The following is a 55,922-nucleotide window of genomic DNA, read 5'->3' as shown; positions in this document are numbered from 1 at the left end:
ATGTGGTTTGGTCCCAACCGCAGCGGCAAAGGCCTGAGCATCACCTCCAACCTGCTGCAATGGCGGGGCAGCGCCCTCGTCGTGGACATCAAGGGCGAGATCAGCGAGGCAACGGCGGGCTACCGGCAGGACGTGCTGGGGCAAAAAGTCATCATCCTCAATCCCAGCAGCTTCGAGCGCAGCCACCGCTTTGACCCCTTCGCGGAAATGGAAACCGACGAGCAGATTTTCAGCGCGGCCACCGCCTTCATGTCGCCGGATCAGGATGGCGAGAACGCCGTGTTCGCGCAGCGGGCCGCTGCCGCGCTGGCCGCCATCATCAAGGCCGCCAAGGTGAATGGCTGGCCGGTGATTCCCACCCTGGACGAACTGCTGTACGACGCCGAGGGCCTGAAAGGCGCGGCCCTGAAGCTGCACAAGCTGGGCGATCGGATGGTCAGCAAGTGGCTGACCGCCTTCCTGTCCAAAGCGCCCGACAAGATGGACTGGGCGGCAGCGGAAAATGACCGCTTTCTCAAAAACAGCTGGCAGCGCCTCGTCACGGCGGCCCAGTACCTCACCACCGACGGTGTGATCCATATGACCAGTGCCAGCGATTTCCGCGCCAGGGAGTTGATGGACCGCCCGGTGACGGTGTACCTGGTCTTCCGGGAGTCGGAGCTCGATCTGACCCTTCCGCTGTTCAATCTTGTGGTGGATTCGGTGATTCGGACCATGCTCCGCACCTACGACCTGAATGTGCCGCACTATTCGCAGCACGGCGTCAAAACCCTGGGCATCTTCGACGAGGCCTACCGGGCGACGCCCCACAACATGCCCGACTACAGCGCCACCGTGTCAGGCCGTGGTATTTACCTGTGCATGTACGTGCAGAGCCTCGCACAGCTCGGCGAGCGCTGGGGCAGGGGAGGGAAAACCACTCTGCTGGACAACATCCACACCAAGATCTTCCTGCCATCCGTGGACCGCAACGAGGCGGACAAGGAAAGCACCGCCGCCTTCGTGTCCAACAGTTGTGGGCAGTACATGGTGGAAGACCGCAGCCTGAACAAGCAGGAACACGCGCATGAACTGTCGAGCGGCGTCCGGTTGACGACACGGGAGCTAATCACCGCCGCCGAGTTCGGCCAGCTCAAGCCTACCCACAGCGTCATCCTGACCAACGAGCTGCCGCCGATCTTCGCGCACCGCCTGGAGCCGTGGCGGTTCAAGAGCTTTGTGGTGGCCCAGGCCTTTCCCCTGCCAGAGATCGACGTTCTGGGTGACCTGGAAACGCCGGAAAGGGCTGAGGTGGCGGCCGAGGCTCCGCCAGTTACGCGGGTCAGCCGCGCCGCGCTGGAGCCGCAAGCAGCTCAGGTGACACCCTCTGTTGCGGCGGATCAGGCGGCCACCACCCCCCAGACGGCTGATCTTGATGGAGCCGCCGCCTCCGGAAAGTCGTCCGCAGGCGTGGGGGAGCGACACGAAGAAGAGCCGCTGATCGGCTTCTAGGGTCTGGTGGCTGGATTGGATCTCTGAGGAGCGGGGTGGTTCTGCTCTTATAGGTATTTATGTTAATATCGATATATGCGGCGAACACAGGTCTGGGGAATCTCGGCAGGTTTATTGCTGTTCGGAACCGTCTTCGCACAGCAGCAGGGAACAGTGAATTCCGGCGTGGGCCGTACCTTCAGGGTTGCCGACCTAACCGGCGACAAGTTGGGGAGGATGGTTGCCAGCACCGAGTTCCAGGTGAGCTTGACGTTGCCCGCCGAGGTGCAGAATGTGGGGGTCAATGCCGCCAAGCAAAGCGTCCTGATCCCCACGGTGGACGAGTCAGACGGACGGGTCATCTACCTCGACGTTCTTAAAGCCGGTGGCTTTGCCACGCTGAATATTCGTCTGGTGAACCGGGGCCAACCCACCATCCTCAAGCTCACGGTGGAACTGAGCAATAAAACGGGTGGGGTGCTGTCATACACCGTTCGGGACGATCAAACTGCTGCTGCCCCCAGCAAACCGGCCCCCGCTCCTCTGCCCAGGCCCCCAACCGCTCCAGTCAAGACGTCCACGCCTCCAGGCGTCAGCAAGGCCCAGGCCGTCCCCAACGTGCTGCCCGTGCCTGCTCCGGCCAGCCGCCCAACCGCTCGCCCACCTGTGCCTGCGCCTCTGGCCGCCCCTGTGTTGAGTTCAGCCACGGGGAGTCCCCTGCGGATCGACCTGATCAAGGACCAGGCCGCCAGCACCCCCACCACCGACTTCTACACCTACACCGTGCGGTTGGTGGGGCAAGTGGAAAACCTCAAATTCATTCTGTTGCCCAAGACCTTGATCCGTGCGGGGGGAGGATTCGATTCGGGGGCGGTCCAAGTTGAGCCGAATCGGCCCGCTCTCGTAACGGCCACTGGTCTTCGTGGCCGGATCTCGATTGATCGCCGGACGATGAACGCCAAAACTAGCATCCTGCTCTTTACCTTCTCACCGGTAGAGCCACGAACCCAGAAGGTGCTGGCGAACCGCTATGTCGGCGTCATGGTCAAGCGATGAGGATCTGGCTGCTCCTTTTCGCTGCGCTCTGCACCTCAGCCCCCGCAGGTGCCAGCGATGCTCCGGTGTACCGCCACCGCAACAACATTTACAGTCAGACGTCGCTCACGCCGGTGCCGCACGCCCGCTTTCTCAACGTGGACGCCTTTCAGAAGTTCAAGCAGTGTCAGGCCAAGGGCAAGGGCAAGGAGAGCAGCGGGTGCGGAACATATGAGTTCACCGCACCTTACAGCCTGGACAGCGAAACCGTACGGGTGGGTCAGGCGTTGAGAACGGCGTGGCAACGGCTGGAGGACCGCTACTACTGGCGGGCGCTGGTCCGGCTGAACAATCCCCTGATGAACCTGACCCACTGCGCCCTGGACTGGTCCGGCGGGGACCACCAGGCGCAGGCCCCCGCCGTCGTGTTGAACACGGACAACGGCATGTTCCCCGCCCGGCTCGTCGGGAAAATCCCGTCGCAGCCACCGGATGACCGCCTGAAGATGGACCGTTACAGCCTGCTGCCCACCGTTGCCAACGGCGATTATTGCGGGAAGCTGGCCCCGGACCCGTCCCTGATATATCTCCCCGGCACCTGCATCTGGATCGGTAGCAGCAAGCTCTTTTGCATCGAGGGGGACAAACCGAGCCTGAACCCGCTGGCCCCGGCCCCCCTGGGCTTCCGCTTTGACCTCGCGGACGCACGAATCCAAAAGGCCACCGGGGAAGCTCAGACGGAGTACGCGGCAGATTACCTGCGGGATGTGGTCCAGGCGCTGGCCCCCAACGGCAAGTTTTCGCCGCTGCCGTGGTCCGGTCTGAACGACGCCATCGTTGCGCCAGTCATGAAGCTGCAACCCGATCTGACCTTCCTCCAGAGCAAAGCCCAGGAGGCGGGCCAGGCGCTGGGCGGCGTGTTTAGGGCCACGGCCTACGCCTACTACTTGCAGGGGCTGAGCGGGCCGTCTGCGGCGTTGCGGGTCCATACGCTGCCCATCAACAAGGACGTGCTGGGGACACCAAATCCCCCCGGCGTCTGGAAACTGGAGGAGTTCAAGCGGCGCTTTCCCCTCAACAATCCGGCCATGTACGAGCGCTTCGGGTACACCACCCTCTTCGAGGCATGGAATGAGGTCAGGCCGCGTCTGTTGCCCGAGGAGGCCAGCGCTAAACCGCTGCGGCAGATGATTTATCTGGCCGTGGGCAACAACGTCTTCCTCCCGTCCCCGTTCCCGGTCCCCACCCCTGCTCCCATGCTGATCCCGAAGTACAGCCCCGGTTTGCCCTATGCAGGTCCACAGACCCGGTTCGCGTGGGTGAGCGTGGCCGAGGGCTACGAGGTGCCGCGCGTGAAGGGCCAACCCACCGCCGATTATCGGGTGGTCACCCGATGAAGAGGAGGGGTGCAATTCTCCTTCTCGTTCTGGCGACCACCTCCGCCCAGCAGCCCAAATTTGAAACCACCACCGATCTGAACGCGGTGCTGGGCCTGATGAAGGGCCAGGTGGATTTATATGGGGACAGGTTTGGGACGGTGGCCTTTGAGCGCGGCATCCTGACCCTGGTCCAGTCCAAAGCCATCATCGTCCGGGTGCTGACGAACCCGGCCAGCGCCCCAAATATGCGCCCATTGAAGAACGTGGGGGCCAGGGTGTTCACCCTGCCCAGCCGGTTCACCGGGGGAATGGTGATCGTCCGGGGGAAGGCCGTGATCATTCCGACGGGAAATGGCTTCAATGTCCTCAAAACTGCTACTGAAGTGGGGCAGATTCAGGGCTTAATGGAGCAGTATTGGGCGGGTGCGAAGCCGTATTAGATAGGTTCCCAAGAGTGGGCCGGGCGGCCATGTCCCAGTACGCTGCCAACCATGCACCTCGGTGACCTCACCCCACGGAGCTGGCCGAGTCTCTGGCCTGGATGTATAAAGCGAACTGTAGCGACGCCGAGGACGCCCCCAGCCTAGCTGTACTTTGGGGATATTCAAGGACCGCTGAATAAAGCCGTGCAGGCGCGGCATTGTCGGCATTGGGGTGGCAGGGGCAAGTCCCCTGCCACCTCTGCGCGAATGGCGGGAACCGTATCGCCGCGAAGGTCGTCGGGCTGGGTCAGTCGGAGGCACTGAAGAAAGTTCAACGCGACCATACACAGCACGGCGTGATGGTGCAAACCTTGCCAAGACCGCCCCTCGAAGTGGTCCAGGCCGACTTCTTCCTTGAGTTCCCGGTGGGTGAGTTCACACGCCCAGCGTCGTTTGGTCACTTCAATCAGCCGGAAAAATGGTGTCTCTGGGGGGAGATTGCAGGTGTAATATTTGCGTTCCTCTCCTCGACGTTGTTCCCCGATCACCCAAGCACCTTGACCGGGGAGATGCTGACCCTGGGCGTTCTCATCCCCGTCCGCCAGCCGGACGTAGACGGCGGCAAAGCGGCCAGACAACGGACTTTTGGTGCCGTGTCGCCAGACGAGGTGCTGCCAAGCAGCACCACTGAGAACCTCCTCGACCGTCTGGCGGTCGTGTGACGTGGTGGGATATTTGGGCCGTCTTCCCCGGAAGTGCTTGGGAATAGGGATCAAGCGGACATCCTTGGGGTAGACCGTCTGGGTCCGGGTGATGCCGACAGACCACAGCAAGCCTCGTTGGGTCAGCGCATGACGGAATTGGGCGTTCACGCCGTATCCCGCGTCTGCCAACACCATACCGAAGGTGACGTGTTCGCTCACTCGGCCCAATTCCTTCAAGGCCAGTTCCCACTTGGTCTGGGGCAGTTGATGTTCCTCTGGAACACCAGCTGCCCTCAAGCGGGCCGGATCACGGGTCCATTCCTGTGGCAGGAAGAGCCGTAAAGCGACTGGCACGGGAATTTCATGTTGGGCCAGGGTGAGGGAAACGAGACATTGACAGGGAGTAATCTTGCCGACCTGTCCGGAATACTGACGAGCGACACCGACCGATTTAGTGCCAAACTTCGTCAAGCACGTGTCGTCAATGATTAACACAGCGTCCTTGCCCCCCAGCATCTCCTCAGCCCGCTGTGCCAGCAGGGTTTCTAAGGGACCGGCTGACCAGGGACTGTCGGTGATGAAGTGCTGGATGTGGTCTTCCTTTCCCGGTGCCACGACAGCCGCCAGGGGTTGCATGCTTTTTCGGTGAGCCGCACTACATAGTCCTCGCACATACAGCGGTGCCCAGGTGCGCTGGGCACGGTGACGAAAGTGCGTCAGGAAGGGCGCAAACCAGGTGGGAAAGTGGCGGGTCCAGGGGGGCAGAGAACGTGGCATAGCAAGGAGACCAGCATCCCTGATGTGGCCTCCACGTCTCCACCTCCCGCCCTGAATATCCCCAAAGTACAGCTAGGGCAGCGCACCGAGCTGGCGGACTATCTCGGCTGCCCCGAGGAGGCCACGGCCAGCGCGTGGGAGGCGTGCGCTGCGGAGCCCAACCCCGCCGACTGGGGCGCCGCGGAAGACTGGTTGGACGTGGAATTTATTGCACCCTGCCCCGATGGAAGAGCCGTCTGAATTTAACGTCCCGGCCCACCCCGGCGCTTATGCCGGTACATCGCACCATCCGCCCGCGACAGCCAGGTGCCTGCCGTTTCCCCGGCCCGCCAGCGGGTCGCCCCCACGCTGGCCGCCGCCCCCGGGTAGCGCGCCTGCACGTCCTGGGTCACCTGATCGACCATGGCCGCCCCTGCCGGACCGCCGTCCGGCAACAGCAGTGCGAACTCATCCCCACTGATGCGGTAGACCTGCCCCCCCAGCCCCGCCTCCCTGGCAAAGCCCTGAGCGAAGCGGCGCAGCAGGTCATCGCCCGCCGCGTGGCCCAGGCGGTCATTGACCGCCTTGAGACCGTCCACGTCCACCACCGCCAGGTGGCCCGCCCACGCCCCCATCACCGCCGCTTCCAGATCGCGCTCCAGCGCGCGGCGGTTGGGCAGCCCGGTCAACGCGTCGCGGTGGGCCAGTTCATGCAGGGCCTCCGCTCGTCCCTCGGCGTGGGCCGCCCGGTCCCGGAAGGTACTGAACAGATGCAGGACGGTGATCAGTGCCCCATGGGCCACCAGCAGGGTGACGGGGAGGGTCACGCCGTCGAAGACTTCGGTCTGGCCCAGCGTGCGCCAGGTGTGCGGCAGTGCGGTGAGGATCAGGAAGGTTAGAGTGCCCGCTGCCGTGCGCGCCGCGATCAGGGGGGGCAGCTGTATGAACAGCGAGACGTAGACGGTGGTGAGGTGCAGCAGCACGGCCAGGCGGACCATGGCGGTGGCCGGGTGGCCCGGCAGCAGGTACAGCGCCGTGACCCAGGCCAACAACAGTACTGCGGCATAGACTCGCGCGGCGTGCGCGAGCAGGGGCTCACGTATGGAACGCGGCCCGGCCAGGGCCAGGCTGCTGTAGGCCATGACGAAGGCCAGAATGCCCACGTAGGGCGGCGCCGCGAGGCGCAGGGCGAGTAGGATGACCAGCCCGGCGGACGCGGCGAACAGCGGGATCCAGCGCAGCAGGCGATCCGGCTCGAAGGCGAGCAGCTGGGCCCACGGGTGATGAGGGGGGGCGGGGGGCGGTGGACGGGGTGGAAGGGACATGGAGGAGGCACCTCGGCGGGAAAGGGGGGGAAGAGCCTCAACCGTGCGCGTTGCACCTGGACGAAGACTGCATCAGAGGGTAGATATTGTTGGCTTGGGGAAACCTTACACGTGGGTTCCTGACGCTGCCTTAGTCGCAGCTGAAGGTGGATTCAGCCGTGTGGACCAGGGACCGACAACATGGGCAGAGAGGAACGTCCCCTGGTGGGGGTGTGCCGGGAGGACTCCCCCCAGCGGCAGCGCCGGACGTGGCCGAGCGGCCCGTGTGCAAGAGCTACGCCGAGCTAGCCACCGAGCGGGCCGAGCGCAAGGCTAAGAGCAAGGCGCACCATCGCCCCGCCAGAAAGGCCGCGCCGCCCACCGCAGAAGCCACGGAGGGTGAGGACTGCCCCACTGGTCCCGCTGTGTGGTTGCTGGACGCCTTGCGGGTCTACGAGGAGCAAGAGGCGCAGGCGAAGGCGGAGCGGGCCAAGGTCTTCGTGAAAGAGCGGGTGCAGCGTCAGCCGTTGCCACGCCTAGAGGAACTGCTGGACCTCGAACCCTTTCGCCCCAAACGGGGCCGGGGAGCCGGGACGGCGGGAGCCAGGGCGCTGGCCGTGCGGCTGTACGAGCTGAGCCGCATCTTCCTGGCCGCCCGCCTGTACCTGTACGGCAAGGACGGTCAGCCCCCAAAGCAGGTGGTGATGCACCTATGCGCCGAGCTGCTGGCCCGGTCCCTGGGCATCTGTGACAACACCCTGCGTGAATGGACTGCCCAGCTCCAGGCCGCCGGCTATCTGTACGCCCGTGCGCACTTCACCACCGCCACTCTGGACGGCCAGCAGGTCACGGCCATCGATGGGATGCTGTACGCCGTGCGCTTGGCCCCTGGCCACACCGCCCGTCTGAAATACCGCGACTACAAACGCCAGTACCGGAATCTGGATATGGATCGGGCCGCAGGCCGCACCGCCCATAACGCGATCCAGAACGCCGCAAAGCGATTTGAGGAAGCCCAGATTGCAGCGTGCGTCGTGGACGACGAAAATTTTATTGAGGGGTCACCAGATCCCATAGGGCAGATGCAGGCGGAACTACTCGAACAGCTCCGCCGCTGGGCCGTTATTCCCGGCAACATCACGACCCAAAACCCGTTAAAACCTGACCCCGCACTAATCGACGCGGACGAGGCCGAACGACTCCTGAACGGCGTACAGGACGTGGTTTTCTTACTGCTCACCCTGCTTGAAGCGCACAAGTCAAAGCGGGCGGCGCTGGTGGGCATCATGGGCGCGGCCCTGGCACGGGATTTGAAGGACACCCACAGCCGGTTGTACTACTGCAAAGTGATCTGGCAGGCCTGGCAAGCGGAGATTGAGGGGCGCGATGGATTGCAGACCCTGGCCGCAGAATTGCAGCGCCTGGAGGTGGACCGACGAGAGTGGAAGGGCCTCAGACGCCCAGCGGCGTTGCTGGCTGCCCGACTTCGCGCGGCGTGACCTTCGGCACAGATAACGCTACGAGAGTCACGTAGTGCGCAATTTCATGATTTAAGCAGGGATTCTTCCTACCCCGTTTACAGCTTAAGCCAGGGTAGTTGTAACCGCTCCCTGCCGATAAAAAGATAGATGATGTGGCTAGATATCGTCTCGCCCACAGTTTAGGCCGTCGTTGCAGTGGCCGGTCGACGGCCCCGCAAATAATTACGCCATTTGGCGTAAGTCTCAAGTTTTGCCCTTCTGAAAAATAGCTTATCGTAAGGTCATCAACTTCGGAACGGCAGGAGCGGCGCACATACTCCTGGGGAGGGTTAGCATGGGGATGACTCGACGGCAAGCCGTAAAGCAGATCATCAGTGGCGGTGTAGCTACCGCAGGCGTAGCGCTCCTGCCCGCTGCGAGAGCGCAACAGGCCATCCCGCCCACCCTCACCGTGATTGAAGCACCCGACCTCTCGCCCTACGACCCGAATCTTATAAAACTCATCTGGTCAAAGGATCCAGAACCACGATACATTTCGCCCAGTGGGCACATGCCCCTTGGTTTCGTTGAAGGTTCCCGACGCGTGCTAGAAGATCACTCCGAAGGCACGTTCAGCAAAGACCCACCGGCTAAGATGAGGGCTATCGAGCTGGTCGGTCAGGAGCAGCGCGAATACGTGGCACTGGAAAACGGTCAGGTTGTAAACGCATTCAGCGTACCCGTGATCGTGACGCGCCTAGCCCACTTCCAGTTGGTAATTGCTTTGGGCTTCCCCCAGGATGCTAGCGATCAGGAAAAGCAAGGGTGGGATGCGCTGATTCAGGAATACCAAACAATCGCCTCCGTCGCTCCCGATAACAAGATGCCGACGCTGGCGGAAATCGTGCTACCTGGGGCTCAACGGGCGGGCCTGGACCCTGCGCGGGTTGTGGTGGTCATACGCTTGGATGTGGTTGCTTTCGGTACTCCCAAAGTCCGCAACGACCCATATGAGCAGACCGAATCCATCTTCTCTGGGAAAACTAAACCTAACGACAAGATTGCCCGCATCAAAGCCAACGGAACCACCGAGATGGTCCCTCTCGGAAATGAACTTGTCCGTCGCCATCTGAGCTATCGGCTGATCTCCCACACACCACTGGACCAACCCCCATCCCCCACTCCGGCGAGTTCGCCGATGGTGCAGAGCACCGAGAATAAAATCCCCATTGATCAAGTTGCGGATAAGGTGGCCCGAGAGTATGCCAAAGGCGTCAGCTGCGAGATCGACTTCTCTCAAGGGGCTACCAGAGAAGTGATGACGCTGCTACGCTACCCGGAATTTAAGGTGGAGTGGGAGCGCGTCACCATTACCATTCGGGTTCGCTGGCGATTTATCCGCTTCAGTGTCTCCATCACGGTGCTCTGGCCCCGCGTGTATACGCGTCTCAGTGACCTAATCCTAATCGCTTGGACACGCTGGCCACGCGGTGTAGTGACTGCTGCGGCCCAACGGGTTGTCGAGGGTTGCATCATCAAGGCCGCATTAATCGGCGGTGTGGTGGGTGTGGTGATGAGTAATCCCGCTGCCGCGTGGACTGCATTCAGTGGGGCATTCGAGAACTGCCTGAAGGAAAAGGCGTTCGAGTACGTTAAATGTCTTATTCCCGGCATCGCTGTAGAACGCGTGGGCGGCAAATGGACATGAACCGATGTCTCTTCTTGCGCGAGGTTCGTCATATAGCGTGCGTAATGAAAGAGCGAACTGGCTGCTCTGATATGTTTTGGCGAATGCTCAGTATGTGATTGCTCTTTTGTGTTTTCAACAGTTGATTTGGGTCTTTCCTGAATGATATAGGAAATTCTGATCTTATTATTTATCCGTTTAGAGGTGCAATTATCTTTAGGTGCCATCTGAATTAATTGACTTGCCGTACCATGCCAGGATGCTCTTTCGCTATACTTCTTACTGTCAGACCGAATCATGGAGACTAGAGATGACTGGATATGAATACGATGCAAGGAACCCAGAGTGGGATGCCGAAGTTAAACGCAATTGTCACTGGGAACTTGATGATTCGATTCTTCGACTGGTGGGACTATGTCCGCGATGCCATAACGAAATGAATTACACAGTAGAAGCATTATATGCAGTCGGATATGATAAACCAGTACTCATTCCCAAGACTATCGCGATATGTCGAACTAATAAGCCGATCACTGATCGTGGACAAGGCATAATTGGTTGTGGCGCAGTATTCGACATCACCGGTCTAGCAATGCCTAAAGACACAGAAGGCGAAATAAAGACCGAGTCGGAACATGGCTAACTCTTTTAAACGGCTTTGGGGTTTGAATATGCCGAGAAGCCAGGCAGTTAGTGACCCTATTGCTTGGCGTGCTTTGGCTGTAAAAGCTAAAGAAAGTCAATTAACGGAAATGCGCGATCTGGCAACGAAATGGGCTAGTAGCCTCACACTATTAACTACTGTGCTAGCTATAGGCGGACTCACAATTAGCCCAGAAGCGTTAAGTATGACCTTGCCGGTCTGGCATAACCTGGGCATATGGATACTTGCGTTGATCATAGTATTTTTTGCAGCCGCCTCCTTTTTCGCCATATGGGCATCCCAGGGACATCCTATACAGACTACTGATGATCCTAACGAATACGCTGCTTTTTATAACCGAGTAGTTAGTGCTACAGTAGCACGGCTAGCAGTTTCCAGATGGTTGAGTTTTATCTCTTTGTTGCTCATTCTGATATTTGGGTGGATCGTCCTATTTACTCCTATTGATATCTCATTTAATAAATGGAATGCTAAACCTCTAACAGAGGAAGAGGCGGAGACCCCTCGTTTCTCAGTTGTACGTACTGCGGATGGTCCAGTGTATTGTGGTGTTCTGAGTTATCAAAAAGATGGGCAGGCGGTTTTAACCCCCATTTCGGAGACGGCTGAACCTATTGTGCTAACGAAAGTGACTGATATTCAAGAGACTTCAAAATGCGAATAAGATCGATATCGGTCATTTGTTGGCTACAGACTCAGCAAAATATTGAAACACTTCTGCGCGCTATGCATCGGCGGCAGTCCTCAAATACTGGTAGACCGTTTCCCGGCTGATGCCAAAGGCCTTGGCTAGGCTGGCCTTCGATTCGCCCCCTTCGGCGCGCTGCCGCAGATCGCTCGCCTGGGCGGCGCTCAGGGCCTTCTTGCGTCCCTGGTACACCCCGGCTTTCTTCGCTGCCGTGATGCCTTCACGCTGCCGCTCACGGATCAGGGCGCGCTCGAACTCGGCAAAGGCCCCCATCACACTTAGGAGCAGCTTGGACATCGCCGAATCTTCCCCAGTGAAGGTCAGCCCCTCCTTGACGAACTCGACATGCACACCTTTCTCCGTCAAGTCGTTGACCAGCGCCCGGAGATCGTCAAGGTTGCGGGCTAGGCGGTCCATGCTGTGAACCACCAAGGTGTCTCCGTCGCGGGCATGGCTCAGTAGGGCCGTCAACTGGGGACGGTGGGCAGTCCCACCGCTGACCTTGTCGGTGAAAACCTTGTCGAAGTTCAGGCCATCCAGTTGGCGGACTGTGTTCTGGTCCTCAGCCGAGACGCGGGTGTAGCCAAGGCGGTGCCCTCTGTTGGGGTTTTTTATGGAGGCTCCTGTCAGGTTAGGGTCTAGACCCCGGCAGACTACTGTCAGACAATATCTAAGACAACCCTATTCTGACGCTTTTTGACCCTCAACCTGACGTCAGGGTGGGGTATACCCTAAGTTGACAAGATTTCGCTTATTGGTGCTTAGGAAGAGAATCGGTTAGTTCGGACCGCAAGGTTACCAGCTGTAGCACACTGCTAGGCTCAACCATGCTCTATGTCATCAGGCGATCTTCGCCTTACATTTCGAGGAAATTGCGCCTGAAATCCTAAGGCACAGAGGTACCCGCATGACCCTACCTTCACTACACTGAAGATTCAACGCCATCTGGTTTTCCGCACAACCTTATATAATGTATCAAGCCGATAGAGTGTAGGGTTAATAGTATTACCCGATCACTTCATCAGACAGTTAAATACCGAGAACATAGATTCATCTACTTGGTTCAGTGCAAGTAGATATTTATTCCCCTTATAATCCACTCTATAAACAGACATCGGTGGTATATCACCAAGTAATTTTACTTTTGCAATACCGGAAACTTGTTTAACGACTTCGTTCTTCTTTTTGATTTGTTCCCTACCGTAAAGTTGATATAAGACTAGCTCGGCCTTACCACGTGAGCATGAACCACTTTGATGCAGAGCATCCCAAGATGCATCCATGCCAGGAGCTACCATGTCAATTGCCTGCGGTAGATTTTTATAGGTAGAAAGACTTCCACTGCCCTTCCATTCCACCGGGTAGATGGTTGATTTCGCTGCGATAGAGGTAGAGGCCAAAGAAAACAGAAGAATTATTCTCAAATATTTCATAGTCTATCCTCACAGTAGGAACATTCATCAAGTTATCGAAAGATCTTGGGCTAACGGAGGGCGATGACGTAACTCACCGTTTAGAGCACGAAAAGATATGCAAATTTTAGATACATGTGACTGAGATGTGAAATATAGCTCATAGTCTCACTAGAGTCAAATATTCATGTGTCAATTTCCGCCAGCACTTCCGCCCGGAACTCCGCATTCCCCACATATCGTAGGATCAACGCCTCTAGCACGTCCTCCATGCGGACCTTGTGGCCCTGCTCCTGCAGCTCTAGGAGCTGTCGTTTAAGGGCGTAGCGCACACTGGGGCGGATACGCGTGCTGAAAGTCTCGCGCTTTTCGGATGTGGGCTTTTCTGGCTCAAGAGGGGCAGCGGTCTTCGGCTCGGTGGGAATCGTTTCCTTCTCCTCTTCCCGCGAGGCGCGCAGGTTCTTGAGGCCGTCGCGCAAACTCACAGCTTCCCCCCCGTCATGGCCACGATCTCTCCAGTGACACGCCCATATTCAGCCCAAAGTCCTTTGGCGAGGGAATTGCCCCGTACATCACGTACCAGCACGCCGCCATTATTCGCATCCCGGAACGCCTCGGACAACCGCACTGTCTGGGCCAGGGCAGGAATCCCAGCGTCTTCCAAAGCGGCCCGCGCTTCAGTCAATTTGCGTTCGCTGCCGGGACGCACCATCGTCAACAGCGCTGCGTAGCGGTCATTCGGGATTCCAGCGCTGCGCAGCACCTCCACAGTCTGGGCCATGCCGTCCATGCCGCCGAGGTCCGGCGTGCTGGGCAAGATCAGCGCCGCGCAGGACTCGGCCAGATCGATCAGATCCACATCTTCCAGGCCGCCGCGCGAGTCGATCACTACGGCGTCGTACTTGCCCGCCTGACTGAGAGAGGCCATGCCGCCCACGGTAAAGGGCAGCGCGCCGCCTCGGCCCCAGGCGGTAGCGGTGCGAATGCGGTCACCGTCGGCCAGCAGAACGGTGCACCCAGCCTGGGTCAGATGCGCGGCGATGTGGACGGCCGACGTGGTCTTGCCCACGCCGCCCTTAAGACTGGCCAGGGCTAGGACGAGCGGCCTGTTCTGGGATCGAGTCATGCCGTCAGCGTACCTGCCATAAAGCTTTCTGACAAGAAAGTCAGACTGACAGAAAGTCAGATTGTCAGAAAGTTTCTTATCTTGCTGAGCGTCAACCAGAGGAATCTTCCTCGAGCTGTGCTCACGCAACAAACTGCCTCGCATGGTTCCCCCTGTGTCAGAAAGAGGAGGTGTCGCCATTTTCTGGCAAGATGACAAGAAAGATAGTCAGTTTGTCAGAAAATGAAATGGCCAAGAGCGGGCATGCCGACCACCTTAAGGCCAGAAAGCTCCACACATTTGCAGGGAATGATGTTCAGTACAGGCTAAACTTGGGCTGGACCCATGGACAAAAAGAAACTCTCCGAGCGCGACATCTGCACCAAGTTCATCACGCCCGCCGTCGAGCGCGCCGGGTGGGACATTCTGACGCAGGTGCGCGAGGAGTTGTACCTGACCAAGGGACGTATTCAGGTCAGTGGGCAGCTGCACACCAGGGGAACGCCCAAGCGGGCCGACTACGTGCTGTTCTACAAACCGAACATTCCCATTGCCGTGATCGAGGCCAAGGACAACAAACACTCTGTCGGCGCAGGGCTGCCGCAGGGGCTGGGGTACGGCGAGATCCTGGAAGTGCCGTTTGTGTTCAGCTCCAACGGCGACGCCTTCCTGTTCCGCAACAACCTGAAGTCCGAGGGCGTGCTGGAAAAAGAGATCGCCCTGGACGAGTTCCCCAGCCCGGAGCAGCTGTGGCAATGGTGGGAAGAAGCAAAGGGCCTCACGCCGGAACAGGCCCGGCTGGTCACGCAGGACTACTTCAACGACGGCACGGACAAGACCCCGCGCTACTACCAGCTGCTGGCCATCAACAAGACCGTCGAGGCCATCGCCCAGGGTCAGCAGCGCCTCCTGCTCGTGATGGCGACGGGCACAGGCAAGACCCTGACGGCTTTCCAGATCATCTGGCGGCTGTGGCGCGCCGGGGCGAAAAAGCGGATCCTGTTTCTGGCGGACCGCAACATCCTGGTGGACCAGACCATGACGAACGACTTCAAGCCGTTCGGCGGGGCCATGACCAAAATCCGCAATCGCCGGATTGACAAGGCCTTCGAGATCTACCTGTCGCTGTACCAGGCGGTCAGTGGCAACGAGGAGGAGCGCAACGCCTACAAGCAGTTCTCCCCGGATTTCTTCGACCTGATTGTGGTGGACGAGTGTCACCGGGGCAGCGCCGCCGAGGACTCGAACTGGCGGGAGATTCTGGAGTATTTCTCGGAGGCGACCCAGATCGGCCTGACGGCCACCCCCAAAGAAACCGAGACCGTCTCGAACACCGACTACTTCGGGCCGCCCATCTACACCTACTCCCTCAAACAGGGCATTGACGACGGCTTCCTCGCCCCCTACAAGGTGGTGCGCTTCGACTTCGACAGGGACCTGAGCGGCTGGACCCCGCAGGCGGGCCAGCGCGACCGCTACGGCCACGAGATCGATCAGCGCGAGTACAACGCGCGCGATTTCGACCGTTCCCTGGTGCTGTCCAGACGCACCGAACTGGTGGCCGCCAAGGTATCCGAGTTCCTGCGAGAGACGGACCCTATGGGCAAGACCATCGTGTTCTGCGAGAACCAAGAACACGCCGAGCGGATGCGTTCGGCCCTGGTCAACCTGAACCCGGAACAGGTGGACAAAAACCAACGGTACGTGGTGAGAATCACGAGTGACGTGCCCGACGCTCAGGACAATCTGGACGACTTCATCTCGCCGCGCCTTCCTTACCCGGTGATCGCCACGACCTCTAAGCTGATGAGCACGGGCGTCGACGCCCAGACCTGCAAGGTGATCGTGCTCGACCAGCGTATTCAATCCATGACCGAGTTTAAGCAGATCATCGGGCGCGGCACACGCGTCAACGAGGACCACGACAAGTTCTACTTCACCATCCTGGATTTCAAGGGAGCCACCGAGCTGTTCCGCGACCCCGATTTCGACGGCGACCCGGTGCAGGTGTACCAGCCGGGACCGGGGGAATCGCCCGTGCCCCCGGCCGACACAGACGGCGCAGCCTCCAGGGAAGACGGGTGGGACGCTGGAACGGGAGACGACGTGACCACCGCCACCAGGAAGTTCTACGTCGACGGGGTGGAGGTCAGCGTGGCCGCGCGGAGGGAGATCTACTTCGACGCCCAGGGGAGGCCCATCACCGAGTCGCTGAAGGACTACAGCCGCCGCACCCTGACCCGCGAGTTTGCCTCGCTGGAAGACTTTCTCCGCCGCTGGGACGACGCTGAGCGCAAGCAGACCATCATCGAGGAGCTGAGGCGCGAGGGCGTCCACTTCGAGGCGCTGGCGCACGAGCTGGGCCTGGGAGCCCATCACGACCCCTTCGACGTGATCGCGCACCTGGTGTGGGGCCGCCCGCCGCTGACCCGTCGGGAACGGGCCGCCCGGGTCAAGAAGCGGGACGCCTTCACCCGCTACGGCGAGACGGCGCGGGCCGTTCTGGACCAGCTGCTCGACAAGTACGCCGATCAGGGCGTGGGGCAGCTCGAAGACCGCGAGGTGCTGAAGCTGCCGGATTTCCGGCCCTTCGGCACACCGCTGGAAATCGCCCGCGCCTTCGGCGGCAAGACCGAGTACGAGCAGGCCATCCGGGCGCTGGAGGATGAGCTGTACAGCGCTTCCTAACCCTGGGTTTCCCCCAGCGGAGCCACAATCGCCTGCCCGCCTTCCAGCGGCTCCAGCACGAGCTTGGCGCGGTAACCCATACGGAGGGCCGCGCTCCCGACCGTGCTCATATACAGGTTGGCGTCCTGGGCTTCCATCTGCGACACGCGCCCCGGCGAGACGCCCCATGCCTGGGCCGCCTGCCTGACCGTCAGATGCTGTTCCTGACGGACTTTCTTGAATGCGGCCCCGGCACTCCCGACCACCAGCGCGGCGACCAGTTCGTCGGGCGTCATGGACGGCGCGGTCAGCCCCCGCGCTTCCAGCCCGCCTCCGTCGATGACCTCCTGGCCCTCCAGGGCATTGAAGGCCTGCAGAAGCTCCTCGTCCGGCAGGGTGTCCAGGCCGAGTTGTTGCTGCCATTCCTGGGCGGTCTTGCTCATGCTCAGCTCCTTTGCCCGTCTTGCAGGGCCGTTAGGGCCGCTTCCCGGAGAAGGGGGGCACTGGGGGCATTTCCAGCCTTGATCTCGGCGTTCACGATCACGACGTCCCCGTTCCGGCGGAAGTAAAAGTAGATACGGGTACTCCCTTTCGCGCCTCCCCTGGCGTGCGACTTCAGTTCCCAGATGGGCAGCCCCTGCAGCTTCTGGGCGTAGCTGCTGCGGTGGCCGTGCTCGAACAGGTCACTCAGCATCGTGATGGCGGTGTTCACGGCGTCTTGCTGCCCCGTGTCCGCCATCGCCAGCAGGTCGTCCAGGATGGCCGCTCGCCGGGCATTGGGACGGCGGTACAGGACGAACGGCACCCGTTTAGCATACGCTAAACGCTAGACTCTGTTAGTATGTCCATCACGACCCTAGTCAAGTCCATCCAAGACATCATGCGCAAAGATGTCGGCGTAGACGGCGATGCCCAGCGCATCAGCCAGCTCGCCTGGTTGCTATTTTTAAAGATTCTCGACGACAAAGAGCAGGAGTGGGAGTTCGAGGGCGATTACAAATCCCCCATTCCTGACAGGTTCCGCTGGTCGAACTGGGCCAAGGATTCCGAGGGCATCACCGGGGACACCCTGATGAACTTCGTGAACACTGAGCTGTTCCCGGCCCTCAAGGCGCTGCAGCAGGTGCCAACGCCGCAGGCCCAGGTGATCGCGGGCGTCTTCGGTGACGCCTACAACTACATGAAGTCCGGCCATCTGCTGCGCCAGGTCATCAATGTCATTGAGGCGGACCTGGACCTCAACCGCTCCAGCGACCGCCACCTGTTCAACGACATCTACGAGAAGATCCTCTCGGATCTGCAATCGGCAGGCAACGCGGGTGAATACTACACGCCCCGCGCCCTGACGCAGTTCGTGGTGGACATGCTTGATCCCCGGTTGGGCGAGAGCGTGCTGGACCCGGCGTGCGGCACTGGCGGCTTCCTGATCTGCACGGTGGAACGCCTCAAGCCGCAGGCCCAGACGACGGACGACCTCAGACTGATCGAGGGCAACCTGCACGGCGTCGAGAAAAAGCCGTTGCCGCACATGCTGGCCGTGACCAACATGATGCTGCACGGCATTGAGACGCCCAGCGAGATCCGGCGCGACAACACCCTGACCCGCCCCCTGCGCGACTACGGGCAGGCCGAGGAACTCGACATCATCGTCGCCAACCCGCCCTTCGGCGGCATGGAAGAGAACGGCATCGAGCAGAACTTCCCCGCCAAGTACCGCACCCGCGAGACCGCCGACTTGTTCATGGCGCTGATCATGACCCGCCTGAAGCCGGGAGGCCGCGCCGGGGTGGTGCTGCCCGACGGCTTCCTGTTCGGCGAGGGCGTCAAGACCACCATCAAGGAAGAGTTGCTCCAGGACTTCAACCTGCACACCGTGGTCCGCTTGCCTAAAGGCGTGTTCGCGCCGTACACCAGCATCAACACCAACGTGCTGTTCTTCGAGAGGGGCAGCCCGACAGAAGACATCTGGTTCTTCGAGCATCCCTATCCGGAGGGCTACAAGTCCTACAGCAAGTCCAGGCCGCTGACCATCGGCGAGTTCGATCTGGAGAAGGACTGGTGGGGCAGCCTGCGGGGACGCGAGGGACGCGAGGAGACCCGCCACGCCTGGAAGGTGGCCGCCGACGAAGTGCGCGCCCGGAACTACAACCTGGACGTCAAGAACCCGCATCAGGACGAGGTGATCCACGCCGATCCCGCCGAGCTGCTGGCGGAGTACCGCGAGCTGAACGCCCAGGTGCGGGCCGCGCAGGACACTCTGAAGGATGAGCTGCTGGCCGCGCTGGAGCGCACCGCATGAGCCAGCCCACAGCGCTGGCCGCTCACTTCGACGAAGCCTTCAGCGCCCCGGACGGCCTGAAACGCCTGCGCGAGCTGATCCTGACCCTCGCCATGCAGGGCAAGCTGGTGGAACAGGACCCCGCCGAGGGCACCGCCGACGACCTGCTGAAAGAGATTGAGGCTGAGAAAAAGCGCCTGGTGGCCGAGGGCAAGATCAAGCCGCCCAAGCCCCTGCCCGCGATTGAGCCGGAAGAAATGCCGTATGGGCTGCCGGAGGGGTGGCGGTGGGTGCGATTGGGAGATGTAGGCCTGATTGGTTCGAGCAGCCGCGTTCACCAGCGCGATTGGAAGTCTTCGGGAATTCCCTTTTATCGTGCGCGAGAAATAGTCAGTTTAAGTCAACGTGGTTATGTCAAAAACGAACTCTTTATTTCTGAAGAACTGTTCGCAGTGCTCTCTAAAGACGGTCTATCTCCAGAGCCTGGTGATCTAATGCTAACTGGCGTGGGAACCATAGGTGTTCCCTATATAGTACATCCTGAGGATAAATTCTATTTTAAAGATGCTAGCGTTTTAATATACAAGAATTTCTATAAATTATATCCTTCTTACCTTAAGTATTTCGCAAAATCGGCGTATTGGTTACAAACTATTCATGCTGAGAGTATGGGGACCACAGTGCACACACTGACTATTGGAAGAGCCAATGAAGTATGTGTTCCCCTCCCCCCTCTCCCCGAGCAGCGCCGCATCGTCGCCCGGATTGAGCAGCTCATGACCCGCTGCGACGAGCTGGAGGCTCTGCGCGCCCAGCGGGAGCAGAAGCGCGTGCAGGTGCAGAGCGCCATCCTGCGCGAGATCACGGCGGACACCGATCCTGCCACCTTTCAGCAGAACTGGCAGTTTCTGGCCCACCACTTTGGCGAACTGCATGCCACACCGCAGAACGTGGCCGAGTTGCGGAGCGCGGTATTGCAACTGGCTGTGATGGGCAAGCTGGTGCCGCAAGACCCGACAGAGGGAACAGCGCGGGAGCTGCTGGCCGAGATTGAGGGGGAGAAACGCCGTTTAGTGGCCGCTGGGGAAATCAAAGCGCCCAAGCCCCTGCCGCCAGTTAGCGAGGCCGAGCAGCCGTATCAGGTGCCGGAGGGGTGGGCATGGGTGCGTGCTGGACGAATTACGCAGTTGATTACTTCTGGGTCACGCGACTGGTCTCAATATCTTGCTGACTCTGGTGCAACCTTTGTGACTATGGGTAATCTTTCGCGCGGCAATTACAAATTACGCCTCGAAAAAATTAGATATGTTAATCCTCCCAAAAATGCTGAAGGGGCGCGGACTATTCTTAAGAAAGATGATTTAATTATATCAATCACGGGTGATGTTGGAAATCTTGGGCTGATACCGGATGAATTTGGAGAGGCCTATATAAATCAGCATTCTTGTATTTTTAGGGTTTTACCCTCTCTTAGAAATAGATATTATGCAGAGTACATGCGTTCTCCTGTGGCAAAAGAGCAATTTAATGCACCACAGCGAGGAATCAAGAACAGTTTCCGTTTGACGGATGTGGAAGAGATGTTGTTTCCCCTTCCCCCCCTCGCCGAGCAGCGCCGCGTCGTCGCCAAGATTGACCAGCTCATAGGCCTATGCGACGTGCTGGAAGCGCGGCTGACGGAGCGCACCGCCAAGCAGGGCGAGCTGCTGCGGGCGGTCATGGCCGAACTCGCGCCCACGCTGTCCGCCGGACGGCCCGCCACGACGTCAGGGGTACGGGTGCAGGCCCCGGCTGGCGCAGACGCCCCCAGGGGACGCGGACGGCCATGCAAGGCGGCACAGGAGGCCGCAGAGGCGACGGCGCAACCCGTGACCGAGCGCCGGGGCCGGGGCAGGCCGCGCAAGGACGGCAGCCGCCCGGCGCGCAGCATCCCCGAGGCGGCGAGCATGGAAGACGCGATTCGGCGGCTGGAAGCTATGAAGCGGAACAAAGACCGGGGTATGAACGGGCTGTTTGAGGAGTAGGAGGGGAACCACCCAGAGAAGGGGAGTAGGACTTGGCCAAGCCCTACTCCCCTCCCCCCTAGCAGCAACAGCGTTGATGCGGCCCGCCCGCCCGGGGACGCGGCATATGCGGCAACGGCGCGCTGGGCTGGCGCGTATCCTTTGCTATGTCCCTGGAGCTGACGATCTGGGTGGATGGCAAGGCCGTCCCTTGCAAACTTCTGAGGTGGGACCCTCTGCGGGACACGGCCCGGGTGCTGCTGGAGCAAGCCGAGATGAACGTGCCGCTCTCGGGGAGTCTGCCGTTTTCCACTTGGGCCTGCCAGGAAATTACCGCCAGGCCCCAGATGCTGAGCGTGCAGCAGGCCCGGACCCTGCTCAAGGCGTGCCAGGGCGTCACGTTGAGCCAGGAGGCCCAGGCCTGGGTCAGGACCGCCTATCCCAGGATGCTGGCCGTCCTGGAAACGTATGTGGGCACTCAGCCGCCCCCACTGGCAGCCGGCGCGCCTACGCCGCCCGTGGTCAAGACCCAGCAGCCAAAGAAGAAAAAGAAAAAAACACAGAAATCAGCTCGCCCTCACGTTGTTCCGGCGATCCCAGTGACCCCGGCGACTCCAGCCAAGACGCCCTACCAGATGAGGCAGCTCGCCGAACAGAAGAGGCGGGCGGATCGGCAGGCTGCTGACCGCCGGGTAGAGGAGCACATACGCCGGGTGGAACAGCGCGAATATGAGCGACAGGTGGCCGCCGCCAGACGTCGGCGCGAAGAGGTGAGACGTAGCGAACAGGAGCGCAGGCAGCGGCAAGGCCTGGCAGCCGCCCGGCACCAGGGGGAGCGCGCGGCAGCCCAGGCGCGGGAGGCCGCGCGCCTGGTGCAAGCCCGCCTCGACAGAGAGAATGACCCTCGCATCGGCGTCGGGGGAGTTGAGAACGCTTTGAAACTGCGGCTCCCCAGTCATCTGGGCGAGGGGCTGCTGCAATGCTGGCTGCCCCAGCGCAACGAGCTTCAGTTGCATTCAGCCAGCGGAACGGTCTTCGTCCCCATTCCCCAATTGCTGCGCGACAACCCACAGCTCTGCAAATTTTTGCTCAACCACCTGGGGAGCTTGGAGAACGGGCCTCTTTTGGGAATGCTTCTCGGCTGCCTTCGCAGTCAGCACCTGACCACCACCCCCGAAGTCTTGGATCTTCTGGAACAACTCAACGTGCACACCGCCGCACTTCATGCGACGTATAGTGCGGAAATCCAGCAACAGCTGATGTGGCGGCGGCAGCGGTGTGCCGCCAACTACGGCTATGGCCCAGCAGTAAACAAAGAGGGAACGGCAGAGGCCATCGAAGCGCTTCTCAAGAAGACGCCGAAGCAAGATGCGCCCCACGCGCAGATTGGTGTGGAAGTCTACCGGACACATGAGTGGAATAAGGACACGACCGTAGATGAGCAGGGCCGAGTCAGGGGAGTCATCAACTTCAACCCATTCGAGTACAAATAGGCGGCTTCCCCACCCGCGTCGGCGCGATCTGCTTTAAGGCGTCCAGCAGCCCACAATTCCGCAATCCATTACCACCAGGGCACGGGGCGTGCTGATCTTCGTGCCCATCCTGCGCTCGTGCTTGACGTCGTGCAGCACGCGGGCCATCAGATGCGCCACGTCCTTGATTCAGTCCTGACCCTGGTCATAGGCCCGCAGCGGTTGCCAGATCAGTCACGCCCAGAGGCGTCCTCGAAGCTGGCCGCCAGCCGCTAAGCCGTCGCCTCCACCACTTCACCCCGGTGGCTCCTCGACAGGCCCGCGAGGGTGGGCAGGGTAAGAATGGCGTCCATAACGCTCTTTGAGGCGAATGCAACAGTCAGTGTAACGTCTGAGTTGATGCCGAAAAAGCAGCTAACACCCAGGCTTCCAGCTCTTGGTGTTCTGCCGCTTCCAGTCCTTTAACTGACTGTTGCACTCACGTTTGAGAGCGTGATGGGCCAGATTTTTCAGCCCGTGCCTGGGCTGCGTCAGGCTTTAGGGATCACTTCAAGATCCGCACGCCCTCCGGGAACCTCCTCACGGCTGGCTTTGCCCTGTCCCCGCGCTGGGAGCCTCTCCCTGGCCCGTGTCAGGGCGGTGGCGGCTTCCGGGCCTTGTGAGCCCGCTGACGCTCCTCCGTGCGGGTTTCTGATGGCCACTCAGTGGAAACGCCGCTTCTGGTTTGGAGGCACTTATTAAAATGCTGATTCAGCCTTGAAATAGCTGTGTCAGACGTACGTAGGGGTAACGACAAGATCGATACTGGTGGCGAAGTCAGAATTATCCAACTAACGCGGCAAATCTAGAGATACGTGTCGTTTCTCTGGGTCTTCCGGTCAACCAAGCCACCAGGCGCTCCACATTGATCGCTGCTGCGAGACAGCCCGCTTGAAGTTGAGTCTTCCGTTCACCACGGTACCGAGCCTGACGGAGGCCATAGGCCCTGACTCCCTGTGAAATCGTCCCCTCAATTCCGGCGCGGCGGTGATAGCGGGTCAGCCACGGTTGACCGTGCTGGGCAGTGCGCTGTGCATGTCTGGCCTCAAATAATTCCTGAGGCATCAGGGTCAGTTCGCGAGCGTGGCCACTGACGTTGCGAGTGCAGCGCTGACGTACGGGGCAGTGCAGGCAGTCTCGGCGCGCGAAGCGCACCGAGATCACGGTTCGTTTCGGACGTTCCCTGACCAGCCATTTGCGTGAGACATGACCCTGTGGACAGGTCACTGCCCTGGCTTCCCAGTCGATCTGAAAAGCCTCCGTAGAGAACGCATCTGGTTCTCGGCTTTGCCAGTGTGGGTCAGCCCGGATCGGCCCAATCACTTCAGTCCCCTCAGGATTTGTGCTGGTGATCAGCGACGCCGTGCTGACATAGGCTGAATCGACGAAATGCTCGGCTGGCGTAACCTGTTTTTGACTCAACGCGGTGTGGACGGGTGTCATCGCGTCAATGTCTGCCTGGAATGCGGGGACGGTGTGGACGTGCGTGATCAGGTGCGGCAGTTCGTCGTCGCACGTCTCCGTGAGGTGCACCTTATAGCCGTGCCACCGTCGATTCTTTTTCTGCGCGAACCGCGCCCCTGGGTCATATGGGGAGTTGAAGCGCTCGTAGTGCGGTCCCAACTCTTCAGGATCTCGCAGCCGGACACCGTCCGGCTGGCGCTCAAAGTGATGGTGCCACGCCGCACGCAAAAGGTGAATGGCAGGGAGCGACCGAAGCTGAACGAGGTCCTCGTCCTGTTCCAGGGCGTCGAGGAGACGAAAGCCATCCTGACCCACTTGCTGAAGATAGACCATCCGGTTTGCCTTGCTTTTGGGCAGTCGGAACTCTTCCATGCGCCGCCCATACCGTTCAAACCACGCCTCGGGTACCCAGGGCTTCAGCCATAAGGGATCGACCGTTGCCAGCGCGTTGAGGGCCGCCCGGAGGGTCTCGGCAAGATGTTCGTGACGCGTCAGCACACGAACGCTGGTCAACACATGGGTGGAGTCCGTGCGTTGTTTTCCGCGTGACTTCAACAGGCCGCTCTCCCGGAACCGGGAGAGCATCTGATCCAGCAACAACAGTTCCACATTGCCATTCACCAGCCGGGTTCGGAACTCACTGAGCACCGTATGGTCAAAGCCAGAATCATCCAGGTCCAGACTCAGCGCGTATTTCCAGTCCAACCTGCCCCGAACGGCATCCGCAGCACCCCGGTCGCTGAGTTGTTCCAGGAATTGATAGACGGTGATCAGTGCCAATCGCCACGGAGACCAGGCGGGCTGGCCGTGGCGCGGAAACAGGGCCGCGAAGTCCTGATCCTGATACAGCGCGCCGAACTCGTCGTGCAGCCGCATGATCGTGTTGCCTTTTGGGAATGAGGCACGCGCGACCCGGGCAGTTTCTTCGGGGATGTCACCCCACGGTTGAGGATGCAGGCTCATGGCCTAGTGTGCGCTTCCCTTGCCGCATACAGCGATCACTCTAATTTTGCCGTGCCAGTTGAATAATTCTGACTTCGCCACCAGTATCGATCTTGTCGTTACCCCAGCTTGGCCTTGCAGGCCGCTCTGCACGTCCAGGCCCAGAACACAGGCATGCCGAGCCGCTCGAATGAACTCGAATGGAATAGAAATAAGCGCTGCCGTGATTCGGATCAGTCCACATTTGCAGTTCGCTTGAGCAGCAGGCGGCCCGCCAACGGCAGCACCAGGGCGGTGGCGGCCACCACCAGGGCCGGGTACAGCCCAAAAGCCGCGTAGAAATCCCAATGACCGAGTTTGGGCCAAAGAAAGGACAGAAACGATCCAGTCAGCGCTACTGAAGAAATGATGAGAGAACCCAGAGCGCGTCCGGTGCGGGCAAATCCCATGATGGCCACCACCCCGGTCACGATGGCGGCCAGCAGCCACAGGCTCACCAGACCAATCTGAACCAGGCTCAGCGTCACTGCCCACCGCCCAGACCGGCAATCACGATCATGGGGGCCGTTGATTTCACCGACGCCACCCGGAGGATGCTCTGGGTGTTCTCCGGCATCTTGAATGTCGCGCCGAGGCCGCCGAGTAGGGTCTGGGCCAGCGAGGCCGCCGAGGGGCCGCTCAGGGTGTGGCCGTCGCCAAGGTTGATGGTGGTGCCGCTTCCCCCCTTGAGCGCAGCGGCAGCAGCGTTCTGAACGTAGGTGTTGAGCGCGTTGGCGCTGTTCTGCGCTGCGTCCAGGGCCAGGGTGGGGGCGAAGACTTCGACGGCGGCGGGAATCCCCTGGGTCAACCCATTGCCGTCACGGGCGTAAGCCAGCGCGTCAACCTGATGGATGTTCCCGTCCGGCGCGATGTAGCGCCGAAACAGAATGTCCACCCGCGCAAGAGCGGCATTGACCGTCGCCACCCCCACGAAGGAGCCACCCTCAGCAGTCACGGCCACCACCGGCACGGAACCGCCATTGGGCGTGCGAATGCCAGTCAGCAGGGTGGCCGCAATCTGTTGCAACGGCGTGAACGGCCCGGTTGCCCCAATCTTCGAGGCTGGGTTGGCGGTGTCCGAACCGAAGGGGGTTTCCGTTCCCGTTGACGTGGAGGTAGGCGGTGGGGTTACGGCGGAGGTGGGCTGATCTGCCGGCCCCGCCTGGGGTTTGCGCTCATAGACCATGCCGCGAGCGAAGGCCGTGGGGCTGGAGGCGGCGGACCCAGTGACCGTGGTGCCTGGAGGGTCTTGAGGGGCAGCTTCCTCCGAAGCAGCGCTAGGCAGTGATCTGAAGTCGCCCCCGAAGGGCGTGGTCGCCTCGGCGCTGTCCGGTGGAGCCGGAGCGGGGGCTGCCGGGGTGTCACTGCCAGCAACGTTCAGCGGTGGGGGAAGGGCAGGCGCGGGCGCCTTGAGGACCACTGGAGAGGGTATCGGGGTGATCGGGACAGGTGCAGTCGTCCCGACCGGACTGGGAGATGCTGGAGGCTTCTGGGCTGTTGGAGCGCTCAGGCGGGGCGTGGTCACGGGAGGCGCTGGCCTGCTCGAGGGTGGAGTGGCGCTTGGCCCCGCTTCAGGGGGCCGCGCGGCAACCACCGAATCGCCCCCAAAAGGCAGCACCTCTGGCGGTTCAGAGGAGGGCGCATACAACAAGTTTTGGGGGGCCACAGTGCTGGGGGAAGTCGCCCCGCGTTGAGGCTGAAAACCAGAGGTCGTGCGGGCTGTATCGGCCACCGGTTGAAAGTCGGCGGACCTGACGGGAGCCACCGGCACGCTGGGCGGTGGAGGCGGATTCTGAGTGGTGGTCAGCGCCTTGGGCCTGGCCGGGGTGGTGGCCGAAGGGCTCTTTGCCGCTGGGGAGAGGGGAGCAGCCACAGTCTTGTTGGCACGGACCTGGCGGAGCTGCTCACGCGAACGCTCCAGCGCCTCTTTGCTGGCCGGGTCCGTGACGGGTGTGGGAGACGCGTCCGGCAAGGTGCTGGGAGCCGCTGTGGTGGCAACGAGGGCAGATTTCCCGTCGAGTTTCGGCAGCGCATAGATGGCGGTCAACAGGCCGCCCAGGGCCAGCAGGCCCAGCATGCCGTAGACCGGCGCTTTCTGTTTGTCCAGCACCCAGCGGCCGTCAGGGGTCTGACGCATCAACAGCACGCGCCGGGTGTCGCGGCTGCGTTCCCGGCGGCGGGCGGCGGCGGAGGACGGCAGGTCCAGGCCACGCCGCAGGCGCCGGGTTTCCTGAACTAGCTCACGGGCCAGCGCCGGATTCCTGGCATTGAGCTTGGCCAGAAACGGTGCAAACTCCTGGCTGTCCGGTTCCGGCACCCCGGCGAAACCTTCGGCCTGGACGCCCTCCAGAAAACGGTCTTTGAGGGCCTGCCAGGACACTCCCTGCGTCTCCCCGGTGGCTGTGGATTCAGGAGTTGGAGATGGGGTGGCCGCAGCAACGCCCTGGGGGTCCGCAGACGACTGTTTTTCCATACCCATACCCTAGCAAAGATTATAAATATTTATGTTAATATTCACAGGTCGAACGCCGCCAGGCGTGGACGGCCATCCGCAGGAGGAAACAGTATGGAGAAACGGAACATCCAGAAGGCCGCGTTCATGACGCTGGTGTTGATGGTGATGGGAAGCGCGTGGGCCGCCCCTGGAGCGGTCAACGTCGGCAGCGATCCCGTTGGCGTCTTCAGGAACATCGGCTGCTGGATCGTGGGCATTCTCTCCAGCCCCGCCCTGGTGGCGGTGGCCGGCGCCATTTTGCTGCTGACCTTCGGTTGGGGGAAGTTGGCCGGGGAGATGAATGCGTTCACCAATTTCAAGAACGGCGTGATCGGGGCCGTGATCGTGCTGTCGGCGGCGGCCATCAGCACCGCCCTGTTCGGCGCGGGCTGCGCAGCACCGACGGGAGGATAAGCCCATGACCTCGCATGGTTAAAGCGGCCACGGGCGAAGCCAACCCGCTGCGCCACCGGTGTTACATGACCAGGGGCCGCTTCGGGTTTATTTCGTACATCGACTTCTCGGACCTCATCGTGCTGGGCGCGGTGTTCTACTTCTCGACCATGCTCAGCGCCAAGCTGTTTGTCAGTCCAGCTCCCAAACTGCTGCTGTGCCTGGCACTGCTGCTGGCCGCCTGGTTCATCAATTTTGGCGTTAAGCGGCTGCTGCTGCCGTATCCGGGTGTGGTGGAACATTTTATCAACTGGTGGTTCAGCGGCGTGGACAGCCTGGAGCCCGATGTGGACGAGCGGCCCGTGCCGCTGCTGGTGACCCGTGAGATGCAGGTGGGCCACGCCATCGGCCGGGCTGCCGGTCTGGTCCGAACCCAGCGCCCAACACCCCGGTCAACAAGGAGGGAGCGCCGTGTTCGCAAAGAGGCGAAAAAAGTCCGCTAGCGGGCCATTGGGAAGCCTGCCCATTGCCAGAGCCTTTGGGTACTGGGACGTGCATGACCACATCATGTTCTTGCAAGACGGGCGGCAGCTGTACGGCGTCTACTTCGAGCCGCCCAGCCACCTCCACTACACGGCGGACGATCTGCTGCGGCGGCAAAGCACCCTGGCGACCGTGTTTGACCTGGTCGTGCCCGACGGTGAGACATTGACGACCTACACCAGCCTGCGGGGGGCGCTGGACGAGGATCTGGCCGATACCCGGCGCTATGCCCAGACCTGCACCGATCCGGCGCTGCGCGAGCTGACCGAGGCCCGCGCCGACCTGCTGGAACAAAAAATCCTGGCCGGTGAAGTCAGCCACTGGCGCTTCTTTCTGACGGTGACGGTGACGCCCCCCGCCGACGCGCGCTTCGAGGTGGGGTCCACCCCGGCCGTCCAGGAGGTGACGCGCGCCGCAGAGCAGGCCCAGGGCCTTCAAAGTGCGGCGGTGGCCCAGCTCAGTGCCGCCGGGTTCGCGGCCCGGCCCATGACCGGGCAGGACGTGTACGCGGAGTGCTTTTACTGGCTCAATCCCGGCTGGCCCCAGGCCCCGCAGTTCATCCCGCAGGGAGAACGTGAACTTCACAGCCTGCGCCGGGGCCGCCCGGACCACCTGACCTTTTTGCGCCAGGTGGGCGCCACCGTTATGGACAATACAGAGTCAGGCGGCCCCATCGTGGGCGACCGCTTCGTGGCCGTGATCTCGCTGGGCCGCCTGCCGGAATACACCGAGACGGGCTACCTCGCGGCGCTGACCGACACCCTCTCGGGCACGTATTACGTGGTGGTGCAGGCCACCCGCGAGAACGATTACGACGTGTCCAACGAGCTGGAAAAGAAGAAGGGGGACCTGTGGCTGCGCGTGAAAGCGCCCGGTGTCGTTCCCAACGGCAGGGCCACCAACCTGCTCGCCGAGGTGGAGGCCGCCCAGCAGCTCGACGGCTACGAGTCCCGCTTCGTGGCGGGCGTCTCGGTGGTGTTGATTGCGGGCAGCCCCCAGGAGTTGGAGCGCATGAAACGCCAGGCGCGCGGCAACATGGCGCGGTTGCGCGCCGGCGTCCCCATCGATTACGGCTACCAGTCCATCGCCCAGTACCGCGCCCTCGCGCCGTTTGCGGGCGGCCTGAGCAAGTTCCAGTTTCAGCCGTACACCAGTAGCGTCGTTGACCTGTTTCCCCCGGTGGCCCCGTGGAAGGGGTTTGACGAGGGGGCCATCACGTTTCAGGGCCGCGACAGGTCACTGATCAAATTTGATCTGTGGACACCCCGGACCAGGACGGCGCACTGGGCGGTCTTTGCGCCCACCGGGTCAGGCAAGACGGTGTTGGCGCTGAGCGTGCTGAGCGCCCACCTCACCAAGTATGACGACGCCATTCTGGTGGTCACCGATGCCAAGGAGGATTTCCGCTACTTCTTTAAAACCCTGCGTGACAGTCAGATCATTGATTTCGGCTATAAATCGGGCAACCAGCTCAACATTTTCGACTTGGCAGAGGGTGAAACCGAACCCGACGGCACGAAACTCTCGGCCATTCTCTCGTTTGTCCGGCTCTTTGTCAGCGAACCCGCCGATCCAAAGGAGGCCGATTACGAGGACGTGGCAATGACCGAGGCGACGATGGCGGTCTACCACAAGTTCAAGAACCGGGGCCGCTGGCCGCAGCTGAGCGATCTGGAGGCCATGTTGGGGACCATCGAAAATTACACCGACAGCGGGAAGAACATGCCCGCCGTTGTGATCGGGGCGGCGCGCAGCGTGGGCATCCGCCTGAGAAAGGCCCTGGGTGCAAGTCCGGTGGCGCCGTTTGTGGACTGTCAGTCCAACGTCAACCTCCATGCCCGGCGCATCTACCTCAACACCTCTGGGATCCCGGAGGGCGACACGCTGATGCGCCGCGTGGCCCACCACATCGTCAAGAGCGTGATGTGGAACCGGGCCAAGCACTCCGCGCGGGCCACGCCCAAATTCTTCTTTATCGACGAATTCGAGAACCAGATCCAGAGTCCGCGCGAGCTGGGCGATATCAAGGACATGCTGCGGGTGTTTCGGAGCTTCGGGGTCAGCCTGGGCATCGGCACGCAAGACGCGCAGGCCTCGCAGCATTTCGGCGGCCTGATGGACAGCTTCAACCACCTGTTCATCGGCGGCTATTCCAGGAAGGTGGTGGAGGGTGATGAGCGGACCCCCGGCGTGGTGGACGCCCTGAGCCTGCCGCCGGTCATGAAGGAGAAATTGCCTGAACTCCGGGCCGTGCCCGGCCAGTACGCCGAGTTTGCCCTGCTGGTCAACCTGGGCGGCGGCGAGGGGCGGGTGGGCGACATCGTGCAGGTGGAAGAGAGCAAGCTCGCGCTGTGGCTCTTCGCCAGCGGCAAGGATGAGGTGGCAAAAAAGGACGCTTACATCGCCGAGAACCACGGCAACGTCATGGACGGGGTGCGCCAGCTGGTCCATGACCTCTACGGAGCGGGCCGGTGAGGGCCAGGGCGTTGGGTCTGACCCTGCTGCTGACGGCGGCGGCCCCTGCCCAGGCGGCCGGGTGGGATGACCTGGGAGGGCTGCTCCAGCAGGCGTGTTCGGCGGGTGGCGTGGCCGGCGTCGCCGTCAACACCGGTGAAACCCTGAAATGGGTGTGTCAGCTCCGGTCCATGCACGCCTTTATCAGCAATAACATCATCAATGGTGACTGGCAGGGCTTTGCCAGGGACGTGGTGGGCCAGTACGCGGGCGAATTTCTCGGCCAGCTCGGCGAGTATCTGGGGGTGGGGCAACTCAACGCCTATACGGAGAAGCTGAACGAGGCCTTGCAGGGCAACTACACTGGGTTCCGCAGCGCTATGTACGGCGCGGTGAACGACATCATGAAGGCCCGGCAAGACGTCAACACGCCCTTTCCCAAGGACACGGCCGGCGGCATCGCGGCCACCGCGATCCACAGCAATCCCAATCTGGCGCTTAGCAACCGCCTGGCCCGGCTGCAAGACGCGATGGACGCGGCAGACGGCCTGGAGAAGGCCTTCAAGGCCAAGAAGACCCAGGACGAAGCCACCAGAGCGCTGGAAGCGAACACGGCGGGCGCGCTGTCCAATGCCACGGGTGTGATTGGGATTCCTGGGGTGGGGACGGGTGTGGCCGACCGCCTGGCGGGCGACGCCGCTACAGCCCTGAGCGCCCGTGAGGTGGCTGAAATTCAGGTGCGGCTGGGCGCGGAACAGCTCAAGCAGGACGCCACCATGAGCGTGGCGCTGCTCAACCAGCTCAGCGAGGTGGTGCAGCAACAGGTGATGACCAACACCCACCTCTTGATGGAGCGCAACCAGCGCGAGGAGGAGATGGTGTCCCAGGAAGAGCAGCTCAACCGCGAGGTGGAGGCGCTGGCGCAGGAAAACGTGGACGCCGCCGTCGAGAACGGCCAGAACATCACTGGCGCGTATGCCAATGCCGCGTCGGTGTTCAAGACGGGGGAGCCGCTCGATTTCGCAGGGGCCGCGCCGTGAAGACCCTGCTGGCTTTGATGGCGCTGTTCTGGGTCGGCTCGTTTGCCGGGGCGGCCACCGACGTGGAGGCCGAAATCACCCAGACCCACCAGCAGGTTCAGGCGTATGTGGACCGGACGGTGGGCACCTTCGAGTCCTACCAGCAGTACACCCTGGGCGATCCGGTCGCCAAACTGATGGAGGTGGCGGTGGCGGCCAAACGGGCCGGGCTGCCGGCCATGATGATGTCGCTGGCCACCATCATTGCGATGGTGGGCTTTTTCGTCCGGGGCTGGGCCATTTTGACCACGGGCGATGCGGTGGGCAAGCGGGGCGTCCTGGTGCAGGCGGTGGTGGTGGCCGTGCTGCTCAGCCTCTCGTTCAACAATCCCCTCAACAAGAGCGTCAGCTACGGCGCGCTTCAAAGCTGGAACAACGCCCTGCACTGGTCCAACGCCAAGTTCACCGGCGCGATGGACGCCAAACTCGCCGAATCGAGCAAGATTATGGTGGGCCTGCTGGGCAAGGTGGCCGTCACCGCCACCACCCTGGCCGCGCCGGAACTACGCGCGGTGGGGGCCGCGTCCGGCAAGGCGGCGGTGGGCAGCGCCGTCAAGGGCGTGGCGAAAAAAGCGGGCGGCTATATGTCCCGGATCGCCGCCAAGCTCAACTTCTCGTTGCTGTTCATGCAGGGCCTGGTGGTGGCCTACGCCCAGATCATCTACATTTCCGGCATCGCGGTGCTGGTGGGGGTCTACCTGTTCCCGGTGGCCGCCGCGCTGACGCTGTGGGGGCAGACCCGCCCCATCTGGATGATCGTCGGCAGCTTCCTGTCGGCCTGGGCCATCGCCATGATCCTGCCGCTGGTCACGTACCTGAGCATCGACAAGGTGTTCGTGGAGCCGGCGCGGATGGCCGCCGTGTACAGCGACAAGATCGACACGGCGGTCAGGACGGCGGGGCTGCAATCGTCCATCGTGGGCGAAACCTTTGACCGCGAACTGGACCGCAGCGTCTCGGAGTGCAAGGCCAGGCAGGAGGCCGATCCCAACGTGTCCTGCGTCAGCGATTCCAACCAGGGCATGCTCAAGTCGCTGTACGCGGCGGTGAAGGGGGCGGTGATGCCAGGGCTGGACATCCTGACCGGCGTGGTGAGCGACCTGCTCAAAACCATCGGCTCGGCGGTGATCCAGATTTTCTGGGGGGCGGTGTTCTACCTGTTCGCCATCCTGGCTATTTTTGCCACCGCCGCCTTGATCACCAATGTCCTGGGCGGTGCGGCCACCAACTTGGGGAACGCCATCAAGGGCCGGGTGACCCAGTGAAAGCGCTGCTGACCCTGAGCCTTGCCAGTGCCGGCCTGGCCGGGGCGTCGGGCTACGGCACCCTGATCGACGCCATTGAGAAGGCCCAGTTCCGGGTGATCGTGTATGCCCCCAGCATTTACGACCAGGAGCTGGCCGAGTCCCTGAGACGGGCGCGGCTCGATCCCATTCGCAAAGTGAGCGTGCGGATCTTGTCGGTGCCCTTTTACAACTTTCAGCCCAAGAGTTTCATGCTGTCCCTGGCGCTGGCCGGGGTTCCCGTCTACGAGGCGCAGATTCCCTCGCTCGGCGGCGTGGTGATCGTGGACAACGGGGGGTGGACCGGCCCCGCCCTGGGCAAAGACATGAATGCCAGCGTCGCGGCGATGTCGCTCCAGGAGATCAACACCTCCCTGAAATGGTTCGAGCGCACCATCCCATCCGCCCAGGTGCTGACTCAGGTTGAAGCCTATGAACGGCTCAAAAAGGTGACCCCATGACCCTCCTCCTGTTGAACGACGCTAAACGGACGCCTGAGCCTGTCGCCGCCGAGAGGGGCCGCTCTCGTTGGCCGAGCAGCGCCTATACTGTGGGCCTGCTGCTCCTCAACCTTGCCGCGCTGAGCCTGGCGTTCTTCGATGCCAAGGGAGTGGTGGTGCTGGTCCTGAGCTTGATGTACACCGCCCACCTGCGGCTGCTGCTGACCTCGCGCGCCGAGCAGCGCCGAACGAACGCGCTGCTCGAAGAGTGGTTGGACCCCGCGCCTGCTCTACCCCAGGAGGAGCGCCCATGCAAAACCTGAGCCTGGGCGAGTTGGCGCCGGAGCCTGGGCGAACCCTGGTGCGCCGGACGGTTACGCTGCGCCGCATCGAGGCGGGGGAGGTCACCCAGATCGAGTTGCTGGACGAGTATGGCGGTGGGGAACCGGCCCAGGATCAGGGCGCCGCTCCGCCGCCGATTGAGGAGCCGTGAGCGTGCCGGGCGATCAGGTGCTGGAGCGGGTTCAGGCCGACTATGACCGCCTGCTGAACATCCTGCCCACGGATATTGGGGCCAAATTGCGCCCGGTCATCCATGAGGCCGAGGAGGCGAAGCTGCGGTTTGGAAGACCTTTGAAGATCAAGCATCACGGTCAGTGGCAGCGCTACGACGATCTGGTGGTCACTCAGCTGCACCTGACCGAATTTCGCTCCAATTTCGACGGCATCCGGGACGACAACCGCGCCGGGATTGACGGAACCGGCCACCGGATCAGCCGTATTCCCAGCGCCGACGGTCAGGGAACCGACGGCTTCAACCTGCGAATTGCGCGGTTCTACGGGGGCGTGGCCGACGTGCTGCGGCCCTACCTGCACGCGAGTCCGTCCATGCTGATCTGCGGCCTGGCGGGCAAGGGCAAAAGCACGGTGCTGCGCGACGTGGCGCGCATCATTGCCGAGAAGTACGACGCCAACGTCACCATCGTGGACACCTCCAACGAGGTGGCCGGGGATGGGCGCGTGCCGCATCCCGGCATCGGGGAAGCCGACCGCTATTTCGTTCCGGTCAAAGCCCAGCAGCATGAGGTCATGCTGGAAGTGATTGCCAACAACAGCGCCCATATCGTGGTGATCGATGAGGTCCAGACCGAAGTTGAGGCCGAGGCGATCCGTTCACTCAGTGTCAAAGCGGTCTTCACGGCCACCACCCATGGCAGTGATCTGGTCAAGATTATTCAGAATGGCCCCCTCCAGGCGCTGTTTCATCCGGAACCGGTGTTCAGGTGGGCCTTGATGATTCCCGAACTGGGGCACTATCACCTCTACGATCTGGCACAGGCGGTCAGGGCCGTGAACGCGGGCTGTCCGCTGGAAGCCCTGGCACGGTTTTACGCCAAGGTGGAGGGCGGAGCCACGCCGTCGGGGGCGGCCCAGACCGTGAGCGAGGCCGTGTGACGATGTTCTCCAGGAAGAACCTTTTTATTCTCGCCGGCGCTCTCGCGCTCCTGGCGACCCTGACCGTGTTCTTCGTGGGCAGAAAGGAACGGCATGCGCTGAGTGACCGGAATGTCATGCGGGCCGTGCAGGAGCGCATGATCCGGCCAGGGAGACTCTGTCTGCCCACCTACGTCAAGTTTGGGAAGGCCGAATCCCTGCCGACGGATGAAAAGAGTGCGCGCGAGGTGGCCGATCTGTCCGCGCTGGGACTGGTGCAGGCGGACGCCGAGCAGACCACCAGTGAGCAACTTGTTCTGCGGGTGACGGCGAAAGGTCAGCCCTTCGTTGATGGCGGCAAGCTGTGCCTGGCCCAGTACCGGTACGGCCGTCTGAAAGGCACAGCGGATCAGCGCGTGAGCGAGGGCGGCAGGGGCATGATCAACGCAAAAATCGAGCCGATCATTGAACCCCTCCCAGGGGTGAATCCCGACTGGTTGAGCGGCATTCACAGTATCGTTTCGATACGCGGGATGGACGCTGAACTGGTGGACACCGCGCAGGGGTGGACAGCCAACAGCGTCAGTCTGTACTGATGGATCAACAGGGGAGGGGGCATGAAGATCGTCTGGTTCATGTTGGAAGCCGTTGCCGCCGTTGTCCGGGCGGTCTTCGCCGCGTTGGGTCTGGCCCTGAAGAACCAGGACGAATTGAACCGCTACCGTCAAGTGGACGACCGGAACGGGTACGACGATTAGGTGACGGCTGGAGCGTATCTCAGAGGATCTGCATTGACTTCATGGCTTGAAAACTATTTTATAAGTTTAATCGTTTACTATTCCGAAGAGGGATCAATCCTGACAGAAGCCTAAAAAGTGTGCTGGGGGCGGGGATGCGAGCTGTTGGTGCGCCGCCCGCTGCTCCTAAGGGTGTGGCAAGTTTGTGTGTTGAGCTGAGTCGTGGGAAGCTCAACACACAAACTTGCCACAAGCCGTTAGATCCCATATCACCAGGTGAACTCCGACTGCTAGCAAAATGCCGCCGGGCTTCACACGCCTGTGCGAGCGTGGCCCACACGTGTCAGGGTGAACCCCACCAGTGTCAGTACCGCCAGCCCCAGCAGTGCCCACGGCCCGGCGGCCCCGAGGCCATCAGCCAGCGCGCCCAGGGGGTTGCTCCAGCCCACGCGGTCTCCCAGCCACCCCAGTGAAGCGACGGCGGCCAGTGACGCTCCCGCCACCCGCACCGGGGGATACAGCCGGGTTTGCGCCAGCAGGATCAGCCACGGCATGGTCACGGCGATCACCACGAGCTGCATCGCCTCAATGCCCAGATTGAAGCCCAGCAGACTGAGGGCGGTTTGCCACGAACTGAGCTTCAACTCAGCCAGCGTGTACGAGAAGGCCAGGCCGTGAATCAGGCCGAATCCCCCCGCGATCACCAGTTCACGTCCGGGGAAGATGGGGCACAGGGCGTGGATGGCCGACACCAGGATGGACACGGCGATCAGCGCCTCGATGGGTTGGTCTGGCACGTTCACCAGGCGCAGGGTGCCCAGGATCAGGGTCAGCGAGTGGCCCACCGTGAAGGCGGTGGTGATCTTGAGGATGTTCAGCAGCGAGCGCCGCGTGCCGCCAAAGCCGCCCCAGCGCCGCGTGAGGGCGATCAGCGGGGCCGGCAGCAGCAACGTCAGCAGGAACAGCAGGTGATCGGTCCCCTCGGCAATGTGAGTCATGCCCAGCTTGAAGATGCCGATGAAGCCCTGCCACGCGCTGCCGCCCTCCACGTTGACCGGGAGTTGCAGCACCTGGCCGCTCTGGGGGTCTGCGCGGATGACGCCCACTTCCACGTCCTCGTCACCGCCCTCGTTGTTCAGACCGCGCTCCCAGTCGCGCCGCACCGACACCAGGACCGAGTGCGATTTCACCTCGCGCACGATGGCGTCGTACTGGAGGGTGAAATCGCGCACGCTCGCGCCTGCCGGGGGGGTCAGACGCGCGGACACCACGAATTCCTGATACGGGCCGGTGGCCGCCTGCTGCACGGACGACAGCTCAGGCTGGCCGATCTCCACTTTCCACGCCTGGCCATTCGTTCCAGTCAGCGCGAGGTGGTCCGCGAGGTAGGTCCGCAGGGGCTGACTGTACTGCGTCAATGCCTGTGCGTTGCTCACCAGCTTCCAGTTGGTGGCGAGTTGCAATTCATTCAGCGGCAGGGCAAGTTCCGCCGCGACGTAATCGCTGTGCAGGTCAAGTTGGACGGTGGTCGTCGGCATCGGGTGGGCGAGGCCGCGTCCGGTGAATAAAACGAGAACGAAGGCCAGCCACCAGGTCAGGGACGCAAGGGGGGTGCGGTGTAGACGGATCACAAGTTCACCTCTTTGCACGGAGAGACCGGGCTGCGCAACCAGCTCACGAGCGGTTCACCGTGTAGTTGACCGTCAATTGCTGGCCGTCGTTGCTGCGCTGCTGGCCGGTCACGCCGTACTGCCAGCCCGCGCCGGGCAGCAGGAAGATGTTGGCCGTCCACTGGCCCTTGGCAGGCTGATAGCGGTTCTGATAACTCAGGGTCTGAGCGCCCACCGTGTCCCTTCGTTTGGCCGTGGCGTAGATCTTGAGGACGGCATTGCCGGTTTTTAGGTCAGCGTAGGGCGGTACTTCAATCTTGCCCAGCGTCCAACCGGCGGCCACATCGCCGAGCTTGAGGGTGGACTGCTTCAGCACCCGTCCCGCGTAGGCCCTTGCCTCGGCGTCGGTGATCCTGCCATCAGTATTGGCGTCCAGCGAGGTCAGCACTGTACCGGCCACCTGACTGCCGGGGGTCACGTCCAGTTCCAGTTGCACCGCGCCCGGCGCGAGGGTCAGGTACGCGCCCTGCACCACCTCGTCCACCGGATGCGCCTGGGCAACGGGCAACAGCAGTGCGGCCAGCGTCAGGGCGAGCTTTCTCATCTCTGCACCGCCCTACTTGACCAGCGCCGAGCCGTAATCGTCCGTCGGATCGCGGTACATGCTGTGGATGTGGTTGGCCGAGTTGCCGCCCATGCTCTGCGGCGAGAACTCAATCAGGACGGTGGGGCCGGTCACGCGGTAGTAGGCGTCGCCCGCCGCCGAGGTGGGGCCGTACCACGCGAAAGACGTGCTGTCCAGGTTCTTCTCAATATCGGCCATCTTGGGGGCCAGATCATCATCATTCAGGGCATTGAGCCTTTCTTTGATCAGGGTCAGGAAGGCGGTTTTCTGCGCGGCGGTCATGGCGCTGCCGGGCAGGCCCTCAGCCTGGAGGGTCTTGCCGTCCTGGCCTGGCCCCAGCACCAGGTCAATGCTCTTGGTGCTGATCACTGCTTTGGCCTGCTGCGCCGCGTCCAGGCTGCTCAGCAGGGCGAAGGCGTCTTTGACCTCCTGCGGCACGTCTTCCACGACGGCCACCGTCTGTCCGTTGATGGTGGTGTAAATCGGCTGTCCGCCCGTCAAACTCGGAGCCAGAGTGATATTGCCGCCCGCCACGGTGGCGTTGATGGCCAGGTGATGCCCGCCGAACTGCAAGGTCCAGGCGGTGGTGGCCGATGGGGTGCCCAGGAACGACACGTAATACTCGTCACTGCCAAATTGCAGGTTGCCGCCACCCTGACTTTTAAGGATGTCGTCGGCGGCCATCTGCTGCTGCACCATCTTCACGCCGTCCGCGCTCAAGACGGTGCCGAGGAGGGTGGTCAGGGCCGTGCGCTGGGCAGCGCTCAGATCGCCCCATTTCACGCCGTCGCGCTGAAAGATGCCGGTGGGAAAGTTGGACCATTTGGCCCGCTGGGCGCTGTCGGTGTAGGCGAAGCTGACGGCGTTCTTCTGCGTGGCACTGAGGGTCGACAGGAAAGCGTTGGCGGCGGCCACGACTTTGGTGGTCTGCGCGTCGGCAGGCGTGGTGACGGCGGGACCAGGAGTCACCGTGGTGCCGGTGGTCCCCGTCTGGGCACTGGAGTTACACGCGCTCAGGGCGGCGGTCAGGAGCAGGGCAAAAATTGAATACTTGGGTTTCATAGCAAACCTCCAGGAACAGCAGGAAATCCTTGGTGCGCGGCGCGTTGAATGCGCACCCACGGGAGTCAGCATGCGGGCCGCCCGTTCAGGCTCGATGCGTAGATTGTGAAGATTGGACGCAGACGAGGTGGGCCGGGTCCAGCCCACGCCACCGGACACGGTCCAGTGGTGCGGGAGGCTGCGTTGTCCCGGCGGCCTATTTCAGCGAGGTCCAGGCCGCGCCGTACTCGTTGCCAGGATCCCGGTAGACCGTGTGAACATGATTGATCCCGTTCGCCTGAATGCCGCTTCCCGGGCGATCTACCATCTGGTGGGCAAACTCGATGTGCAGGGTTGGGCCCGTGACGCGGAAGTACACCGGGCTGGGATTGGTGATGTTCCCGTGCCAGGCAAAGTAGGTCTGATCCAGGTTCGCCCTGATCAGGGCCAGCTTGGGTGCCGCGTCAGCCGCGTTCAGCATGCCTACCCATTCCCCGATCAGATCGAGCAGGAGGGCCTGCTGATCCGCTGTCATCTCGGAGGCGGGCAGGCCCTCGGGTTGCAGGATCTTGCCGTCCTGACCTGGCCCCAGCACCAGGTCACTGATCTGGTAAGACAGGGTTGCTTTCTGCTGCTGTGCGGCGCTGAGCGCGTTCATCAGCTTGAAGGCCTTATCGTTTTCGTCCCCCAGTGGACGCACGGTCTGACCGTTGCGGGTGAACGTGGCGGGCTGATCCCCGGTCAGGGTCGGGGTGAGCGAGACGTTCGGCCCCACCACCACGGCGTTGAGGCCCAGGTGGTGACCGCCGAACTGCACCATCCAGGGCGCGCTAGCACTCGGCGTCCCAAAGATGCCGAGGGTGTAAAAGGCGGTGCCGTCGTCGTAAGGGGTGCCACTCTCGGAGAGCACCTGATCGGAATCTATGATGTCGATAACTTTCTGGTAGCCCTCGGGACTGAGCACAACCTTCAGGACGTTCATGGCGGCGGTGCGCTGCGGAGCGCTCAGGCTGCCGAGCGTCAGGCCGGGGCGCGGCACGTCGCTGACCGGATAATTTGACAAGACCGCCTTGCCATACTGCTCACCGACGAAGGTGGCCTGGCCATTCATGCCGCCTTTGAACTGGGCAGCGGTGGCGGTCTGCTGCGGGGTGAAGTCAAACTGCCCCTTTGTCCGCTGGTCGGCGTTCAGCATGTTCAGGAAGGTTTGGGTGGCCGCCACGATGGCCAACGTCTGGGCGTCCGTGGTCTGGGGCGCTGTGGAGGGGGTCGCCGCAGCAGACGGACTTCCGGCCCCACCGGCTGTGGCGGTCAGGGCAGCAGAGGTGAGCAACAGGGTGAGCAGCATGGCGTTCTTCATCATCAGGCTCCTTTTATGCGTCAGCGGCGGGCGACCTGATAGGTCACGGTCAGTCCTTGCCCGTCGCTGCTGTGCTGCTGCCTGGACACCTGGTACCACCAGTCCGCGCCGGGCAACAGGAAGATGTTGGCCATCCACCGGCTTTTCACCGGCTGATAGCGGTTTTGGTAGGCCACCGTGTCCGCTCCGGCCCGGTCCGGGCGCGTGGTCACGGCGTAAATCTTCACGACACCATTGCCACTGAGCAGGTGCTGATACGGCGGCATGATCACCTGATTCAGCGTCCACGGCATGGCCTTACCGCCCACCGTCACGCTGGACTGTGCCAGAACTCGTCCGGCGAAGGTTCGGGCTTCGGCGGCGCTGAGCTGCCCGTCGGCGTCCGCATCAATGGCCCTGACTACCGCGCCAGCCACCTGGCTGCCGGGTGCCAGATCCAGTTCGAGGCGGATTGCGCCCGGTGTCAGGGTGAGGTAAGCCTCCTGGAGCAGTTCGTCCACGGGATGGGCCTGGGCGACGCCACACAGCGCCGCCAGGAACGTCCATCCGCCTCGCTTCAGCACGCCGGTGTCACTTCGTCCAGGCCGCGCCGTACTCGTTGGTCGGATCGCGGTACATGTTGTGCAGGTGGTTGCTGGGATCACCGTCGTTGGCCTGCGGCGAGAACTCGATAATCGCCGTGGGGCCGGTGATTCGGAAATAGGCGGAGCTGCCCGCCGTCGTCGGTCCCCACCAGGCGAAAGAGGTCTGATCCAGATTTTTCTGGATGTCCGCCATCTTCACCGCGAGGTCGTCGGCATTCAGAATGCCCAGGCGATCCTGGATGAGGGCAAGGAACAGCGTTTTCTGCGCAGCGGTCATGGCACTACCGGGCAACCCTTCGGGCTGGAGGGTCTTGCCGTCCTGGCCCGGCCCCAGTACGAGGTCGATGCGGGTCGTGCTGATGACTGCTTTGGCTTTCTGCGCGGCGCTCAGGCTGCCCAGCATGGCCTCGGCGGCCTTCATCTCGATAGGCACCTGCGGGATAATGGTCACGACCTGGCCGTCACGGAGGATCTTCACGGGTTCACCGCCCGTCAGGCTGGGCGAGAGGGTGACGTTGTCGCCCACGACGGTGGCGTTGATCGCCAGGTGATGACCACCGAACTGCATCATCCACTGTGTGGTGGCCGACGGTGTCCCCAGGAACGACACGAAGTAATTATCGCTGCCGAAACTGACTGAGGGGAGGCTGCCGCTGGCCCCTCCGGCTGCGGGCGGCTGTCCGCCTGCGGGCGGGTTGGTAGGTCGATCCGAGCCAGCTCCAGCTGCCGGGGCTGCCGTAGCACCGGCTGGCTCGCTGCTGGCGATGCCGCTGCCGTCAGTGCGGTTCGGGGCCGTTTTGAGCACCTCGTCGGCGGCCATCTGACCTTTGACCATGTCCACACCTGCCGGGCTTAGCACCGCGCCCAGCAGGGTCATCAGCGCGGCGCGCTGTGCAGTGTTCAGGTCACCCCACCGCACGCCCACACGGTTGAAGGCCCCCTGAGGGAAGTTCGACCAGCGCACCCGTTGCGCCGAATCGGTGAAGGCGAACATCACGGCCTTTTTCTGCGCGTCGCTGAGGGTGACGAGAAAGGCATTGGCGGCAGCCACGATTTTGGTGGTCTGGGCGTCGGCGGCGGCATTGGCGGCGGCCACGGGCGCACCTGCCCCGCCTGCCGAGGCCAGCGACAACGTGAGCAGGGAAACGCTGCCGAGTGCAGCGGCTATTACGGCGGAAATCAACGGTCTATTCATGGCGAACCTGCCTTGAATGAGGACGAGGAGGGAAGAAAAGGGAAGGCCTGTCGGTGTGCCGCCTTCATACTGACCTGAGCTTGTAACGGTTCTGTAAATAAAGCCCGCATGAATTACACAAATTTCGTGAAGATGTGTGAAGTGGCGGCTGTTTCGCTCAAAATTGGGGCGGCGCAGCCCTTGCCAGCGCCGCAGCTGGGGAAGCTTCTCACCGTTACTCATTCCTTCGGACTTTGGCGCAGCTCAGGTGTTCCGGGACAGGATCAGTTCAGCGCGCAATCCGCCGCCCGGTGAGGTGAGCAGCATCAACTTCCCCCCATGCGCCTCCGCGATGGCCTCCACCAGCGCCAGCCCCAGACCCGCGCCGCCGCCGCTTCCCCCCTGCTGCGGCCCGCGCTGAAACGGCTGAAGCAGACGCGGCAGCTCGTCGGCTGGAATACCAGGACCAGCGTCCTGCACGCTCAGGCAGGCGTGGGTGGCGTCCACCCGGCAGGACACCAGGACACACGAACCCGGCGGACTGTACCGGACGGCGTTCTGGATCAGGTTGCCCGCCGCCAGCACCAGCGCGTCAAAGTCGCCGCAGGCGGCCGCGTCTTCCAACGTCACCTGAAGCCGCGTGCCGCGTTCCTGCACTTCCGGGGTGTGCAGCTCGGCAGCCATCAGCGCCACGTCGGCCAGGTTGACGGCGTGTTGCTCGGCGGGCCGGCCAGCGCGGGCCAGCGCGAGCAGTCGGTGGGTCAGGCCGCTCATATCCTCGCTGACCTCCCGCACCTGGGCCAGCACCTCGCGGTACTGCTCCGGCGTGCGCCCGTGTTCCAGGGCCAGGCTGGCCGCTGCCCGGATCACGCTGATGGGCGTGCGCAGCTCATGGGCGCTGGCGTGCGCGAACAGCCGCTCGCGGGCCATTTGGGCGTCCAGTTTGTCCAGCATGTCGTTGATGGTGCGGGTCAATCGGGCCAGTTCGTCCGCGCCGGGGGAGACAGGCACCCGCTCCCCCGGCTGCCCGCTGCGGGCGATGCGGGCGGCCAGATCGCTGACCTGATCCACGGGTCTGAGTGCCCGGTCTGCCAGCACGTAGCCGATGCCCAGCGTCAGCAGCAGCAGCAGGGGCAAGCCCAGCAGTTCCAGACGCAGAATCTGGCCCAGGGACGCCCGCAGCGCCGCATCCGACTGGCTGGCCTGAATCCAGCCCTCCGGGATCCTCACGGTAAACACCCGTTCTGACCCTACCTGAACGGCTCCGGCCTGCGGAAGAAAGCCCACGCGGGACGGTCCACAGTCCACCTCACGGCCCTGGAGATCGTAGACGGTCAGGCGGGTGGGCTGCTGACGGTTGAGCTGCCCCAGAGCGGCCTCCACGCCGGACGGCGGCTCGCCACCGCCGGTGGCCTCAATTTGGGCCTGCTTCTGGGCATATGTTCGCAGCGAGGCGTCCAGGCCGTCATACAGCGTGTGGCGCAGTGCGGCGAAACTGAACGCCCCAGCAATCAGCAGCGTCACGGCCAGCAGTGCGGCGTAGGTCAGGGTCAGCCGCCAGCGGAAGCTCAAGGCCCCAGCTCGCCTAGGCGGTAGCCGTGGCCGCGCACGGTGAGGATCACGCCGTCGCCCAGTTTGCGGCGCAGGTTGCCCACGTAGACGTCCACCACCCGGCTCTCCACCTCCGGCTGCCCGGCCCACACGCGGGCAATCAGCTCGTCGCGCGCGTAGGCCCGCTGGGGCTGAAGGGCAAAGCCTTCAAGCAGCTCAAATTCCCTAGGCGTCAGTGGCACGCCTGCCCCCGCCGGGCCGCTCACCTGCCGCCTCAGCAGGTGCAGGGTGAAACCGCCCGGCAGCGGCACCGCGTTGCTGCCCTGGCCTGCCGAGCGGCGCACCAGGGCCGACAGGCGGGCGCGGAGTTCGCGGAAATCGAAGGGTTTGCTCAGGTAATCGTCGCCGCCCACGTCCAGTCCGGTCAGGCGGGAGTCCACGTCCGCCCGCGCAGTCAGGAACAGGATCGGGGTGGCGTCGCCCCGTGCGCGCAGGCGCTGGGCCACCTGGAATCCGGCGTCCTCGCCCTCGGGCAGCATCACGTCCAGGATCAGGGCGTCAAATCCGCCGGAGGTCGCCACGTTGTAGCCCTCACGGGCGGACGTGACGGCCTCAACGCGGTGACCGGACTCCGCGAGGCCGGCCGCGATCAGCGCCCGCAGGCGAGGATCGTCTTCCAGCAACAGCAGGTGCATGGAGCCAGTGTAGGGCTGCCATGTAAGGGAACGGCAAAGCCAGGTAACAGGCTCTGAACGCGACCGTTCCTCAAGAGTGAGACGGCCATGCGCCTGTGGGATGCACACTGTGCAGATGGAGGCGAGGGATGCACAACCCACCTGACCCGCAAGACCGTTGGACCGCTGTGGACGCTTACCTGAGCGATTTATTGATCGTCCAGGACGCTGCGCTGGCGGCAGCCCTGATTGATCAGGCTGCCGCAGGCTTGCCCGCACAGAACGTCAGCGCCCTTCAGGGCCAACTCCTGACTCTCCTGGCGCAGATGCAGGGGGCACGGCGCATCCTGGAGATCGGGACTCTGGGTGGGTACAGCACCCTGTGGCTGGCCCGCGCCCTGCCGCCGGGTGGGCAACTCGTCACCCTGGAACTTCAGCCGCAGCGGGCGGCCCTGGCCCGCCGCAGCCTCGAACGGGCTGGTCTGAGCGGCAGGGTGGAAGTGCGCGTTGGGCAGGCCACAGACTCGCTCGCCCAACTCAGTGCGGACGGTGCGGCCCCGTTCGACTTCATTTTTATTGACGCCGACAAGCCGAGCTATACCGAATACCTGACGGGCGCGTTGCGGCTGGCCCGCCCTGGAACGGTGCTGATGGTCGACAACGTGGTGCGCGGCGGGTGCGTGATCTCACCCGAGAGCGACGATGCCAACGTTCAGGGCGTGCGCCGCTTTATGGCTGCGCTGGCCGCTGAACCCCGGCTCACCGCTACCGCTCTTCAGACTGTGGGCAGCAAAGGGTACGACGGTTTCGTGGTGGCGCGGGTCAACATGGCCGGGGACACAATCCTGGAATGACGGAAATTCCTACGGGTGGTGCGGCGCAGCCCATTATTTCCTGCCCACGGCCCGCGCAGACCGGCAAAGCCATGTAGGCAGCCACAAGATCAGGAAAGAGAGGCCCCCAGTGATCCGCCCGGAATGCTGCGGCCCACCCCCCCTTCATCCAGCGGCAGGCGTACCGTGAACCGCGCCCCGCCGAGTGGGCTCCGGCTCGCCTGCGCTGCGCCGCCGTGGGCCTGGGCCAGTTCCTGAACAATCGCCAGTCCCAGGCCGCTGCCCCCAGTCGCGCGCGTGCGGCTGCTGTCCAGGCGGGTAAAGCGCGTGAAGACCGCCTCACGGCTGGCCTCGGGAATGCCGGGGCCGTCGTCGTCCACATGCAGAAGTGCCGAACCATTTCCCGCTTCGAGGCTGAGCTGGACGCGGCTCCTGGCATGTTGCAAGGCGTTCTCCAACAGGTTTACGGCGATCTGGCGCACCCGCCCTGCATCGGCATAGAGCAGGAGAGAGGTCGGCGCGCTCAGGTGCAGGGTGACGCCCCACGCTCCCGCCCGGTCCCTCAGGTCACGCACCACCCCGGCGCTCAGTCCGGTCAGGTCCAGCGCCCCCAGATGTAGGCTCAGACGGCCCGCCTCGGCCAGTGTCAGGGTCCGCAGATCATCCACCAGCCGCGTAAGCTGCTGGGTCTGCTCGCTCAGCAGGGCCACCTGAGCAGGATTCAAGGCATATACACCATCTTCTAGTGCGTCCAACCGCGCCTGCATGATCGCCAGTGGGGTTCTGAGTTCATGGGCAATGTCGGCCACCGCCTGTCGCCGCTCGTTTTCCAGCCGCTGGAGGTTGGCGGCCATCTCGTTGAAGTTATCCGCCAGTTCGGCCAGTTCACGCTCGCCACTCAGGCTCGGGGCGCGGACACTCAGGTCACCCTTCGCCATGCCTGCCGCCGCTGCCGACACGGCCAGGATGGGCCGAACCAGCCGCCGCGAGAGGAAAAAGGCCAGGAGTGCCGAGGCCACTGCCGACAACAGCCCCACCCGCAGCAGGTTCTGCTGGATGTTCTTCAGAAAATCCTGGGTGCGTAGGCCGGACCGGTGTGGCAGATCACCTCCATTATTCCGGCGCACACCGGTCCCGGCCACCGGGCTCCCATCCTCTATGCCTCCCAGCACGCTATTCACCGTGGGAAGCCTCAGGTCCGGCGTCCATTGGGGACCCAGGGGCGTGCCGGAGCCGACCGGGGAAATTGGTGCGGTCACGGCGGTCCCGTTCCGGCGCTGCGCTTCTTGCTGGGCGCGCAGAGACTGCTGGACCTCGGGGGGCAAACGGCGGACCTCATTGCGCACGGCCAGGTTGGAAAACACGAAGGTGCTGCCCACCGACAGCCCCACCACCGCCAGCATCCCTAGCAGCAGCGTGACGCCCAGCGAGGGGCCACGCCGCTTTCGGGAGGCTGGCAATCGGTTCAACCGGCCGCCTCCAGTCGGTAGCCCACCCCGCGCACGGTGCGCAGCATGCCCGGCGCACCTGCCGAGTCCAGTTTGCGCCGCACCCCGGCCAGATGCGCGTCCACCACCCGTTCCAGGGCCTCACTGTCGGGCAGAGCCGCCATGAGCAATTCCTCACGGGAAAAAGCGCGGCCCGGTGATTCAGCCAGATGAGACAGCAGCCGGAATTCGGCGGGGGTCAGTGTCAGCGCCTGCCCGTTCACGCGCGCCAGAACGGCGCGGGGATCGATCTCCAGCGGCCCCACCCGTAGCGGCTTTTCGAGGTCTTCCAGGGACGCGCTCGCCCGGCGCAGCACGGCCTTGACGCGGGCCATCACCTCGCGCGGGCGAAACGGCTTGACCACGTAATCGTCTGCCCCCAGCTCCAGACCCACGATCTGATCGGTTTCCTCGGCGCGGGCGGTCACCAGGATCACCGGCGTGCCGCCGTCCGCCCGCACCGTCTTCAGCACGTCCAGGCCACTCTTGCCCGGCAACATGATGTCCAGCAGGATCAGGTCCGGGCTGGCAGCGCGGTAGGCGCTCAGGGCCGCAACGCCGTCCCCAGCACGCTCGGTGCGGTAGCCCTCCTGGCGGGCGTAGGCCTCGAGGACCTCGGCCAGTTGAGGTTCGTCCTCGACGATCAGGATCAGGGCGCTCATGCGCTCACTGTAGGCGTCCCGCGTGAAGGCTGGACGAAGATCAAAGGTCCACATTCAGGGGTTGTTTCGACTGTCGTGACCGCCTCAGCGCTGTGAACCGGGTCTTCGGCAAATCTCCATCAACCCTACGTGCCGTCTTCGTCCGGGCGCCGCACGCTGTCATCCATGCCCCGCACCGGCATGTTGGGGCAGAGGTCAGCTGAATCTCCATACTTTCCGCCCCATTCCAGAGGAGCACCCCGATGAATAACGTCCTAGTTCTGACCACTGTTCTTGCCCTCGCCACCCTCGCCTTCGCCCAGCAAGGCGGGCAAACCCTGAGCGCGGAGCAGCGCGCCCGCATGACCCAGATGCAGCCGGCCAATGACCTGGCGCAGGACATTCGCCTGCTCCCAGGGCTTGAGAAAAATAAGGCCACCGCTGTGACCAAGGCCCAGGCCAGGAGCCTGCTGAGCATCCTGACCACCTTGCAGAAGGCCACCAGCATCCAGCCCAACGACGCCAAAAAGTACCTGACGCAAATCGAGGACAAGATTCTGACCGACACACAGCTCACCGCCCTGGACGCGTTGGTCATCAAAGACGAGAAAGAACGCGAGGCACAACGCGCCCAGCGGCAGGCGACTGGTCAGAACAGTGCGGGCGTCCTGTTGCCCGGTAACCTGGGGGGCTTGGGCGGTGGCGCTGCCTCTGGCAGGAACACGGTAAACGCGGGCGCTCAGGGCAGCCAGTTCGATCCCAGCAAGTTCAACCCCTTCAAAGACGGACGCGGCGCCGACGCCTTGAAGACGTATATCGCCGCGTTGCAGAAGAAATGACCGTGCCCGCCCGCCAGTCCTCTCGCGTTGAAGCCGGGCGGCCCCTGCATCAAATCTTCAACAAGGCTGATCAAAATGTGCCCGTGTCCCCGTCTCTGATCACGCTCCTGTCCGTGCTGCGGCCCCCCTACCGGCTACGCAGTGTGTATGAGCGGTTGCTGGGCACCGAGGTCGAGATCCAGGTGGTGGCCCGGACCCGCCGACAGGCTGAGGCCGCTGAGCGTGCCGCGCTGGACGAACTGGAGCGGCTGAGCGCGGTGTTTAATCGATTCGATCCTGGCAGCGAACTGTCGCGCTGGCTGGCCCGACCCGGTCAGCAGACCCCCCTCAGCCCCGAGCTACAGACGGTGCTGGTGCTGACCGACGGGTGGCGCGAGGTGACGGCCGGGGCCTTCCATCCTGGTGCGGACGCCCTGGGCAAGCTGTGGCAAACGGCGGACACGCGAGGTCAGGAGCCAGCCGCAGAGAGCTTGGCAGCGCTGGTCAGGCATCTTCAGAGCGCCCCCTGGATGCTGCACGACGACGGCAGCGCCACCCTGCACGCTGCCTATCCATTGGGCCTGAACGCGCTGGCGAAAGGCTGGATCGTGGACCGGATGGTTGAGCTGGCCTGGAGTTTACCTGGTATCCGGGCCGTGATGATCAATGCGGGGGGCGATCTGCGGACCACTGGCGGGCGAGGATTGGAGGTTATGGTGGCCGATCCCTTCACCGCCCGCGACGACGACCCACCACTGGTGCAGGTGCATCTTCAAAACGGCGCGCTTGCCAGCAGCGGGAGCGCCTACCGGGGCGTGCAGGTGGGTGACCGGTGGCACTCCCACTTGATTGACCCCCGCAGCGGTCTGCCTGTCCAGAACGTTTCTGGTGTGACGGTGACCGCCCCCGACTGTGCCACGGCCGATGCCCTCGCCACCGCCCTGAGTGTGCTGGGACTGCAGGCGGGGCTGACACTGACCGACGGCACCCCTGGCTGCGCCGCCCTGATCATTACGCCAGACGGACAGCGACATCCCAGTACCCTCTGGCCTCCAGACGTTCCAGTCCGCTGAGACCATTTACTACAACCTCACCTCGCCTTCCACATTCAACTTTAGGAGAACCCACCATGACCGACACTCGCCGCACCTTCCTGCGCAAGCTGGCCGCCGCCGGCGCGGCCCTCACCCTTTCACGTGTGCTTCCCGGCAGTCTCGCCAGCGCCGCCACCGGCAAGCCCTGGGCCGCCGGCATGACGCTGGACGTAAACTTCACCGTCGCCACCCAGGCCACGGGCCGCGTTAAACGCCCTTACGTCGCCGTGTGGGTCGAGAACGAGTCGGGCGACACGGTTCGTAATCTGACCGTCTGGGTGCAGCAAAATCGCCTGAACCCCCGCTGGCTGGCCGAGTTACGCCGCTGGACCCGGCAGAACTCGGAACTGGTCAGCACGGTCAGCAGCGCCACCCGCAATCCCGGCAGCTACGCCGTCAAGTGGGACGGCAAGACCGACGCCGGAAAACTGGCCGAACAGGGCGATTATTACGTCTGCATCGAAACGGCCCGGGAACACGGGCCTTACAGCCTGGTGCGCGAGAAGGTCACGGTGGGTGCCAGCGCCTTCAAGAAAACGCTAGGCGCAGACAACGATATCGAGGCCGCCAGTGTCGCTTACGGCAAAGCCTGAGCCGCAGGGAGCGGAGGGCGCGCCCTCCCCACGTCCAGCCCCACGCCCCCGCACTCTCAAGGCGCGCAGTCACGTCTGGCTGCGCTGGCTGCACACCTACACGTCCATGATCAGCCTGCTGGTGGTGCTGTTCTTCGCCCTGACCGGCATGACGCTCAACCATCCCGACTGGGCCTTCGGCAATTCGGAAGTCCGGCATGAGGTCAGCGGCACGCTGCCCACGGGCTGGATCAGCGCGGGGACAGTGGACTGGCTGACCGTGGCCGAGGAATTGCGCGCCCAGCAGGGATTGCGGGGCCGCGCCGAGGAACCCCGTCTGGACGGCACTGAGGCCAGCCTCTCCTTTCTGGGACCGGGCTACAGCGCCGACACCGTGATCGACACGCGGACGGGCAACTACAGCACCACGATTCTGGCCCAGGGCGGGGTGGCGGTCCTGAACGATCTGCACCGGGGCCGCGATGCAGGCGGGGCCTGGAGTTGGCTGATCGACGTGAGCGGCGGCATCCTGACGTTGGTGGCGGTGACCGGCATCGGCATCCTGCTGTACCTCAAAAAGACCCGCAAACAGGCTTTGGTGGTCATGGGCGTGGCGAGTATGGCCGCACTGCTGCTGGGCTGGCGGGCGCTCGGGTAGGGGAGAACTGGAGGGGGCGACACTGCTGTGAGGAGGGTCGCCCCCTCCCGCCGCAGCTCAAAACGTAGTGCCAAACCCACGGGTTCTCACGCACTACAGCAAAGAGGCGCGCTTTCAAGCGCGCCTCTCTTGCTCTTGCTGTGGGTCATTACTGATCGTAGGCCACGCCCATCACCGGGATGCTCACAGTCGTCAGCGTCTGCCCACCCGACTGCACGTCGATAACGGCGGTGTCATTGACGCCCACGCTCTCGTCCGCGCGGCTAACCGTGACGTGGAACAGCGCCAGATCGCCCTGCTGGGTCACGCTGTCCAGCGTGATGGTGGTGCCGCTCGGCAGCCCGCTGACCGCCAGGCTCAGATCGCTCGGCAAGACGTAATTCAGATCGGCCATCGGGACAATCAGCGACATCCACGCACTCTCGGTATAGAGCATGGTGTAAATCCCGTCGCCGCCCATCGCGGTCACAGGTTCGGCTACTGGGGCGGCGAAGGCGGTGGTAGCGAGGGTCAGGGCAGTCAGGGTGGTCAGAATCAGCTTCTTCATGGTGAGGCTCCTTGGGATGTGGGCGGTGGCCTGCTGGCCGCGTTTGCCCTCCTGAACCCAGAATGCGGCGGACGTGTTCAGAAGCGGTGGAGGAAGAGTGCAGGTTTGGCGTAGAGGCGCGGATTCCTGCCGGGGACGCTCAAATGAAGCCCTCAGTTCTCCTGTCCCCGTCAAATTGCTCAGGTATTCGGCGGCCACTGCTGGTCCAGGACGGAGCCGAAACGCTCCAGCCAGCGCGCAACTCCCGCCCAATTCGTGTTGGAGCAACCGGCTTGCCCCTCCTGTCCCACCACGACATAAGCACGCATCTTCCCGTGTGTCACTCCCTGGAATTCCAGGCTGCCAGAGGCCACTGGCCACTCCCACCAAGGTGGCGTCCCCAGTGCGTAGAGCACGCACGCTTTTACCGGCTGCCGACTCCGCGTGCCTCTCCGGTCCACCTTCGCCGTTTCTTCGCGTGCTGTGGGACCTTTCTTGTTGTCCTGCTGAGAGGCTGAGTCCAGGGCCAGAAAGCGTTTCTGGCCCACACCTTTCAAGGAGAACTGAACATGAGCCGATTCAAGACCATCTTCCGCAAGACGCCCCTGATTGCTCTGGCCGCCCTGCCCCTGACCGTGGGCGCGGTACTGGCACAGCAGGCGGGCACGGCCACTGCAAGCGCCACAGCACAGGCACAGACGCAACGGGTGCAGCCCACGCAACCGGGTCAGCGCAACCAGACCCCAGGCGGCACCAGCACCCAGACCGTACCTACAACCCAGAGCGGCACCAACTATGCCGATGTCTACCTCCAGAAGTTGGCCGCTGGGCTGGGCATCAGCCTGGACAAGCTCAAGGCCGCCGCGCTAGCCGCAGGCACCGCCACCATTGATCAAGGCGTCAAGGCGGGCGATATCGCCAGCAACCGCGCCACCGAGATGAAGACTCGACTGGCAACCAATCCTTTCGGCATGCTGGGACGCGGCATGGGTGGTCACGGCGGTGGGCGCGGGATGCACGGCTTCGGCGGGCACCACGGCAGTCTCAACGACAATGATGCGGATGACGCAGCCGGGCAGGCGGACAGCGGCACTGTCGATCCGAATGCGGTGAACAGCGGAAGCTGAGGAGGCTCCTCTCTGGTCTGTCTGATCTGAATAATCAAAGCTAGAGAAGAATCCAAGCGATGTGGACACCGGCCAAAAACTGGTGTCCACGCTTCTTATATAGGGTGATGTGGTCCTGAGCGATCAAAAGCGTTGTGGATATTGATTCTCCCTCGCGATCAACGGAGCACAATTCTGCTGCTCCCTGCGGTCATGTTCAACGGGCGGAGTCCTTGCCGGACCGACGTGCGCCACAGAAAAAAGGGCGCGCCTCCCCTGACATTTTTCTATGGCCTGCGGCCTCTAGGATGGTAGGGCATGCAAAACGCTGTCAAACCCGGCCAGAGGGAGGCCGGGTGACGACGGGGCCGCTTTCGGCGGCCCCGCTTGACAGCAGCTTCAGCAAAGAAAGGGAGAAGGCGAATTTTGTCCTAGAAGGGAAAAGGCTTGAAGTGGTGCCGCATTTGAGGTACTATTAACCTACCCCGGACAGGGCAAAGGAGCGAAGAGTCATGACGGATCGCTGGCAGCACGCGGACGCCTCGGCGGGCAGGCGACGGCCCAGCGGCATGGGGCTGTCCACATGGATGCCATGGGGCGCGACGGCTTCAGGGTCACGGTGGAGCGGTCCCACAGCGGCGATTCAAAGGCCTATATGGTGGCGATCCGAGAGCGTCAACAGCAAGGGAAGACTGATCCCCGTCTGGGTTGCCAGGTGTACTGGCCTCAAGGTCTGGCAATTCACTGAGCGCTCTGACCCCACGTGATGGGGCCATCTTCTCTGCCGAAGGGCAGTCCCATCAGCCGCTCCTCAGCACCACGGACGCCGCCAGGGCCGCTGCCGCCGTGAGGCTCGGCGCACTTTCCGAAAGCCCCTTTCAGGCAGCGGCCACGCGAATCGCCTGAGTTGTCCGTCACCCCCAAGATGTTCGCCGGGCAGCGCGGCTGCCGGGCCACCTCCGAGGAGGCGCACGCATGACCTTTCCCACCACCCGCGACGGGTACCGGCAGCGCCTGATGCACGACATCTTCAGGCTCGTGCAGATGATCGAGTCCGATGACAATCTCCACTGCGGTGCCAAAGCGTTGGCCCGCAGCGTCCACTTGGATGTGCGCGAGTCTTTCCATGCCCAGCGCTGGCAGTCTATCCCCGTCTACGAGGGCATCCAGGCCCGCGTGCCGCTGCATGAACCCCCCTCCCTGTTGATGGTTCACCATGCCGGTGAAGATGGCCGCCGCTTTGTCCAGGAAAAGAGCGTCCGGGTTCATCCCCCGTTCAGGCCCAGCGACGGCGTAGGGTTCGAGATCGTGCCGAAAGGCTGCCGCCTGCTGCGCCACTTCCAGGACCACGTCGGTGGCGAAGCGGCCTTTACGGTGTGGCGCGGCTTCGTGTCCGAATCGGCGTTGCCAGGCACGCCGCTCTACCACCATGAAACTCTGCCTCCGATTCGGTACGATGCGGCCCAATAGCAAAACGGCCCGTCCCACGGTGGGACAGACCGGCCCTCCCGGACAGGAAGGAGCGCTTAGGAGTATATGGCAGAGGTCAAGGACAAACGGGTGAAAACCTTGCGGGAGTGGCGCCTGGAGCGGGGGCTGACCCTGGAACAGCTTGCTGGGGCGGTGGGGCTGACCAAGGGCTCTGTGGGGGATTACGAAAAGGGCCGCCGGGAACCCGGCATGAACATGGCCTACAAACTGGCTTACGCCCTGAGCATTGAACCGTCTCAGGTGGCTGACTGGATACCAGAGTGGTACACCGAGGCCCTTGAGCGGGACCGGGCAGCTCAGCATCCTGGCTGACACCCACTCATGCTTGAGGCAGCGCTTCCGTTGACGGACTTTAGAGCGCCCAGTCCTCAATCCTCAGACCCGGCACCCGTGCAAATTCGCGGGTGTTGTTGGTCACCAGGGTCAGGCCGTGGGCCACCGCTGTGGCCGCAATCTGAAAATCGAGTGGGCCGATGGGCTGCCCGATCTGTTCCAGCCTGGCCCGGATGCGTCCATACGCGTCCGTGACCTGCGAATCAAAGGGAACCACCACCAGCTGCGAGGCGAAGTCCAGCACGGCCGCGAGGTTGTGATCCACCCGCGCGCTTTTATAGACTCCGTGTAGCAACTCGGCCTCGGTGACGGCGCTCAACCCCACCTCACCGGGCCGCAGTCCGTCCAACCGTTCCCGGACCATGGCGGGTTTGTTCTTGATGATGAAGATGCAGATGTTGGTGTCGAGCAGGTAGCGCAGGGACGGGCTCAAAGCGTCTCGCGCTCCTGGGTCTCCCCTTGCTGGCGGCCTTCCGGGAGGAAGTCGTCCCCGATTCCGGCCAGAGCGTCGAAGGCGGAGGCGAGGGTGGCTTCCGGGCGCAGGGGTCTGAGAATCAGCAGGTCACCGTGACGGGTCACTTCCACCTCACTGACATCGAGCCGCATTTCGCGGGGCAGGCGAACGGCCTGGGAGTTGCCACTCTGGAAGACTTTGGCTGTGGTCATGGCGAACCTCCGTATCTACATGTGAGTATATACGCTGTGAACAGCACGGGTGTTATAAAGCTCCTTGAACGGTCATTCGTGGACCTTTATACTACCCGTACCCATGAAAGCCGTCGCCTACTACCGGGTCTCCCGCCAGAAACAGGCCGCCTCGGGGCTGGGCCTCGAAGCCCAGCAGGCGAACGTGGCCGCCTTCGCCCGAGCCCGAGGCTACGAGGTCACCGCTTCGTTTACCGAGATCGAGACCGGCACCAACAAGCGTCACCGCCCCGAACTGGCCAGCGCCCTGGAACACGCCCGGCGGGACGGCGCCGAACTCTTGATCGCCAAGCTCGACCGCCTGGCCCGCAACGTCCATTTTGTTTCGGGTTTGATGGAAAGCCGGGTGCGCTTTACCGCCGTGGACCTGCCCGAGGTGGATTCGTTGACTGTGCACATTCTGGCGGCCGTGGCCGAGAAGGAAGCCCGGATGATCTCCACCCGCACCAAGGACGCGTTGACGGCGGCCAAAGCCAGAGGGGTCAAACTGGGCACGCCGGAGAACCTGACCCCCGAGGCCCGGCAGCGGGGCGCGCAAGCGCGGCGGAGCAGTGCGGTGGAGGCCTACAGGCTGGTCAGCGGTTACATCCAGGTGCTGCGGGCGCAGGGCCTGACCTTGCAGCGGATCGCGGACCGATTGAACGCCGAGGGCCACCGGACGGTGATGGGCAAACTCTGGCGCCCCGTTCAGGTGCGGAATGTCCTGCGACGAGTGTCGAAGGAGGGGGATGGGCAGTAGGCAGCGAGCGTCTTTTCAGCGGGACGCTCAGTGGCCCCCCGAAGGTGCCCGCACGCTGCACAGGCTCGGGCACGCCCACACCACTGCGCTGTTGGATGATGGACGGCGCAGCGAGCCATTGAGGAGGTCTGGCCCAGCATCACCGTCCCCAGGTGCCCCCTGGGTCACCATAAAGCGGGCAGCATCAATTCATGATTTTGAGCTTGAAGCCCAGGCTGGCCTTGCCCCCAGCGGGCACGTCCACCTGACGGGTCAGCGTGATCTGCCCGTTCTGCGCGGCCTGACCGTTCACCGAGACGCTGCGCCCATAGAGCTGCTCACGGACATTGACCCGCGTAGCCGTCCTCTTGGTACTGACCAGGGTGTACGTCACCTGATAGGTGCTGTTGAGCACTTGGCCCTTCTCGTTCTTCTCCTGACCCGTGCGCTTGACGGTCTTCTCGTAGCGGAGTT

Annotated in this window: 57 protein-coding genes (2 of these 57 only partly in view); 32 read left to right on the top strand and 25 right to left on the bottom strand. The window is 62.8% G+C overall.

All coding sequences use genetic code 11. From position 1 onward, the window contains the following. The 4 genes from FHR04_RS12485 to FHR04_RS12470 all read left to right on the top strand — a co-directional run. Positions 1-1,491 carry the 3' portion of a type IV secretory system conjugative DNA transfer family protein gene (locus tag FHR04_RS12485; protein WP_139403736.1) on the top strand. Its footprint begins 315 nt before the window's first position, so the window shows 1,491 of its 1,806 coding nt (coding positions 316-1,806); its start codon lies beyond the left edge, outside the window; its stop codon occupies positions 1,489-1,491. Positions 1,492-1,707: 216 nt separating this feature from the next. After that, positions 1,708-2,526: a hypothetical protein gene (locus FHR04_RS12480; RefSeq protein ID WP_139403735.1), complete on the top strand. Its 819-nt coding sequence runs from the start codon at positions 1,708-1,710 to the stop codon at positions 2,524-2,526. Positions 2,527-2,591: 65 nt separating this feature from the next. Beyond that, positions 2,592-3,902, top strand: coding sequence for a hypothetical protein (locus tag FHR04_RS12475; RefSeq protein ID WP_139403734.1), 1,311 nt, complete (start codon positions 2,592-2,594; stop codon positions 3,900-3,902). Continuing rightward, entirely contained in the window at positions 3,899-4,324 is a 426-nt protein-coding gene (locus tag FHR04_RS12470) for a hypothetical protein (protein WP_139403733.1), read from the top strand. The genes FHR04_RS12475 and FHR04_RS12470 overlap by 4 nt, the downstream gene beginning before the upstream one ends. A gap of 164 nt (positions 4,325-4,488) precedes the next feature. Here the strand turns inward: FHR04_RS12470 and FHR04_RS12465 are convergent, their stop codons facing one another. Next, positions 4,489-5,787: an IS701 family transposase gene (locus FHR04_RS12465; RefSeq protein WP_081994891.1), complete on the bottom strand. Its 1,299-nt coding sequence runs from the start codon at positions 5,785-5,787 to the stop codon at positions 4,489-4,491. A gap of 242 nt (positions 5,788-6,029) precedes the next feature. Beyond that, a complete protein-coding gene (locus FHR04_RS12460; RefSeq protein WP_221265482.1) occupies positions 6,030-7,091 on the bottom strand; it encodes a GGDEF domain-containing protein in 1,062 nt (353 codons plus the stop codon). Positions 7,092-7,303: 212 nt separating this feature from the next. On the opposite strand from FHR04_RS12460, the gene FHR04_RS12455 reads away from it, so the two are divergent. From FHR04_RS12455 to FHR04_RS12440, 4 genes are all read left to right on the top strand, one after another. Beyond that, a complete protein-coding gene (locus FHR04_RS12455) occupies positions 7,304-8,569 on the top strand; it encodes a hypothetical protein (RefSeq protein WP_139403732.1) in 1,266 nt (421 codons plus the stop codon). A 316-nt stretch (positions 8,570-8,885) separates the two neighbouring features. Beyond that, positions 8,886-10,238 (top strand): hypothetical protein, encoded by a 1,353-nt coding sequence (locus FHR04_RS12450; protein ID WP_139403731.1) that lies wholly within the window; start codon positions 8,886-8,888, stop codon positions 10,236-10,238. Between the two features lie 289 nt (positions 10,239-10,527). After that, positions 10,528-10,860 carry a hypothetical protein gene (locus tag FHR04_RS12445; RefSeq protein WP_139403730.1) on the top strand — a complete coding sequence of 111 codons (333 nt, stop codon included), beginning with the start codon at positions 10,528-10,530 and terminating at the stop codon, positions 10,858-10,860. Then, the gene (locus tag FHR04_RS12440) at positions 10,853-11,545 is read left to right on the top strand and encodes a hypothetical protein (RefSeq protein ID WP_139403729.1); all 693 of its coding nucleotides are present in this window, start codon (positions 10,853-10,855) and stop codon (positions 11,543-11,545) included. The genes FHR04_RS12445 and FHR04_RS12440 overlap by 8 nt, the downstream gene beginning before the upstream one ends. Before the next feature lie 60 nt (positions 11,546-11,605). Here the strand turns inward: FHR04_RS12440 and FHR04_RS12435 are convergent, their stop codons facing one another. The 4 genes from FHR04_RS12435 to FHR04_RS12420 form a co-directional block, all read right to left on the bottom strand. Further along, positions 11,606-12,184 carry a recombinase family protein gene (locus FHR04_RS12435; protein ID WP_139403728.1) on the bottom strand — a complete coding sequence of 193 codons (579 nt, stop codon included), beginning with the start codon at positions 12,182-12,184 and terminating at the stop codon, positions 11,606-11,608. 398 nt (positions 12,185-12,582) lie between these two features. Then, the gene (locus tag FHR04_RS12430) at positions 12,583-13,002 is read right to left on the bottom strand and encodes a hypothetical protein (protein ID WP_139403727.1); all 420 of its coding nucleotides are present in this window, start codon (positions 13,000-13,002) and stop codon (positions 12,583-12,585) included. 164 nt (positions 13,003-13,166) lie between these two features. Beyond that, positions 13,167-13,466: a hypothetical protein gene (locus FHR04_RS12425; RefSeq protein WP_139403726.1), complete on the bottom strand. Its 300-nt coding sequence runs from the start codon at positions 13,464-13,466 to the stop codon at positions 13,167-13,169. Beyond that, the gene (locus tag FHR04_RS12420; protein ID WP_139403725.1) at positions 13,463-14,107 is read right to left on the bottom strand and encodes a ParA family protein; all 645 of its coding nucleotides are present in this window, start codon (positions 14,105-14,107) and stop codon (positions 13,463-13,465) included. Before FHR04_RS12420 ends, FHR04_RS12425 begins: the two co-directional genes overlap by 4 nt. Positions 14,108-14,431: 324 nt before the next feature. On the opposite strand from FHR04_RS12420, the gene hsdR reads away from it, so the two are divergent. Beyond that, on the top strand, positions 14,432-16,774 hold the full coding sequence (hsdR, locus tag FHR04_RS12415) for an EcoAI/FtnUII family type I restriction enzme subunit R (protein ID WP_139403724.1): 2,343 nt from the start codon (positions 14,432-14,434) through the stop codon (positions 16,772-16,774). Here hsdR and FHR04_RS12410 read toward each other — a convergent pair. Both FHR04_RS12410 and FHR04_RS12405 read right to left on the bottom strand, forming a co-directional pair. Beyond that, positions 16,771-17,196 (bottom strand): helix-turn-helix domain-containing protein, encoded by a 426-nt coding sequence (locus FHR04_RS12410; RefSeq protein ID WP_139403723.1) that lies wholly within the window; start codon positions 17,194-17,196, stop codon positions 16,771-16,773. The two genes, hsdR and FHR04_RS12410, sit on opposite strands and share 4 nt — an antisense overlap. Positions 17,197-17,198: 2 nt before the next feature. Further along, on the bottom strand, positions 17,199-17,558 hold the full coding sequence (locus FHR04_RS12405) for a type II toxin-antitoxin system RelE/ParE family toxin (protein ID WP_139403722.1): 360 nt from the start codon (positions 17,556-17,558) through the stop codon (positions 17,199-17,201). Between the two features lie 36 nt (positions 17,559-17,594). On the opposite strand from FHR04_RS12405, the gene FHR04_RS12400 reads away from it, so the two are divergent. The 3 genes from FHR04_RS12400 (at position 17,595) to FHR04_RS12390 (ending at position 22,527) form a co-directional block, all read left to right on the top strand. After that, complete coding sequence (locus tag FHR04_RS12400; RefSeq protein WP_139403721.1) at positions 17,595-19,052, top strand: type I restriction-modification system subunit M; 1,458 nt, start codon at positions 17,595-17,597, stop codon at positions 19,050-19,052. Beyond that, on the top strand, positions 19,049-21,055 hold the full coding sequence (locus FHR04_RS12395; protein ID WP_139403720.1) for a restriction endonuclease subunit S: 2,007 nt from the start codon (positions 19,049-19,051) through the stop codon (positions 21,053-21,055). Before FHR04_RS12400 ends, FHR04_RS12395 begins: the two co-directional genes overlap by 4 nt. Positions 21,056-21,201: 146 nt before the next feature. Beyond that, positions 21,202-22,527 (top strand): hypothetical protein, encoded by a 1,326-nt coding sequence (locus FHR04_RS12390; protein ID WP_139403719.1) that lies wholly within the window; start codon positions 21,202-21,204, stop codon positions 22,525-22,527. 801 nt (positions 22,528-23,328) lie between these two features. Here FHR04_RS12390 and FHR04_RS12385 read toward each other — a convergent pair. The 3 genes from FHR04_RS12385 to FHR04_RS12375 form a co-directional block, all read right to left on the bottom strand. Next, on the bottom strand, positions 23,329-24,972 hold the full coding sequence (locus FHR04_RS12385; RefSeq protein WP_139403718.1) for an IS1182 family transposase: 1,644 nt from the start codon (positions 24,970-24,972) through the stop codon (positions 23,329-23,331). 212 nt (positions 24,973-25,184) lie between these two features. Beyond that, on the bottom strand, positions 25,185-25,478 hold the full coding sequence (locus tag FHR04_RS12380; RefSeq protein WP_139403717.1) for a hypothetical protein: 294 nt from the start codon (positions 25,476-25,478) through the stop codon (positions 25,185-25,187). After that, on the bottom strand, positions 25,475-27,370 hold the full coding sequence (locus tag FHR04_RS12375) for a TraB/TrbI/VirB10 family type IV secretion system protein (RefSeq protein WP_139403716.1): 1,896 nt from the start codon (positions 27,368-27,370) through the stop codon (positions 25,475-25,477). The genes FHR04_RS12380 and FHR04_RS12375 overlap by 4 nt, the downstream gene beginning before the upstream one ends. A gap of 186 nt (positions 27,371-27,556) precedes the next feature. Between FHR04_RS12375 and FHR04_RS12370 the strand changes: the two genes are divergently transcribed. The 11 genes from FHR04_RS12370 to FHR04_RS21005 all read left to right on the top strand — a co-directional run bounded on the left by FHR04_RS12370 (position 27,557) and on the right by FHR04_RS21005 (position 35,868). Continuing rightward, positions 27,557-27,898 (top strand): hypothetical protein, encoded by a 342-nt coding sequence (locus FHR04_RS12370; protein ID WP_139403715.1) that lies wholly within the window; start codon positions 27,557-27,559, stop codon positions 27,896-27,898. Between the two features lie 14 nt (positions 27,899-27,912). Further along, positions 27,913-28,380 (top strand): hypothetical protein, encoded by a 468-nt coding sequence (locus FHR04_RS12365; RefSeq protein ID WP_139403714.1) that lies wholly within the window; start codon positions 27,913-27,915, stop codon positions 28,378-28,380. A gap of 7 nt (positions 28,381-28,387) precedes the next feature. Next, positions 28,388-30,895, top strand: coding sequence for a TraC family protein (locus tag FHR04_RS12360; protein WP_139403713.1), 2,508 nt, complete (start codon positions 28,388-28,390; stop codon positions 30,893-30,895). Next, positions 30,892-31,914, top strand: a complete 1,023-nt coding sequence (locus FHR04_RS12355) for a hypothetical protein (protein WP_139403712.1) — start codon at positions 30,892-30,894, stop codon at positions 31,912-31,914. Before FHR04_RS12360 ends, FHR04_RS12355 begins: the two co-directional genes overlap by 4 nt. Continuing rightward, on the top strand, positions 31,911-33,218 hold the full coding sequence (locus FHR04_RS12350; RefSeq protein WP_139403711.1) for a hypothetical protein: 1,308 nt from the start codon (positions 31,911-31,913) through the stop codon (positions 33,216-33,218). The genes FHR04_RS12355 and FHR04_RS12350 overlap by 4 nt, the downstream gene beginning before the upstream one ends. Further along, positions 33,215-33,697, top strand: a complete 483-nt coding sequence (locus FHR04_RS12345) for a phospholipase D-like domain-containing protein (RefSeq protein WP_139403710.1) — start codon at positions 33,215-33,217, stop codon at positions 33,695-33,697. Before FHR04_RS12350 ends, FHR04_RS12345 begins: the two co-directional genes overlap by 4 nt. After that, positions 33,694-33,999, top strand: coding sequence for a hypothetical protein (locus FHR04_RS12340; protein ID WP_139403709.1), 306 nt, complete (start codon positions 33,694-33,696; stop codon positions 33,997-33,999). The genes FHR04_RS12345 and FHR04_RS12340 overlap by 4 nt, the downstream gene beginning before the upstream one ends. Then, on the top strand, positions 33,987-34,169 hold the full coding sequence (locus tag FHR04_RS12335; protein WP_139403708.1) for a hypothetical protein: 183 nt from the start codon (positions 33,987-33,989) through the stop codon (positions 34,167-34,169). Before FHR04_RS12340 ends, FHR04_RS12335 begins: the two co-directional genes overlap by 13 nt. Beyond that, complete coding sequence (locus FHR04_RS12330; RefSeq protein WP_139403707.1) at positions 34,166-35,131, top strand: P-loop NTPase family protein; 966 nt, start codon at positions 34,166-34,168, stop codon at positions 35,129-35,131. The genes FHR04_RS12335 and FHR04_RS12330 overlap by 4 nt, the downstream gene beginning before the upstream one ends. A gap of 116 nt (positions 35,132-35,247) precedes the next feature. Beyond that, positions 35,248-35,706, top strand: a complete 459-nt coding sequence (locus FHR04_RS12325; RefSeq protein WP_139403706.1) for a hypothetical protein — start codon at positions 35,248-35,250, stop codon at positions 35,704-35,706. A 21-nt stretch (positions 35,707-35,727) separates the two neighbouring features. Beyond that, positions 35,728-35,868: a hypothetical protein gene (locus FHR04_RS21005; RefSeq protein ID WP_170213945.1), complete on the top strand. Its 141-nt coding sequence runs from the start codon at positions 35,728-35,730 to the stop codon at positions 35,866-35,868. 290 nt (positions 35,869-36,158) lie between these two features. Here FHR04_RS21005 and FHR04_RS12320 read toward each other — a convergent pair whose 3' ends face one another. The 8 genes from FHR04_RS12320 to FHR04_RS12285 all read right to left on the bottom strand — a co-directional run bounded on the left by FHR04_RS12320 (position 36,159) and on the right by FHR04_RS12285 (position 44,487). After that, the gene (locus FHR04_RS12320; protein WP_211344195.1) at positions 36,159-37,478 is read right to left on the bottom strand and encodes a HupE/UreJ family protein; all 1,320 of its coding nucleotides are present in this window, start codon (positions 37,476-37,478) and stop codon (positions 36,159-36,161) included. Positions 37,479-37,521: 43 nt separating this feature from the next. Next, positions 37,522-38,061, bottom strand: a complete 540-nt coding sequence (locus FHR04_RS12315; protein ID WP_139403705.1) for a hypothetical protein — start codon at positions 38,059-38,061, stop codon at positions 37,522-37,524. Between the two features lie 12 nt (positions 38,062-38,073). After that, a complete protein-coding gene (locus FHR04_RS12310) occupies positions 38,074-39,144 on the bottom strand; it encodes a DUF3500 domain-containing protein (RefSeq protein ID WP_170213944.1) in 1,071 nt (356 codons plus the stop codon). Between the two features lie 196 nt (positions 39,145-39,340). Continuing rightward, on the bottom strand, positions 39,341-40,486 hold the full coding sequence (locus FHR04_RS12305) for a DUF3500 domain-containing protein (RefSeq protein WP_211344194.1): 1,146 nt from the start codon (positions 40,484-40,486) through the stop codon (positions 39,341-39,343). Positions 40,487-40,503: 17 nt separating this feature from the next. Then, positions 40,504-41,046 (bottom strand): hypothetical protein, encoded by a 543-nt coding sequence (locus tag FHR04_RS12300; protein ID WP_139403703.1) that lies wholly within the window; start codon positions 41,044-41,046, stop codon positions 40,504-40,506. Between the two features lie 7 nt (positions 41,047-41,053). Beyond that, positions 41,054-42,262: a DUF3500 domain-containing protein gene (locus FHR04_RS12295; RefSeq protein WP_170213943.1), complete on the bottom strand. Its 1,209-nt coding sequence runs from the start codon at positions 42,260-42,262 to the stop codon at positions 41,054-41,056. Between the two features lie 243 nt (positions 42,263-42,505). After that, a complete protein-coding gene (locus FHR04_RS12290) occupies positions 42,506-43,813 on the bottom strand; it encodes a sensor histidine kinase (protein ID WP_139403701.1) in 1,308 nt (435 codons plus the stop codon). Beyond that, complete coding sequence (locus FHR04_RS12285) at positions 43,810-44,487, bottom strand: response regulator transcription factor (RefSeq protein WP_139403700.1); 678 nt, start codon at positions 44,485-44,487, stop codon at positions 43,810-43,812. Before FHR04_RS12285 ends, FHR04_RS12290 begins: the two co-directional genes overlap by 4 nt. Before the next feature lie 128 nt (positions 44,488-44,615). Here FHR04_RS12285 and FHR04_RS12280 point away from each other — a divergent pair, with 128 nt between their 5' ends. Beyond that, the gene (locus FHR04_RS12280) at positions 44,616-45,320 is read left to right on the top strand and encodes an O-methyltransferase (RefSeq protein WP_139403699.1); all 705 of its coding nucleotides are present in this window, start codon (positions 44,616-44,618) and stop codon (positions 45,318-45,320) included. An 89-nt stretch (positions 45,321-45,409) separates the two neighbouring features. On the opposite strand, the gene FHR04_RS12275 is transcribed toward FHR04_RS12280, so the two are convergent. Together FHR04_RS12275 and FHR04_RS12270 are read right to left on the bottom strand one after the other, a co-directional pair. Next, positions 45,410-46,768 (bottom strand): ATP-binding protein, encoded by a 1,359-nt coding sequence (locus FHR04_RS12275; protein WP_249039104.1) that lies wholly within the window; start codon positions 46,766-46,768, stop codon positions 45,410-45,412. After that, positions 46,765-47,448, bottom strand: coding sequence for a response regulator (locus FHR04_RS12270; protein WP_139403698.1), 684 nt, complete (start codon positions 47,446-47,448; stop codon positions 46,765-46,767). The genes FHR04_RS12275 and FHR04_RS12270 overlap by 4 nt, the downstream gene beginning before the upstream one ends. 242 nt (positions 47,449-47,690) lie before the next feature. Between FHR04_RS12270 and FHR04_RS12265 the strand changes: the two genes are divergently transcribed. From FHR04_RS12265 to FHR04_RS12250, 4 genes are all read left to right on the top strand, one after another. Next, positions 47,691-48,266, top strand: coding sequence for a hypothetical protein (locus tag FHR04_RS12265; protein ID WP_139403697.1), 576 nt, complete (start codon positions 47,691-47,693; stop codon positions 48,264-48,266). A gap of 83 nt (positions 48,267-48,349) precedes the next feature. Then, entirely contained in the window at positions 48,350-49,318 is a 969-nt protein-coding gene (locus tag FHR04_RS12260) for an FAD:protein FMN transferase (protein WP_249039103.1), read from the top strand. A 56-nt stretch (positions 49,319-49,374) separates the two neighbouring features. Further along, positions 49,375-49,932: a DUF2271 domain-containing protein gene (locus tag FHR04_RS12255; RefSeq protein WP_139403695.1), complete on the top strand. Its 558-nt coding sequence runs from the start codon at positions 49,375-49,377 to the stop codon at positions 49,930-49,932. Further along, a complete protein-coding gene (locus FHR04_RS12250) occupies positions 49,910-50,569 on the top strand; it encodes a PepSY-associated TM helix domain-containing protein (RefSeq protein ID WP_139403694.1) in 660 nt (219 codons plus the stop codon). The genes FHR04_RS12255 and FHR04_RS12250 overlap by 23 nt, the downstream gene beginning before the upstream one ends. Positions 50,570-50,717: 148 nt before the next feature. Here FHR04_RS12250 and FHR04_RS12245 read toward each other — a convergent pair whose 3' ends face one another. Continuing rightward, a complete protein-coding gene (locus tag FHR04_RS12245; protein ID WP_139403693.1) occupies positions 50,718-51,116 on the bottom strand; it encodes a hypothetical protein in 399 nt (132 codons plus the stop codon). A 548-nt stretch (positions 51,117-51,664) separates the two neighbouring features. On the opposite strand from FHR04_RS12245, the gene FHR04_RS12240 reads away from it, so the two are divergent. From FHR04_RS12240 to FHR04_RS12225, 3 genes are all read left to right on the top strand, one after another. Next, the gene (locus FHR04_RS12240; RefSeq protein ID WP_139403692.1) at positions 51,665-52,222 is read left to right on the top strand and encodes a hypothetical protein; all 558 of its coding nucleotides are present in this window, start codon (positions 51,665-51,667) and stop codon (positions 52,220-52,222) included. Between the two features lie 954 nt (positions 52,223-53,176). Beyond that, entirely contained in the window at positions 53,177-53,671 is a 495-nt protein-coding gene (locus tag FHR04_RS12230) for a hypothetical protein (RefSeq protein ID WP_139403691.1), read from the top strand. Positions 53,672-53,737: 66 nt separating this feature from the next. Continuing rightward, on the top strand, positions 53,738-54,004 hold the full coding sequence (locus FHR04_RS12225; protein WP_139403690.1) for a helix-turn-helix domain-containing protein: 267 nt from the start codon (positions 53,738-53,740) through the stop codon (positions 54,002-54,004). Positions 54,005-54,044: 40 nt separating this feature from the next. On the opposite strand, the gene vapC is transcribed toward FHR04_RS12225, so the two are convergent. Then, positions 54,045-54,458 carry a type II toxin-antitoxin system tRNA(fMet)-specific endonuclease VapC gene (gene vapC / locus FHR04_RS12220; protein ID WP_211344193.1) on the bottom strand — a complete coding sequence of 138 codons (414 nt, stop codon included), beginning with the start codon at positions 54,456-54,458 and terminating at the stop codon, positions 54,045-54,047. Further along, positions 54,455-54,691 carry an antitoxin gene (locus tag FHR04_RS12215; RefSeq protein WP_139403689.1) on the bottom strand — a complete coding sequence of 79 codons (237 nt, stop codon included), beginning with the start codon at positions 54,689-54,691 and terminating at the stop codon, positions 54,455-54,457. The genes vapC and FHR04_RS12215 overlap by 4 nt, the downstream gene beginning before the upstream one ends. A gap of 103 nt (positions 54,692-54,794) precedes the next feature. Between FHR04_RS12215 and FHR04_RS12210 the strand changes: the two genes are divergently transcribed. Beyond that, positions 54,795-55,469 (top strand): recombinase family protein, encoded by a 675-nt coding sequence (locus FHR04_RS12210; RefSeq protein ID WP_139403688.1) that lies wholly within the window; start codon positions 54,795-54,797, stop codon positions 55,467-55,469. 184 nt (positions 55,470-55,653) lie between these two features. On the opposite strand, the gene FHR04_RS12205 is transcribed toward FHR04_RS12210, so the two are convergent. After that, on the bottom strand, positions 55,654-55,922 hold the 3' portion of the coding sequence (locus FHR04_RS12205) for a hypothetical protein (protein ID WP_139403687.1). 1,027 nt of this gene lie beyond the right edge of the window; the window shows 269 of its 1,296 coding nt (coding positions 1,028-1,296); its start codon lies off the right edge, out of view; its stop codon occupies positions 55,654-55,656.

This window comes from Deinococcus radiopugnans ATCC 19172 (genome assembly GCF_006335125.1).
GTDB classification, from domain to species: Bacteria; Deinococcota; Deinococci; order Deinococcales; family Deinococcaceae; genus Deinococcus; species Deinococcus radiopugnans.
This window is presented reverse-complemented; position numbering and strand designations above follow the sequence as displayed.

Bases quoted from the DNA above. Each gene is read 5' to 3' on its own strand.
- FHR04_RS12480 (WP_139403735.1), top strand. From the start codon at position 1,708: ATGGTTGCCAGCACCGAGTTCCAGGTGAGCTTGACGTTGCCCGCCGAG.
- FHR04_RS12470 (WP_139403733.1), top strand. From the start codon at position 3,899: ATGAAGAGGAGGGGTGCAATTCTCCTTCTCGTTCTGGCGACCACCTCC.
- FHR04_RS12465 (WP_081994891.1), bottom strand. From the start codon at position 5,787: ATGCCACGTTCTCTGCCCCCCTGGACCCGCCACTTTCCCACCTGGTTT.
- FHR04_RS12460 (WP_221265482.1), bottom strand. From the start codon at position 7,091: ATGTCCCTTCCACCCCGTCCACCGCCCCCCGCCCCCCCTCATCACCCG.
- FHR04_RS12450 (WP_139403731.1), top strand. From the start codon at position 8,886: ATGGGGATGACTCGACGGCAAGCCGTAAAGCAGATCATCAGTGGCGGT.
- FHR04_RS12445 (WP_139403730.1), top strand. From the start codon at position 10,528: ATGACTGGATATGAATACGATGCAAGGAACCCAGAGTGGGATGCCGAA.
- FHR04_RS12440 (WP_139403729.1), top strand. From the start codon at position 10,853: ATGGCTAACTCTTTTAAACGGCTTTGGGGTTTGAATATGCCGAGAAGC.
- FHR04_RS12430 (WP_139403727.1), bottom strand. From the start codon at position 13,002: ATGAAATATTTGAGAATAATTCTTCTGTTTTCTTTGGCCTCTACCTCT.
- FHR04_RS12420 (WP_139403725.1), bottom strand. From the start codon at position 14,107: ATGACTCGATCCCAGAACAGGCCGCTCGTCCTAGCCCTGGCCAGTCTT.
- hsdR (WP_139403724.1), top strand. From the start codon at position 14,432: ATGGACAAAAAGAAACTCTCCGAGCGCGACATCTGCACCAAGTTCATC.
- FHR04_RS12410 (WP_139403723.1), bottom strand. From the start codon at position 17,196: ATGAGCAAGACCGCCCAGGAATGGCAGCAACAACTCGGCCTGGACACC.
- FHR04_RS12400 (WP_139403721.1), top strand. From the start codon at position 17,595: ATGTCCATCACGACCCTAGTCAAGTCCATCCAAGACATCATGCGCAAA.
- FHR04_RS12395 (WP_139403720.1), top strand. From the start codon at position 19,049: ATGAGCCAGCCCACAGCGCTGGCCGCTCACTTCGACGAAGCCTTCAGC.
- FHR04_RS12390 (WP_139403719.1), top strand. From the start codon at position 21,202: ATGTCCCTGGAGCTGACGATCTGGGTGGATGGCAAGGCCGTCCCTTGC.
- FHR04_RS12385 (WP_139403718.1), bottom strand. From the start codon at position 24,972: ATGAGCCTGCATCCTCAACCGTGGGGTGACATCCCCGAAGAAACTGCC.
- FHR04_RS12370 (WP_139403715.1), top strand. From the start codon at position 27,557: ATGGAGAAACGGAACATCCAGAAGGCCGCGTTCATGACGCTGGTGTTG.
- FHR04_RS12365 (WP_139403714.1), top strand. From the start codon at position 27,913: ATGGTTAAAGCGGCCACGGGCGAAGCCAACCCGCTGCGCCACCGGTGT.
- FHR04_RS12340 (WP_139403709.1), top strand. From the start codon at position 33,694: ATGACCCTCCTCCTGTTGAACGACGCTAAACGGACGCCTGAGCCTGTC.
- FHR04_RS12335 (WP_139403708.1), top strand. From the start codon at position 33,987: ATGCAAAACCTGAGCCTGGGCGAGTTGGCGCCGGAGCCTGGGCGAACC.
- FHR04_RS12325 (WP_139403706.1), top strand. From the start codon at position 35,248: ATGCGGGCCGTGCAGGAGCGCATGATCCGGCCAGGGAGACTCTGTCTG.
- FHR04_RS21005 (WP_170213945.1), top strand. From the start codon at position 35,728: ATGAAGATCGTCTGGTTCATGTTGGAAGCCGTTGCCGCCGTTGTCCGG.
- FHR04_RS12315 (WP_139403705.1), bottom strand. From the start codon at position 38,061: ATGAGAAAGCTCGCCCTGACGCTGGCCGCACTGCTGTTGCCCGTTGCC.
- FHR04_RS12310 (WP_170213944.1), bottom strand. From the start codon at position 39,144: ATGAAACCCAAGTATTCAATTTTTGCCCTGCTCCTGACCGCCGCCCTG.
- FHR04_RS12305 (WP_211344194.1), bottom strand. From the start codon at position 40,486: ATGATGAAGAACGCCATGCTGCTCACCCTGTTGCTCACCTCTGCTGCC.
- FHR04_RS12295 (WP_170213943.1), bottom strand. From the start codon at position 42,262: ATGAATAGACCGTTGATTTCCGCCGTAATAGCCGCTGCACTCGGCAGC.
- FHR04_RS12285 (WP_139403700.1), bottom strand. From the start codon at position 44,487: ATGCACCTGCTGTTGCTGGAAGACGATCCTCGCCTGCGGGCGCTGATC.
- FHR04_RS12280 (WP_139403699.1), top strand. From the start codon at position 44,616: ATGCACAACCCACCTGACCCGCAAGACCGTTGGACCGCTGTGGACGCT.
- FHR04_RS12270 (WP_139403698.1), bottom strand. From the start codon at position 47,448: ATGAGCGCCCTGATCCTGATCGTCGAGGACGAACCTCAACTGGCCGAG.
- FHR04_RS12265 (WP_139403697.1), top strand. From the start codon at position 47,691: ATGAATAACGTCCTAGTTCTGACCACTGTTCTTGCCCTCGCCACCCTC.
- FHR04_RS12255 (WP_139403695.1), top strand. From the start codon at position 49,375: ATGACCGACACTCGCCGCACCTTCCTGCGCAAGCTGGCCGCCGCCGGC.
- FHR04_RS12245 (WP_139403693.1), bottom strand. From the start codon at position 51,116: ATGAAGAAGCTGATTCTGACCACCCTGACTGCCCTGACCCTCGCTACC.
- FHR04_RS12240 (WP_139403692.1), top strand. From the start codon at position 51,665: ATGAGCCGATTCAAGACCATCTTCCGCAAGACGCCCCTGATTGCTCTG.
- FHR04_RS12230 (WP_139403691.1), top strand. From the start codon at position 53,177: ATGACCTTTCCCACCACCCGCGACGGGTACCGGCAGCGCCTGATGCAC.
- FHR04_RS12225 (WP_139403690.1), top strand. From the start codon at position 53,738: ATGGCAGAGGTCAAGGACAAACGGGTGAAAACCTTGCGGGAGTGGCGC.
- FHR04_RS12215 (WP_139403689.1), bottom strand. From the start codon at position 54,691: ATGACCACAGCCAAAGTCTTCCAGAGTGGCAACTCCCAGGCCGTTCGC.
- FHR04_RS12210 (WP_139403688.1), top strand. From the start codon at position 54,795: ATGAAAGCCGTCGCCTACTACCGGGTCTCCCGCCAGAAACAGGCCGCC.